53 protein-coding genes and 1 other annotated feature (1 of these 54 running past the window's edge) are annotated in these 57,671 nt (G+C 48.1%); of the genes, 51 read left to right on the top strand and 2 right to left on the bottom strand.

Annotation, left to right across the window (positions count from 1 at the left end):
• Positions 1–75 precede the first annotated feature (75 nt).
• The 22 genes from sigG to pyrE all read left to right on the top strand — a co-directional run bounded on the left by sigG (position 76) and on the right by pyrE (position 22,480).
• Positions 76–855, top strand: coding sequence for an RNA polymerase sporulation sigma factor SigG (sigG, locus tag RBB45_RS11795; protein ID WP_009791194.1), 780 nt, complete (start codon positions 76–78; stop codon positions 853–855).
• Positions 856–1,334: 479 nt separating this feature from the next.
• On the top strand, positions 1,335–1,604 hold the full coding sequence (locus tag RBB45_RS11790) for a YlmC/YmxH family sporulation protein (protein ID WP_009791726.1): 270 nt from the start codon (positions 1,335–1,337) through the stop codon (positions 1,602–1,604).
• A gap of 73 nt (positions 1,605–1,677) precedes the next feature.
• Complete coding sequence (gene pgeF / locus RBB45_RS11785; protein WP_094767503.1) at positions 1,678–2,505, top strand: peptidoglycan editing factor PgeF; 828 nt, start codon at positions 1,678–1,680, stop codon at positions 2,503–2,505.
• Positions 2,506–3,177, top strand: a complete 672-nt coding sequence (locus RBB45_RS11780; protein WP_101550652.1) for a YggS family pyridoxal phosphate-dependent enzyme — start codon at positions 2,506–2,508, stop codon at positions 3,175–3,177. It abuts the gene before it with no gap.
• A 16-nt stretch (positions 3,178–3,193) separates the two neighbouring features.
• Complete coding sequence (locus RBB45_RS11775) at positions 3,194–3,634, top strand: cell division protein SepF (protein ID WP_009791729.1); 441 nt, start codon at positions 3,194–3,196, stop codon at positions 3,632–3,634.
• A 6-nt stretch (positions 3,635–3,640) separates the two neighbouring features.
• The gene (locus tag RBB45_RS11770; RefSeq protein ID WP_009791730.1) at positions 3,641–3,904 is read left to right on the top strand and encodes a YggT family protein; all 264 of its coding nucleotides are present in this window, start codon (positions 3,641–3,643) and stop codon (positions 3,902–3,904) included.
• A gap of 108 nt (positions 3,905–4,012) precedes the next feature.
• Positions 4,013–4,786, top strand: a complete 774-nt coding sequence (locus RBB45_RS11765) for a YlmH family RNA-binding protein (RefSeq protein WP_306009595.1) — start codon at positions 4,013–4,015, stop codon at positions 4,784–4,786.
• A gap of 122 nt (positions 4,787–4,908) precedes the next feature.
• Positions 4,909–5,424: a DivIVA domain-containing protein gene (locus RBB45_RS11760; protein ID WP_022543700.1), complete on the top strand. Its 516-nt coding sequence runs from the start codon at positions 4,909–4,911 to the stop codon at positions 5,422–5,424.
• Positions 5,425–5,468: 44 nt separating this feature from the next.
• Positions 5,469–5,712 (top strand) — a binding site (T-box leader).
• A 92-nt stretch (positions 5,713–5,804) separates the two neighbouring features.
• Entirely contained in the window at positions 5,805–8,576 is a 2,772-nt protein-coding gene (ileS, locus tag RBB45_RS11755; protein WP_224950191.1) for an isoleucine--tRNA ligase, read from the top strand.
• Between the two features lie 196 nt (positions 8,577–8,772).
• On the top strand, positions 8,773–9,114 hold the full coding sequence (locus tag RBB45_RS11750) for a hypothetical protein (protein ID WP_022543701.1): 342 nt from the start codon (positions 8,773–8,775) through the stop codon (positions 9,112–9,114).
• Between the two features lie 99 nt (positions 9,115–9,213).
• A complete protein-coding gene (gene lspA, locus RBB45_RS11745; protein WP_022543702.1) occupies positions 9,214–9,702 on the top strand; it encodes a signal peptidase II in 489 nt (162 codons plus the stop codon).
• On the top strand, positions 9,677–10,582 hold the full coding sequence (locus tag RBB45_RS11740) for an RluA family pseudouridine synthase (RefSeq protein WP_009795987.1): 906 nt from the start codon (positions 9,677–9,679) through the stop codon (positions 10,580–10,582). The genes lspA and RBB45_RS11740 overlap by 26 nt, the downstream gene beginning before the upstream one ends.
• 216 nt (positions 10,583–10,798) lie before the next feature.
• Positions 10,799–11,341: a bifunctional pyr operon transcriptional regulator/uracil phosphoribosyltransferase PyrR gene (gene pyrR, locus RBB45_RS11735; protein ID WP_009795986.1), complete on the top strand. Its 543-nt coding sequence runs from the start codon at positions 10,799–10,801 to the stop codon at positions 11,339–11,341.
• A 143-nt stretch (positions 11,342–11,484) separates the two neighbouring features.
• Positions 11,485–12,789: a solute carrier family 23 protein gene (locus tag RBB45_RS11730; protein ID WP_035403544.1), complete on the top strand. Its 1,305-nt coding sequence runs from the start codon at positions 11,485–11,487 to the stop codon at positions 12,787–12,789.
• Between the two features lie 175 nt (positions 12,790–12,964).
• A complete protein-coding gene (locus RBB45_RS11725) occupies positions 12,965–13,903 on the top strand; it encodes an aspartate carbamoyltransferase catalytic subunit (protein ID WP_035403541.1) in 939 nt (312 codons plus the stop codon).
• Positions 13,866–15,152: a dihydroorotase gene (locus RBB45_RS11720; RefSeq protein WP_148950238.1), complete on the top strand. Its 1,287-nt coding sequence runs from the start codon at positions 13,866–13,868 to the stop codon at positions 15,150–15,152. The genes RBB45_RS11725 and RBB45_RS11720 overlap by 38 nt, the downstream gene beginning before the upstream one ends.
• Entirely contained in the window at positions 15,149–16,255 is a 1,107-nt protein-coding gene (locus RBB45_RS11715) for a carbamoyl phosphate synthase small subunit (protein WP_009795982.1), read from the top strand. The genes RBB45_RS11720 and RBB45_RS11715 overlap by 4 nt, the downstream gene beginning before the upstream one ends.
• Positions 16,234–19,446 (top strand): carbamoyl-phosphate synthase large subunit, encoded by a 3,213-nt coding sequence (carB, locus tag RBB45_RS11710; protein WP_224950193.1) that lies wholly within the window; start codon positions 16,234–16,236, stop codon positions 19,444–19,446. The genes RBB45_RS11715 and carB overlap by 22 nt, the downstream gene beginning before the upstream one ends.
• Entirely contained in the window at positions 19,443–20,222 is a 780-nt protein-coding gene (locus RBB45_RS11705; protein ID WP_009795980.1) for a dihydroorotate dehydrogenase electron transfer subunit, read from the top strand. Before carB ends, RBB45_RS11705 begins: the two co-directional genes overlap by 4 nt.
• Positions 20,219–21,160: a dihydroorotate dehydrogenase gene (locus RBB45_RS11700; RefSeq protein ID WP_148950240.1), complete on the top strand. Its 942-nt coding sequence runs from the start codon at positions 20,219–20,221 to the stop codon at positions 21,158–21,160. Before RBB45_RS11705 ends, RBB45_RS11700 begins: the two co-directional genes overlap by 4 nt.
• Positions 21,132–21,848: an orotidine-5'-phosphate decarboxylase gene (gene pyrF / locus RBB45_RS11695; RefSeq protein ID WP_129611798.1), complete on the top strand. Its 717-nt coding sequence runs from the start codon at positions 21,132–21,134 to the stop codon at positions 21,846–21,848. The genes RBB45_RS11700 and pyrF overlap by 29 nt, the downstream gene beginning before the upstream one ends.
• Positions 21,845–22,480: an orotate phosphoribosyltransferase gene (pyrE, locus tag RBB45_RS11690; RefSeq protein WP_094767494.1), complete on the top strand. Its 636-nt coding sequence runs from the start codon at positions 21,845–21,847 to the stop codon at positions 22,478–22,480. Before pyrF ends, pyrE begins: the two co-directional genes overlap by 4 nt.
• Before the next feature lie 75 nt (positions 22,481–22,555).
• Here the strand turns inward: pyrE and RBB45_RS11685 are convergent, their stop codons facing one another.
• Complete coding sequence (locus RBB45_RS11685) at positions 22,556–24,268, bottom strand: Rqc2 family fibronectin-binding protein (RefSeq protein ID WP_148950241.1); 1,713 nt, start codon at positions 24,266–24,268, stop codon at positions 22,556–22,558.
• Positions 24,269–24,597: 329 nt separating this feature from the next.
• Here RBB45_RS11685 and RBB45_RS11680 point away from each other — a divergent pair, with 329 nt between their 5' ends.
• From RBB45_RS11680 to spoVM, 17 genes are all read left to right on the top strand, one after another.
• On the top strand, positions 24,598–27,276 hold the full coding sequence (locus tag RBB45_RS11680; RefSeq protein ID WP_224950194.1) for a calcium-translocating P-type ATPase, SERCA-type: 2,679 nt from the start codon (positions 24,598–24,600) through the stop codon (positions 27,274–27,276).
• Between the two features lie 204 nt (positions 27,277–27,480).
• Positions 27,481–28,356, top strand: a complete 876-nt coding sequence (locus RBB45_RS11675) for a YicC/YloC family endoribonuclease (RefSeq protein ID WP_224950196.1) — start codon at positions 27,481–27,483, stop codon at positions 28,354–28,356.
• A 57-nt stretch (positions 28,357–28,413) separates the two neighbouring features.
• The gene (gene remA, locus RBB45_RS11670) at positions 28,414–28,677 is read left to right on the top strand and encodes an extracellular matrix/biofilm regulator RemA (RefSeq protein ID WP_009795972.1); all 264 of its coding nucleotides are present in this window, start codon (positions 28,414–28,416) and stop codon (positions 28,675–28,677) included.
• A 10-nt stretch (positions 28,678–28,687) separates the two neighbouring features.
• Entirely contained in the window at positions 28,688–29,302 is a 615-nt protein-coding gene (gene gmk, locus RBB45_RS11665) for a guanylate kinase (protein ID WP_009795971.1), read from the top strand.
• A gap of 4 nt (positions 29,303–29,306) precedes the next feature.
• On the top strand, positions 29,307–29,528 hold the full coding sequence (gene rpoZ / locus RBB45_RS11660; protein ID WP_022543704.1) for a DNA-directed RNA polymerase subunit omega: 222 nt from the start codon (positions 29,307–29,309) through the stop codon (positions 29,526–29,528).
• A gap of 314 nt (positions 29,529–29,842) precedes the next feature.
• On the top strand, positions 29,843–31,048 hold the full coding sequence (coaBC, locus tag RBB45_RS11655) for a bifunctional phosphopantothenoylcysteine decarboxylase/phosphopantothenate--cysteine ligase CoaBC (RefSeq protein ID WP_101550640.1): 1,206 nt from the start codon (positions 29,843–29,845) through the stop codon (positions 31,046–31,048).
• Entirely contained in the window at positions 31,045–33,453 is a 2,409-nt protein-coding gene (gene priA / locus RBB45_RS11650; protein WP_009795967.1) for a primosomal protein N', read from the top strand. The genes coaBC and priA overlap by 4 nt, the downstream gene beginning before the upstream one ends.
• A gap of 70 nt (positions 33,454–33,523) precedes the next feature.
• Positions 33,524–34,009, top strand: coding sequence for a peptide deformylase (gene def / locus RBB45_RS11645; protein WP_035403535.1), 486 nt, complete (start codon positions 33,524–33,526; stop codon positions 34,007–34,009).
• On the top strand, positions 34,006–34,962 hold the full coding sequence (fmt, locus tag RBB45_RS11640) for a methionyl-tRNA formyltransferase (protein ID WP_129611794.1): 957 nt from the start codon (positions 34,006–34,008) through the stop codon (positions 34,960–34,962). The genes def and fmt overlap by 4 nt, the downstream gene beginning before the upstream one ends.
• Positions 34,952–36,298, top strand: coding sequence for a 16S rRNA (cytosine(967)-C(5))-methyltransferase RsmB (gene rsmB / locus RBB45_RS11635; RefSeq protein WP_009795964.1), 1,347 nt, complete (start codon positions 34,952–34,954; stop codon positions 36,296–36,298). Before fmt ends, rsmB begins: the two co-directional genes overlap by 11 nt.
• Positions 36,298–37,386, top strand: a complete 1,089-nt coding sequence (gene rlmN, locus RBB45_RS11630) for a dual-specificity RNA methyltransferase RlmN (RefSeq protein ID WP_009795963.1) — start codon at positions 36,298–36,300, stop codon at positions 37,384–37,386. Before rsmB ends, rlmN begins: the two co-directional genes overlap by 1 nt.
• A gap of 4 nt (positions 37,387–37,390) precedes the next feature.
• Positions 37,391–38,152 carry a Stp1/IreP family PP2C-type Ser/Thr phosphatase gene (locus RBB45_RS11625; protein WP_009795962.1) on the top strand — a complete coding sequence of 254 codons (762 nt, stop codon included), beginning with the start codon at positions 37,391–37,393 and terminating at the stop codon, positions 38,150–38,152.
• Positions 38,146–40,122, top strand: a complete 1,977-nt coding sequence (pknB, locus tag RBB45_RS11620; protein ID WP_224950198.1) for a Stk1 family PASTA domain-containing Ser/Thr kinase — start codon at positions 38,146–38,148, stop codon at positions 40,120–40,122. Before RBB45_RS11625 ends, pknB begins: the two co-directional genes overlap by 7 nt.
• 20 nt (positions 40,123–40,142) lie before the next feature.
• Positions 40,143–41,024 (top strand): ribosome small subunit-dependent GTPase A, encoded by an 882-nt coding sequence (gene rsgA / locus RBB45_RS11615; RefSeq protein ID WP_009795960.1) that lies wholly within the window; start codon positions 40,143–40,145, stop codon positions 41,022–41,024.
• Position 41,025: 1 nt separating this feature from the next.
• Complete coding sequence (gene rpe / locus RBB45_RS11610; protein WP_009795959.1) at positions 41,026–41,670, top strand: ribulose-phosphate 3-epimerase; 645 nt, start codon at positions 41,026–41,028, stop codon at positions 41,668–41,670.
• A 71-nt stretch (positions 41,671–41,741) separates the two neighbouring features.
• On the top strand, positions 41,742–42,386 hold the full coding sequence (locus tag RBB45_RS11605; protein ID WP_224950260.1) for a thiamine diphosphokinase: 645 nt from the start codon (positions 41,742–41,744) through the stop codon (positions 42,384–42,386).
• A gap of 104 nt (positions 42,387–42,490) precedes the next feature.
• On the top strand, positions 42,491–42,571 hold the full coding sequence (gene spoVM / locus RBB45_RS11600) for a stage V sporulation protein SpoVM (RefSeq protein WP_022543708.1): 81 nt from the start codon (positions 42,491–42,493) through the stop codon (positions 42,569–42,571).
• Positions 42,572–42,733: 162 nt separating this feature from the next.
• Here spoVM and rpmB read toward each other — a convergent pair whose 3' ends face one another.
• Complete coding sequence (gene rpmB, locus RBB45_RS11595; protein WP_009795956.1) at positions 42,734–42,922, bottom strand: 50S ribosomal protein L28; 189 nt, start codon at positions 42,920–42,922, stop codon at positions 42,734–42,736.
• Between the two features lie 314 nt (positions 42,923–43,236).
• Between rpmB and RBB45_RS11590 the strand changes: the two genes are divergently transcribed.
• The 12 genes from RBB45_RS11590 to RBB45_RS11535 form a co-directional block, all read left to right on the top strand.
• On the top strand, positions 43,237–43,599 hold the full coding sequence (locus tag RBB45_RS11590) for an Asp23/Gls24 family envelope stress response protein (RefSeq protein ID WP_009795954.1): 363 nt from the start codon (positions 43,237–43,239) through the stop codon (positions 43,597–43,599).
• Between the two features lie 16 nt (positions 43,600–43,615).
• Positions 43,616–45,298: a DAK2 domain-containing protein gene (locus RBB45_RS11585; protein WP_009795953.1), complete on the top strand. Its 1,683-nt coding sequence runs from the start codon at positions 43,616–43,618 to the stop codon at positions 45,296–45,298.
• A 144-nt stretch (positions 45,299–45,442) separates the two neighbouring features.
• Positions 45,443–47,491, top strand: a complete 2,049-nt coding sequence (gene recG, locus RBB45_RS11580; RefSeq protein WP_371931575.1) for an ATP-dependent DNA helicase RecG — start codon at positions 45,443–45,445, stop codon at positions 47,489–47,491.
• A 108-nt stretch (positions 47,492–47,599) separates the two neighbouring features.
• Positions 47,600–48,169, top strand: coding sequence for a transcription factor FapR (gene fapR, locus RBB45_RS11575; RefSeq protein WP_009795951.1), 570 nt, complete (start codon positions 47,600–47,602; stop codon positions 48,167–48,169).
• A gap of 37 nt (positions 48,170–48,206) precedes the next feature.
• Positions 48,207–49,208, top strand: a complete 1,002-nt coding sequence (gene plsX, locus RBB45_RS11570) for a phosphate acyltransferase PlsX (RefSeq protein ID WP_224950262.1) — start codon at positions 48,207–48,209, stop codon at positions 49,206–49,208.
• 32 nt (positions 49,209–49,240) lie between these two features.
• Positions 49,241–50,188, top strand: coding sequence for an ACP S-malonyltransferase (gene fabD, locus RBB45_RS11565; protein ID WP_009795949.1), 948 nt, complete (start codon positions 49,241–49,243; stop codon positions 50,186–50,188).
• Entirely contained in the window at positions 50,185–50,928 is a 744-nt protein-coding gene (fabG, locus tag RBB45_RS11560) for a 3-oxoacyl-[acyl-carrier-protein] reductase (RefSeq protein ID WP_094767483.1), read from the top strand. The genes fabD and fabG overlap by 4 nt, the downstream gene beginning before the upstream one ends.
• A gap of 94 nt (positions 50,929–51,022) precedes the next feature.
• Positions 51,023–51,256, top strand: coding sequence for an acyl carrier protein (locus RBB45_RS11555; RefSeq protein WP_009795947.1), 234 nt, complete (start codon positions 51,023–51,025; stop codon positions 51,254–51,256).
• Positions 51,257–51,485: 229 nt separating this feature from the next.
• A complete protein-coding gene (gene rnc / locus RBB45_RS11550) occupies positions 51,486–52,265 on the top strand; it encodes a ribonuclease III (RefSeq protein WP_009795945.1) in 780 nt (259 codons plus the stop codon).
• Between the two features lie 13 nt (positions 52,266–52,278).
• Positions 52,279–55,845: a chromosome segregation protein SMC gene (smc, locus tag RBB45_RS11545; RefSeq protein WP_009795944.1), complete on the top strand. Its 3,567-nt coding sequence runs from the start codon at positions 52,279–52,281 to the stop codon at positions 55,843–55,845.
• 79 nt (positions 55,846–55,924) lie between these two features.
• The gene (ftsY, locus tag RBB45_RS11540; RefSeq protein ID WP_009795943.1) at positions 55,925–56,914 is read left to right on the top strand and encodes a signal recognition particle-docking protein FtsY; all 990 of its coding nucleotides are present in this window, start codon (positions 55,925–55,927) and stop codon (positions 56,912–56,914) included.
• Between the two features lie 478 nt (positions 56,915–57,392).
• Positions 57,393–57,671 carry the beginning of a hypothetical protein gene (locus RBB45_RS11535; protein ID WP_224950203.1) on the top strand. 2,088 nt of this gene lie beyond the right edge of the window, so 279 of the gene's 2,367 nt are visible here — the first part of the coding sequence; it begins with the start codon at positions 57,393–57,395; its stop codon lies beyond the right edge, outside the window.

Here is a 57,671-nt window from a genome sequence, read left to right as displayed (position 1 = left end):
TCGGTATGTGCATATTTTTCCTTTCCGAGGAGATACTGTTTTTTGTACAGCAGCTCCTGTGAGGAGGGAAATGGATTGACTCGAAATAAAGTAGAAATTTGCGGTGTTGATACATCAAAGCTTCCCGTTTTGAAAAACGAAGAAATGAGAAAACTCTTCAAGCAAATGCATGAAGGTGATACATATGCCCGGGAGTGCCTAGTCAATGGCAACCTTCGGCTGGTACTGAGTGTCATCCAGCGCTTTAACAACAGAGGCGAATTTGTAGATGATCTCTTCCAGGTGGGATGTATCGGCCTGATGAAATCTATTGATAATTTTGATTTAAGCCAGAATGTAAAGTTCTCCACTTATGCTGTTCCGATGATCATTGGTGAGATCAGAAGGTATTTGAGGGATAATAATCCTATCAGGGTATCAAGGTCATTAAGAGATATAGCCTACAAAGCTTTGCAGGTCAGGGAACGCCTGATGAGTGAAACGTCAAAGGAACCAACGGCTGAGGAAATAGCCAGGGTCCTTGAAGTGCCCCATGAAGAAATCGTGTTTGCACTTGATGCGATACAGGATCCGGTCTCATTATTCGAGCCCATCTATAACGATGGAGGCGATCCGATATTTGTCATGGACCAGCTGAGCGACGAGCGCAATAAAGATATTCAATGGATTGAAGAAATTGCCCTCAAAGAAGGCATGCGCAGGCTTAACGAAAGAGAAAAGCTCATATTGAGAAAGCGCTTCTTCCAAGGCAAAACGCAAATGGAAGTAGCCGAAGAAATCGGCATCTCCCAAGCCCAGGTCTCCCGCCTTGAAAAAGCCGCCATCAAGCAAATGAACAAAAATATCCAAAGCTGAAAGCTGCTGAAAAGCAGCTTTTTGTTTTGGGTTTTGTAAGTGCTCCATGCTGGCTGAAATATGATCTAAAATCCACGTGTGTATATTTAGGGTTAATGGCCAAAAAATTTATGAAAACCTGTTGATTGCAGTGGAAGGCACGAAGACTCCTCATAAAATGCATGCGCATTTTCTTCGTGCGATGTGATTTCAGGGAAGAAAATTCAATGTCCTGTGGGAGATAGCGGAAATGTTGAGACCCCGCAGCGCGCAAGCGTGAGGAGGCTCAACTCCGCCCCACGGAAAGCGAAGTGCCTGCAACGGAAATCAACAGCCCAATCAATAAGTAAAAAAATTGAAGATAACTTATCTCGTTATTCTTAGCTGCATAAGATGTTTTAGCTGTTATTGAATATTCCCCTAAAACCCCCCATCAAATCAAAATATTCCATCCTTCCGCAACATATAATCAAGTAAGCAACAAATGGCGGGGGTGGACCATGGTTAAGATATCAGAATTCCAGGTCAAGGACGTAGTAAATGTGGCCGACGGCAAAAAACTTGGAAGCATCGGGGATATTGACATCAATCTGATGAGCGGAAAAATTGAAGCCGTCATCATCAGCGGAGCAGGAAAAGTCCTCGGATTCTTTGGAAAAGATGAGGATATCATCATTCCGTGGAAAAATATTCTAAAAATCGGCGAGGACGTCATTCTTGTTCGCTATAAAATCTCCGAAGAACTCAAACAGGTGGAAGAGGATGCATAAGCTTCCTCCTTTTTTCTGTAACACGAACATTCTTTATGATAAACTAAAGAAAAACACGAAGAGGACACGATAAATGGAGCCATTTGTACTAAAGGAAAGCAAGTTTTTTTCCATTGAAGACTGGACGGAAAAGTTTCCGGGCCTTGCTGCAGGTTTTTCCACGAAAAATGGAGGGAATAGCAATGGAGACTACAGCAGCCTCAACCTTGGCCTTCATGTAAATGATTCTGTCCAGGCGGTATGCGGCAACAGGGAAATTTTCTCTGAGTCAATAGGCTTTCCATTGCCAGCATGGACGGGGGCAGAGCAGACCCATGAAACCTTTATACGGAAAGTATCAAAGGAAGATGCAGGAACAGGCGCTTTGGATTATGGCCAGGCATTCAGGAGGACTGATGGCTTTTTCACACTTGAGCAGGGCCTGCTTTTAACTCTATGCTTTGCTGACTGTGTCCCACTTTATTTCACACATCCTGATTCAGGGGCTATAGGGGCCGCACATGCCGGCTGGAAAGGGACTGTCGGCGGGATTGCCGGAAATATGGCCGGTGTCTTTAAGAATGAAGGAATCGATCCGGGGGAAATTTTGGCGGCAATCGGGCCTTCCATTTGCGAAAAATGTTATATTGTCGACAGCAGAGTTGTCAATTTAGTGAAAAATAGACTAGAAGATGTCGATAAAAAACCATATAATCAAGTAAAAGAGAATCAATACCAGCTTGATCTGAAAGAAGTGAACAAACAGCTTCTCATGAAATCAGGCATCCGGGAAGAGAATATAATTGTATCCGGCTATTGCACCAGCTGCCATGAGGAATACTTTTTTTCCCATCGCAGGGATGGGGGGAAGACTGGCAGGATGATGAGCTACATAGGCTGGAAGGAGGCTGACTGCAGCTAGATGAAGGTAGAGGAAAATCTTAAGAGCATCCAAGAAAAAATAGATGAAGCCTGTAAAAGGTCAGGGAGAAATCCCGGCGAAGTGACCATAATCGCTGTAACAAAATATGTTTCCACGGAAAGGGCGAAAGAGGCGGTGTCTGCGGGAATCGCTAATTTGGGCGAAAACCGGGATGAGGGTATGCTTGCCAAGCATAAAGAAATCGGCCATGCTGCCAAATGGCATTTCATCGGATCGCTGCAGACCAGGAAAGTCAAGAATATAATTGGCATTGCCGATTATATCCACTCACTGGACAGGCTTTCACTGGCGAAGGAAATAGACAAGCGGGCAGAAGAAACAGTCCAATGCCTGATACAGGTCAATGCTTCCGGTGAAGAGTCAAAGCAGGGGCTTTCTCCTGAGGAAGTGATTCCGTTTGTAAAAGACCTGGAGGCTTATCCTTACATTTCTGCTGCAGGGCTGATGACGATGGCCCCTTTGACGGACGATGAGGAAGTATTGCGGCATTGTTTCCGGACACTGAAAACTCTGCAGAAGAATATCCAGGATTTAAACCTTGCTCATGCGCCTTGCAGGGAACTTTCCATGGGCATGTCCAATGACTTTGGAATTGCAGTGGAAGAAGGGGCCACCATGGTCCGGATCGGAACTGCTCTTGTCGGAGAATAAGCAGGAGGTATAAAAAATGAGCATTAAATCAAAAATAAAAACATTTTTTTTCCTTGATGATGAATATGACTATAAAGAAGAGGAAATCATCGAAGAAGAAATCGAACCTGTCAGGCCTCAAAAACAGCCTGCTTCTCCAAAGCAGAATGTGGTCAGCCTGCAAAGTGTCCAGAAGTCTTCAAAGGTTGTGCTTGTTGAACCCAGGGTATATGCCGAAGCCCAGGATATTGCAGACCAGCTTAAAAACCGCCGGGCTGTGGTAGTTAATCTGCAGCGCATCGAAAGGGACCAGGCAAAAAGGATTGTCGATTTTTTGAGCGGCACGGTATATGCCATAGGCGGCGACATCCAGAAAATTGGAACAGATATCTTTTTATGCACTCCAGATAATGTGGAGGTGTCAGGGAATATTTCCCAAATCATGCAGGAGCATGATCTAGAAAATGCGAGGTGGTAGCACTACATGGCAACAGTAGTAGGTATTTTAAGTCAAATAATTTCGTTATATTCCTGGGCATTGATTATTTACATATTGCTGTCCTGGTTTCCAAATGCAAGAGAATCGTCCATTGGCCAGTTTTTAGCCCGTATATGCGAGCCATATCTGGAACCATTCCGCAGGTTCATACCGCCGCTGGGGATGATTGATATCTCGCCGATCGTGGCGATTTTTGTCCTGCGGTTTGCCACCAGTGGACTATATCAGCTCTATTATTGGGTTGCATAGAATTACCAATAACTTGGGACTCTGAGCAGTCCCTTTTTTGGTGGCTGCTGTGATATGCTTGAACATGTCCGCAGATGCCTTCCTGAATAATATAAAAGGAGAGTGCCGATGTCTATTTATCAGCATTTTCGGCCTGAGGAGAAAGAATTCATCGACCAGTCTCTGGGCTGGAAGGACTATGTTGAAACATCCTATGCACCTAAATTGACTGACTTCCTTGATCCGAGAGAGCAGCAGATTGTAAAAATGATTGTCGGGGAGCATTCCGGCGTGAAGCTTCGCTTATTCGGGGGAACTGAGGGTACAGAGCGGAAAAGGGCCCTTCTATATCCTGAATATTTTACCCCTGATGAAGAAGAATTCTCTATCACGCTCTTTGAAATAAATTATCCCAGCAAATTTGTTTCAATCGAACACCCTCAAATACTTGGCAGCCTTATGGCTCTTGGCTTGAAGAGGGGGAAATTCGGGGATATCACTGTCCAGGATGAAAGGGCGCAGTTTTTTGTCTCCCGCGAAATTGAAGACTATGTAAGCATGCAGCTGGAATCGATCGGCAAAGCTTCCGTCACTCTGAAAAAATTGCCGCTGGAGAAAGCGATCACTGCAGCAGGTGCATGGGAGGAATCGTCAGCTTCTGTTTCCTCGCTGAGACTGGATGCCGTCATTTCGGCCATATACAATATTTCCAGGCAAAAATCACAGCTCTTTGTCCAGCAGGGTCTTGTAAAAGTTAATTGGGGACAAGTAGAGGATCCTGCTTTTGTTTGCGGGGAAGCTGATGTTCTTTCTGTAAGGGGAAAAGGCCGATCTAAAATCATAGAAGTAGAAGGAAAGACAAAGAAAGATAAATGGAGAATCATTACGGGAAAGCAAAAATAAATTATTTTTTTGCAGGATTTTAAAAGAAAATGTCGAATATATCTTTATCACTGTGATAATATCAGAAATCAGCGTATTCACGCTGTCATACATATGCTTTAAGACTCATAGGGGGTGGCATTATGCCTTTAACACCATTAGATATACATAACAAGGAGTTCAGCAAAGGCTTCAGAGGCTATGACGAAGATGAAGTAAACGAATTTCTTGACCAGATCATCAAGGATTACGAAATACTGATCAGGGAGAAAAAGGAGCTTTCCGAAAGGCTTACAGATCTGAATGACCGGATCGGGCATTTCACCAATATTGAGGAAACGCTGAACAAATCCATCGTCGTTGCACAGGAAGCCGCTGAAGAAGTCAGGCGCAATGCACAGAAGGAAGCCAAGCTGATCATCAAGGAAGCGGAGAAGAATGCCGACCGCATTGTGAATGAATCCTTATCAAAAGCAAGGAAGATTGCCCTGGAGATCGAGGATTTGAAGAAGCAGTCAAAGGTCTTCAGAACACGGTTCAGGATGCTGATCGAAGCACAGCTGGATATGCTCAATACAGAGGACTGGGACCATCTCCTTCAGTATGAGCTCGATTCAACGGATCTGAAATCAACTGAGGAAGAAGACTCACTGGCTTGACGTAGCCTGCATGAATCGAATATAATCCATATCATAAGAAAATATTGACTGCGTTGAAAGGGACAGTACAGCATTCTATATGCTTTTAAGATTAGCGATCCAGGGACGGTGGGAGCCTGGAATAAGCAGATTGCTGGAAGATCACCCTAGAGTACCTGCCTGAACGTTCTCCGAACCAGTAAGGTGCAGGCGTTTCATCCGCGTTAAGGATGCTTTGAGCGGGCAGAATGATTCTTTTCTGTCTACAAGGGTGGTACCGCGGGAGCTATAAGCCTTCTCGTCCCTTTACCGGGATGAGAGGGCTTTTTTTGTTTTTCTCAAGTGGAAAACGCCCGGTAACGGCAAGTCAAATTACCTAAATGAAAGCAGGAGGAATTGCAGTGGAATACAAAGATACATTATTGATGCCAAAAACAGAATTTCCGATGCGCGGAAATCTCCCAAAAAGGGAGCCGGAAATCCAGGGCAAATGGGAAGAAATGAATATTTATGAAAAGGTGCAGGAGCACACGAAGGGCCGGCCGATGTTTGTTCTCCATGATGGCCCTCCATATGCTAACGGCGATATCCATATGGGCCATGCGCTGAATAAAATCCTTAAAGATTTTATTGTCCGCTACAAGTCCATGAGCGGATTCCATGCACCATATGTACCAGGCTGGGATACCCACGGCCTGCCGATTGAGCAGGCATTGACGAATAAAGGCGTTAAGAGAAAAGAAATGACAGTTGCCGAGTTCAGAAAGCTTTGCGAGGAGTATGCCTATGAACAGGTTGACAGCCAGCGTTCACAATTTAAACGCCTTGGCGTCCGCGGCGACTGGGAAAACCCTTATATCACGCTGCAGCCTCAATATGAAGCACAGCAGATCAAGGTATTTGGCGATATGGCTAAAAAAGGCTATATCTACAAAGGGAAGAAACCGGTCTACTGGTCACCTTCAAGTGAATCAGCACTTGCCGAAGCGGAGATTGAATACCAGGATAAGCGCTCTCCTTCCATTTATGTTGGCTTTAAAGTCAAAGATGGAAAAGGTGTATTGGATCAGGATGTCCAAATCGTCATCTGGACGACAACTCCTTGGACGATCCCGGCCAATCTGGGGATCAGCGTCCATCCTGACCTTAATTATGTGGTTGCAGAAGCGGGCGGCAGCAAATATCTGGTCGCAGAAGAGCTCTTGGAATCTGTGGCAGGAGAAACTGGCTGGGAAGACCCGGCTGTCGTTAAGACAGTCAAAGGAAGCGAGCTGGAAAACATCCTTGCCTCCCATCCGCTTTATGGCCGCGATTCGCTTGTCATGCTTGGCGACCATGTAACCGTTGATGCAGGTACAGGCTGTGTCCACACTGCGCCCGGCCATGGTGAAGATGACTTTTATGTTGGCCAGAAATATGGACTTGAGGTATTGTGCCCAGTCGATGATAAGGGTCTTATGACCAATGAAGCTGAAGGCTTCGAAGGCCTCTTCTATGACGAAGCCAACAAGCCGATCACCGAAGCGCTTAAAGAAAAGGGTGCATTATTGGGCCTGAAGTTCATCACTCACTCTTATCCGCATGACTGGAGAACTAAGAAGCCGGTCATTTTCAGGGCTACAGCGCAATGGTTCGCATCCATCAAGGACTTCCGCAATGAGCTCCTGGAAGCTGTTAAAGAAACGAAATGGGTGCCGGCATGGGGAGAAACACGCCTGTTCAATATGGTCCGCGACCGCGGCGACTGGTGTATTTCCCGCCAGCGTGCATGGGGCGTTCCTATCCCTGTCTTTTATGCTGAAAACGGCGACAGCATCATTACTGATGAAACAATTGATCATGTTTCTGCCCTTTTCAGGGAACACGGCTCCAATATCTGGTTCGAGAAAGAGGCCAAAGAGCTATTGCCTGAAGGGTTCACACATCCTGGCAGCCCGAATGGCAAGTTCACAAAAGAAACGGATATCATGGATGTCTGGTTTGATTCCGGCTCATCCCACCAGGCTGTCCTGGAAGAACGCGATGATCTGCAGCGTCCTGCAGACCTTTACCTTGAAGGCTCTGATCAGTACAGAGGCTGGTTCAATTCATCCCTGTCCACCTCAGTGGCAGTAACTGGAAAGGCGCCGTATAAGGGCGTTCTTAGCCACGGCTTTGCACTTGACGGCGAAGGCAGGAAAATGAGTAAATCCATCGGAAATGTTGTCGTTCCGGCGAAGGTCATGAACCAGCTTGGAGCAGATATCCTGCGTCTTTGGGTGGCATCTGTAGACTACCAGGCAGACGTAAGAGTCTCTGACCCGATCCTGAAGCAGGTTGCTGAGGTTTACCGCAAGATCAGAAACACATTCAGATTCCTGCTTGGGAACCTGGCTGACTTCAATCCTGAGAAAGATGCAGTTGTCTTTGAAAACCTCAGGGAAGTCGATCAGTTCATGCTCGTGAAGCTGAACAAGCTGGTCAAAAACGTCAAGGAAGCTTATGACCGCTATGAATTCGCAGGCATTTACCATGCGATCAACAATTTCTGTACATTGGACTTAAGTTCATTCTACCTGGATTTTGCCAAAGATGTTCTTTACATCGAGGCCGAAGATAATGCTGACCGCCGTGCGATTCAGACAGTGCTTTATGAAAGCCTTGTTGCGCTTGCAAAGCTGACTGCGCCGATTCTTTCTCATACAGCTGATGAAGTATGGTCCTTTATCCCTGCTGCGAAGGAAGAAAGTGTACAGCTGACAGACATGCCTGAATACAAAGAGCTTCCTAATGCAGATGAACTGATGAAAAAATGGACATCATTCATGAATTTGCGCGATGAAGTGCTTAAAGCACTTGAAGAGGCACGAAATGAAAAAGTGATCGGGAAATCCCTGGCAGCAAAGATCACTCTTTATCCAACGGCTGAAACTAGAAGCCTTCTTGACAGCATTAAAGAAGATGTGAAACAGCTGTTCATCGTTTCCGCCTTTGAAATCTGCGGAGAGTATGGCGAGGCGCCTGAAGAAGCCCTCAAGCTCGACAAAGCGGCAATTCTTGTGTCTAAAGCAGAAGGCGAAACATGCGAGCGCTGCTGGACAGTTACACCGGAAGTCGGTGCTGATTCCAGCCACCCTTCGCTTTGCCCGCGCTGTGCAAGTGTTGTAAAAAACAACTATAGCCATTTGGCATAATAACAAGACCCGGCTGCCTGGTGCAGCCGGGTTTTTGATTTTTTTCCTGTCACCTAACCCCCGAAAGATTACCTTTTTTTTCGATAAATCCTTCCACCTTATCTAAACTTTGTGCTCTTTGTTAAATGTTTATCAGGTTCTGTGCGCCCAGGCCGGAGATAATAATTTTAAACAAAGAAGAACGGAGGAAGCGGCAATGGACAGCTCATTTGAAAAGCTCTATTCAGAACTCCGTGCAACTAAAGAGGAATTGCTTCAGAGGCTGGAAAGCGGAAGATGCTCAGCCCTTATCCAGCCATTAATATATGATGAGTTGGCCGATATTAACCGCGCCATCGGAAAATTGGAAAAAGGGGAATACGGAAAATGTGAAATATCCGGGGAATTGATACCGGAAAATCTGCTGTCAGTCATCCCAACTATGGTAGCATTGTCAGATTATGATAAGCTTGGGGCGTTTTGCCGAAAGCCGATGGAATCAGTTTTTGAACCGTCCGCAGACACCGCTTCTTTCTTGATGATGATTATGAGAGGCTGAACCGGTCAGCAGCAGCCTTCATAGTGGATAAAAGGTGTCGTTTTCATGGAGATTATGCTAAAATGCTAAGGTAATGACTTCAAATTGGAGGTAGCCTTTGTGTTTTATTACATAATTGCCTTATTTGTTATTGCTCTGGATCAGCTGACCAAATGGCTGATTGTTAAAAATATGGAGCTTGGTGAAAGCATCCCGGTGATCGAGAATTTTCTTTATATCACATCGCACCGCAACAGGGGGGCGGCATGGGGAATTCTTGAAGGGCAAATGTGGTTTTTCTATGTTATTACAGTTGCCGTCATCATAGGTATTGTCTATTACATCAAGACCGCAGCAAAAGGGAAGCGATTGCTTGGCATCGCACTGGGATTAATGCTCGGAGGGGCGATCGGCAATTTTATCGACAGGGTTTTCCGCAAAGAAGTGGTTGATTTCGTCAACACATATATCTTTGGATATGATTTTCCTGTCTTTAATGTGGCCGATTCATCATTGGTTGTCGGGGTAATCATACTGATGATACAAATGCTCCGGGAAGAGCGGGAAGCGAAGGAGAAATCGAATGGAGAAAATGGAATACATCATTAATGAAGAAGTGGCAGGGGAAAGGCTTGATAAAGCTGTTTCACTGCTGAACGAAGAGCTGTCAAGATCACAGGCGCAGCAAATGATCAAGGATGGCCATATCCTTGTCAACGGCCAGGGAACTAAAACGAATTATAAATGCAGCATTGATGATAAGATTGAAATATCATTCCCAGAACCGGAAGAGCTTGATGTCTTACCGGAAGAGATGGACCTTGATATCTATTATGAAGATGGTGATGTCCTTGTCGTTAATAAGCCTAAGGGAATGGTCGTCCATCCTGCGCCAGGTCATGCATCAGGAACGCTGGTCAATGGCCTTATGGCACACTGCAAGGACCTTTCCGGCATCAATGGCGTCCTGCGCCCGGGAATCGTTCACCGCATCGATAAGGATACATCAGGCCTGCTGATGGTTGCCAAGAATGATATGGCCCATGAAAGCCTGGTGAATCAGCTTGTTGAAAAAACCGTGACAAGGAAGTACCAGGCAATTGTTCATGGAACCATCCCTCATGACTATGGAACGGTTGATGCTCCGCTTGGAAGGGATCCTAAAGACAGGCAGAGCATGACAGTGGTGGATGGCGGAAAGCATGCGGTCACGCATTTTCATGTGATTCACCGCTACAAGGATTTTACCCATGTGGAATGCCAGCTTGAAACAGGAAGGACCCACCAGATCCGCGTTCATATGAAATATATCGGCTATCCGCTGGCAGGGGACCCGAAGTACGGGCCAAGAAAGACACTTGAAATCGGCGGACAGGCACTGCATGCAGGTGTTCTGGGCTTTGTGCATCCAAGAACCGGGGAATACATGGAATTTGAGGCTCCACTTCCGGCATACTTCTCGGAACTCCTGGAAAAACTGGGCAAGTAGCATCTAAAAAATAATAATCGTTGACATCTGTCCTAAAATATTTTACTATAGCTTTAATGAATATGACCTTTAAGACCAGTCCTGTGAGACTGAGAAGGTATCGGATACGGAAGGGATTCCCCTTCCTGCACTAAAAGTGCAGCCAAACCTCTCGTCGTGCAGGCGGGAGGTTTTTTTATACAAGAATCGTGCAGCCTGATGCTGGAGGGTGATAACATGACACAAAAAGCAGTGGTATTAGATGAACAGGCAATCAGGAGGGCATTGACCAGGATCGCCCATGAAATCATTGAGAAGAACAAAGGGATAGATGAATGTGTGCTTGTAGGGATCAGGACCCGAGGCATCTACTTGGCAAATCGCCTGGCTGACAGGATTGAACAGATCGAGGGTAAAAGGATCCCTGTCGGGGAGCTGGATATTACGCTGTACCGTGATGATCTGACAAAGAAAACGGATGACGATCAGCCGCTGGTCAAAGGCAGCGACATTCCGCAGGATATCACCAATCAAAAAGTCATCCTCATCGACGATGTACTGTATACAGGCAGGACAGTCAGAGCGGGCCTCGATGCCCTGGTAGACATCGGCAGACCGGCTGCGATTCAGCTGGCAGTCCTGGTGGACAGGGGCCATAGAGAGCTCCCGATCCGGGCAGATTATGTAGGCAAAAACATACCGACTTCCAGCTCGGAAAAAATAGTCGTTGAACTGAAGGAAGTAGATGAAACCGATCAAGTAAGCATCTTTGAAAACTGAACATCCCCCTTTTAACGCAGTCCAGAGAGGCTGGCAAAGGGGAACATGGCTGGTGTCTTTTCAGCTGTGCTCCTATGCCCTCTGTGCGAAAAAGCAAGAGGGTTTTTTTGCGGGGAAAAGACGAATACAAAGGAGACAAAGCCATGAATAAACCATTATTAGACGTAAACGAAGTACCAAAGCCATTTCAATGGATTACCTTAAGCATCCAGCATTTATTCGCCATGTTCGGCGCAACCATTCTTGTTCCTTACCTCGTCGGACTTGATCCGGCCATTGCACTCATTTCGAGCGGACTTGGAACCATTGCTTTTCTGATCATCACAAAATGGCAGGTTCCGGCATATCTTGGCTCATCCTTTGCCTTCATCGCACCGATCATCGCAGCGAAGACCGCAGGCGGGCCGGGCGCAGCCATGATCGGCAGCTTTATGGCCGGCCTGGTATACGGCATCGTGGCGCTCATCATTAAAAAAGCAGGTTATCGCTGGATCATGAAGCTGCTTCCGCCTGTTGTGGTCGGCCCGGTCATCATTGTCATCGGACTTGGTCTTGCAGGCACAGCGGTAGGAATGGCAATGAACAATGCAGACGGGGAATACAGCTTCCTGTACTTTTCCGCCGGCCTCGTCACATTGGCGGCCACGATTGTTTTCTCCATCTACTTTAAAGGGATGCTGAGCATGATCCCGATTCTTGGCGGGATCATCATCGGGTATATATACTCCGTATTTGCGGGTCTTGTAGATTTCACTCCGGTTCTCGAAGCAAAGTGGTTTGAAGCACCAAATTTCCTCATTCCATTTGCAGATTATAAAGTTGATCTGTCATCATTGAAGATCGCATTGCTGATGGTGCCTGTAGCAGTCGTCACTTTATCAGAGCATATAGGCCACCAGCTTGTTCTCAGCAAAGTTGTAGGCAGGGATTATATTAAAAACCCGGGACTTCACAGGTCGATTCTCGGGGACGGGATGGCAACCATCATTTCCGCGCTGATCGGCGGACCGCCTAAAACAACTTACGGCGAAAATATCGGCGTCCTTGCGATCACAAGGGTCTACAGTGTATATGTGCTGGCCGGTGCCGCAGTAGTTGCGACAGTGTTTGGCTTCATCGGCAAGATCACTGCGCTGATCGCTTCAATCCCGACACCTGTGATGGGCGGGGTTTCCATCCTGCTGTTCGGCATCATCGCCTCGTCCGGACTGAGAATGCTGGTTGACAGCAAGGTGGACTTTGGAGACAAACGGAATCTGGTCATCTCGTCTGTCATCCTGGTCATCGGGATCGGCGGAGCCCATGTAACTCTGGGCGGATTAAATCTGGAAGGTATGGCGCTCGCGGCAATCTGCGGTGTGGTGCTCAACCTGATCCTGCCAGGCAAACCTCAGATTGAAGAAGATATGTTTGAAGCGGAAACCGAAAAAAAAAGTAATGTTGCATAAGAAAGACACTTTTTAAAGAAGTCCAGAGAGGCTTGCAAGGGTGTTGATGTGCTGCGGGAGGAAGCTCGGCTGCTTTTTCCCGTGCAGTATGGCATGTTGACTTTTCAGCACCCTGAACCAGGTTCAGGGTGCTTTTTTTACAGCCTTGCCCGCCTCCGTTAAGGAGGAAGCAAAGATGAAAGATCTGCTCACGATGAATGAATTGAGCTTAATGGAAATCGGGGAGATTCTGAAACAGGCGCAGGAGTTTGCTGAAGGCGCAGTGTGGAGGCCGTCTTCACAGTCCTTCGTTGCCAATCTCTTCTTTGAGGCAAGCACAAGGACCAAGTGCAGCTTTGAAGTTGCTGAGAGGAGGCTTGGACTTGATGTCATCCCATTTGAAGCAGGGACTTCAAGCGTCCAGAAGGGCGAATCGCTTTATGACACGGTGAGGACACTCGAGTCCATTGGTGTCGATGCGGTGGTCATCCGCCATCAGGAGGAAGATTACTTCAGCGCACTTTCCGGTAAGATAGGCATCCCGGTCCTGAATGCAGGTGACGGCTGCGGGCACCATCCAACCCAGTCGCTGCTGGATCTGCTGACGATCCGGCAGGAGTTCCGCCGCTTTGCCGGCTTGAAGGTGGCCATCATCGGCGACATCCTTCACAGCAGGGTGGCAAGGTCCAATGCTGAAGCACTGGCAAGGCTTGGGGCAGAGGTTGTATTCTCAGGGCCGGAAGAATGGTTCGACCCTTCCTTCCGCCATTCTGGAAGCTTTGAAGAAATCGATGAAGCGGCTGCGACTGCGGATGTGGTCATGCTCCTGAGAATACAGCATGAGAGGCATCAGGAAAGCACAGGGATGTCTGCTGCCGAGTACCACGAAAAATACGGACTGACAGAAAAGCGCGAAAGGCGGATGAAGCAGGGAAGCATCATCATGCATCCTGCCCCGGTCAACAGAGGGGTTGAAATAGCTGACAGCCTGGTGGAATGCAGCAGGTCAAGAATTTTCAAACAAATGGAAAATGGTGTATTTGTCCGCATGGCAGTGCTGAAAAGGGCACTTGAACATAAAGAGGGGAGAGGTAATCATGAAAAAGCTGATCAAAAATGGCAGATTGCTTACTGAAAACGGAGAGCTGGTACAGAAGGATATCCTGATCGAGGGCGGAAAAATTGCGAAGATCGGGGTTGAATTTGAAGGTACAGATGCTGAAGTGATAGATGCAGGAGGGCTGCTGGCAGTCCCGGGCTTGGTCGATCTTCATGTACACCTGCGGGAACCGGGGGGAGAAAAGAAAGAAACGATTGAAACGGGGACCCTGGCTGCAGCACGCGGAGGCTTTACAACGATTGCCCCAATGCCGAACACCAGGCCGGTGCCTGACACGGTGGAGCAGCTGGAATGGCTGAACAGAAGGATTGCGGAAACGGCTCATGTGCGGGTCCTTCCTTATGCTTCGATCACCGTCAGGCAGCTTGGCAGTGAGCTGACCGATTTTGAAGGGCTGAAGCAGGCCGGCGCCTTTGCTTTTACTGATGACGGCGTGGGAGTGCAGTCAGCCGGGATGATGCTTTCTGCGATGAAAAAAGCTGCTGCTGTCAGCATGCCTGTCGTTGCGCACTGCGAAGAAAATACGCTGATCAATAAAGGCTCTGTCCATGAAGGGGAATTTTCAAGGAAGCATGCAATCAATGGGATCCCATCTGTATGCGAATCTGTACATATTGCAAGAGATGTGCTCCTGGCTGAAGCGGCTGGCTGCCACTATCATGTGTGCCACATCTCTACTAAAGAGTCTGTCAGGGTTGTCAGAGACAGCAAAAGGGCAGGGATCAAGGTAACTGCTGAGGTTACGCCGCATCATCTGCTCTTATGCGAAGATGATATTCCGGGCCTTGACGCAAATTTCAAAATGAATCCGCCGCTAAGGAGCGCCAGTGACCGTGAGGCACTGATAGAGGGGCTTTTGGACGGTACGATTGATTTTATCGCAACCGATCACGCCCCGCATACCTCGGAAGAAAAAGAGGAGGGAATGGAGCTGGCCCCATTTGGGATCACAGGGCTTGAAACAGCCTTTCCGCTTCTCTACACACATCTGGTGCTAAAGGGGACCCTTACTTTAAAACAGCTGGTTGATTTCATGACAATCAAGCCTTCAGAAGCTTTCGGCCTGCCATATGGAAAGCTGGAGGAAGGTTCCCCTGCCGACCTGGTGCTGGTTAATCTGGATCATGGGCAGAACATTGATCCGCAGGAATTTGTTTCAAAAGGGAAAAACACCCCATTCTCAGGCTGGAACTGCAAAGGTTGGCCGGTCATGACAATAGCGGGCGGAAAAACGGTATGGGCGAAGGAGAGTGTCAACGCATGAAAAAACAGCTGATTTTGGAAGACGGAACCATTTTTATCGGGGAAGGTTTTGGGAGCGATTCTGCAGCTTTCGGAGAAGTCGTATTCAACACAGGGATGACCGGATATCAGGAAATCCTCTCTGACCCTTCATACTGCAGCCAGATCGTGGTGCTGACTTACCCTCTAATCGGGAATTATGGCATCAACAGGGATGATTTTGAGAGCATTCTGCCGGCGATTCACGGATTTGTTGTTAAAGAAGCGGCTGAATACCCTTCTAACTGGAGGAACGAGCATTCTTTAGGCGCTTATCTTGAAGCGAAAGGCATTCCTGGAATAGCGGGGATCGACACTAGGAAACTGACAAGAATCATCCGGAAGCATGGAACTTTAAAAGGGAGCATATGCCCGATTGAACAGGATCCTTCCGAAGTGATTGAAAAACTGAAATCTGCTGTCCTTCCGCATGACCAGGTGAAAAGAGTATCAACGAAGACAGCCTATCCTTCCCCGGGCCGCGGGCGCAGGGTCGTACTTGTGGATTACGGCATGAAGCATGGAATTCTCAGGGAGCTGAACAAGCGCGGCTGTGATGTGATCGTGGTGCCATACCATACAACAAGCGAAGAGATCCTCAGCCTGAGCCCTGACGGGGTTATGCTTTCAAATGGGCCTGGGGACCCGAAAGATGTAGTGGAAGCCATACCGATGATACAGGGGCTGCTCGGGAAGGTCCCATTGTTTGGAATCTGCCTCGGCCACCAGCTGTTTGCCCTTGCTTGCGGCGCTGATACTGAGAAACTGAAATTCGGCCACAGGGGGTCCAATCATCCTGTCAAAGAACTTAAAACAGGGAAAGTGGCGCTGACTTCACAAAATCATGGATACTCTGTCAACGAAGATTCTATTTACGGTACACCGCTTGAAGTGACGCATATTGCGCTTAATGACGGGACAGTCGAAGGGCTGAAACATAAGAATGTACCTGCTTTTACAGTCCAATATCATCCTGAAGCCTCTCCGGGGCCGGAAGATGCCAATAATCTTTTTGAACAATTTATGCAAATGATCGAATCTGAGAAACGGGAAGGTGCTGCAGCATGCCAAAGCGTACAGATATAAAAAGCATTCTAGTGATCGGGTCGGGGCCCATTGTCATCGGGCAGGCGGCAGAATTCGACTATGCCGGGACACAGGCCTGCATAGCGCTGAAAGAAGAAGGATACAGGGTCATCCTTGTCAACTCGAATCCGGCGACCATCATGACAGATACAGAGATTGCCGACGCCGTCTATATTGAACCCCTGACACTTGAGTTTGTCAGCAGGATCATCCGCAAAGAGCGCCCGGATGCGATCGTTCCGACCCTGGGGGGACAGACCGGCCTGAACCTGGCAGTCGAGCTGTCTAAAGCAGGCGTGCTTGAAGAGTGCGGTGTGGAAGTGCTCGGCACAAAGCTGTCGGCCATTGAAAAGGCGGAAGACCGCGATCTGTTCAGAAGCTTAATGAATGAATTGGGTGAGCCGGTCCCTGAAAGTGAAATCATCCATAATATCGATGAGGCCCTTGCATTTGCAGAGCAGATCGGCTATCCGGTGATTGTCCGTCCTGCTTTCACGCTCGGCGGAACAGGGGGCGGCATCTGCCATGATGAGGAAGAACTGCTGGAAATCACGGCGAGCGGCCTGAAGAACAGCCCTGTCACCCAGTGCCTGCTCGAGAAGAGCATAGCTGGCTTCAAAGAAATAGAATACGAGGTTATGAGAGACTCGAACGATAATGCGATCGTTGTCTGCAATATGGAGAACATCGATCCGGTAGGGGTACATACAGGAGATTCTATCGTTGTCGCGCCGAGCCAGACCTTAAGCGACCGTGAATACCAGCTGCTCCGCAATGTATCGCTGAAAATCATCCGTGCCCTGGAAATCGAGGGAGGCTGCAATGTTCAGCTCGCGCTGGATCCATACAGCTTCGACTATTACATCATTGAAGTGAATCCTCGTGTCAGCCGCTCTTCTGCGCTGGCTTCAAAAGCAACAGGCTATCCGATTGCCAAACTGGCGGCGAAGATTGCCGTTGGCCTGACGCTTGATGAGATGATGAACCCGGTCACCGGAAAAACGTATGCGTGCTTTGAGCCTGCCCTTGACTATATTGTCACCAAGATCCCGCGCTGGCCTTTTGATAAATTTGAGTCAGCCAACCGCTCGCTCGGTACACAGATGAAAGCAACAGGTGAGGTAATGGCCATCGGGCGGACTTTTGAAGAGTCACTGCTTAAGGCCATCAGGTCGCTGGAAGCCAATGTATACCATTTTGCTTTGAATAATCCTGAGGAAATCGATGATGCTCTTATGGAAAAGCGTATCCGCAAAGCAGGAGATGAGAGGCTGTTCTACATCTCTGAAGCGCTGAGGCGGGGAGTAACGATCGAAACCATCCATGAGTGGAGCGAGATCGACTTATTCTTCCTTTATAAAATGAACAAAATCGTGGCATTTGAGAAGACACTCTCTGGCAAAAGGTTTGACCAGGAGACTGCGAAAAAAGCAAAGGAAATGGGCTTTTCTGACCTCGTGATTGCGGGGCTGTGGGATGCCTCAGAGCAGGAGGTCTACAGCTGGAGGAAGAAAAACGGCATTGTACCGGTATATAAGATGGTTGATACCTGTGCGGCGGAGTTCGAATCAGAAACACCTTATTATTACGGAACCTATGAAGAAGAAAACGAGTCTATCGTTACAGACAGGAAAAGCATCGTCGTGCTTGGGTCCGGGCCGATCCGCATTGGTCAGGGAATTGAGTTCGACTATGCAACCGTACACTCTGTATGGGCAATTAAAGAAGCCGGCTATGAAGCAATCATCATCAACAATAATCCGGAAACTGTGTCTACAGACTTCAGCATTTCCGATAAGCTTTATTTTGAACCGCTGACGATTGAGGATGTTATGCATATCATCGATCTGGAAAAACCCGAGGGGGCAGTGGTCCAATTCGGGGGCCAGACAGCGATCAATCTTGCGGCAGAACTTGTGAAACGAGGAGTGAAAATCCTCGGGACATCACTTGAAAACCTTGACCGTGCTGAGGACAGGGACAAATTTGAAATGGCGCTGACAGACCTGGGCATTCCCCAGCCGCAGGGAAAGACAGCTTTCTCTGCAGAAGATGCGGCCGTTATTGCTGCTGAAATCGGCTACCCTGTCCTTGTCCGCCCTTCATATGTCCTTGGGGGCAGGGCAATGGAGATTGTCTATAAAGAAGAAGAGCTGCTTCATTATATGAAAAATGCGGTACGTGTGAATCCGGAACATCCTGTTCTGATCGACCGCTACCTGACAGGCAAGGAAATCGAAGTTGATGCAATTTCTGACGGAGATAGAGTCGTCATTCCAGGCATCATGGAGCATATCGAACGGGCAGGCGTCCACTCGGGCGACTCCATCGCCGTATACCCGCCTCAAAAACTGACTGATGAAGTGAAAGCGAAACTGGCCGAATATACGGAAAAGCTGGCAAAGGGCCTCGGCATCATCGGTCTCCTGAATATCCAGTATGTAGTGGCAAAAGGAGAGGTATTTGTCCTGGAAGTGAACCCGCGGTCCAGCCGGACAGTTCCATTCCTGTCTAAAATAACCAATGTCCCGATGGCTAATATTGCAACAAAGGTAATCCTTGGGCAGTCGCTTGAAAGCCAGGGGTATGAGTCAGGCCTTGTACCTGAAAAGCAGGGCGTGTATGTAAAGGTGCCGGTGTTTTCCTTTGCTAAGCTAAGGCGGGTAGACATCACGCTCGGCCCTGAGATGAAGTCGACAGGTGAAGTCATGGGGAAAGATCATACCCTTGAAAAAGCCTTATATAAAGGCCTTGTCGCATCAGGTATGAAAATCAGCAGTTACGGAAATGTCCTGATGACAGTGGCCGACAAAGATAAAGAAGAAGCGCTCGCACTTGCCAGGAGGTTTGCAGAAATCGGCTATCAGGTAATGGCCACAAGCGGTACGGCAGGCTATTTCTCTGCAGCAGGCATTCCAGTGAAAGTGGTCGGCAAAATCGGGGCAGAAGGCCCGGACCTGCTGGATGTCATCCGCAATGGAGAGGCACAGCTGGTCATCAATACGCTGACAAAAGGAAAGCAGCCGGCGCGCGACGGCTTCCGGATCCGCAGGGAATCAGTGGAAAACGGGGTCGCATGCCTGACATCCCTGGACACAGCTGAAGCGATTCTCCAGGTAATTGAATCCATGAACTTCTCAGCAGAGGCCATGATGCCGGGCAGCCATGAGAAGAAGGCGGTCCTTCTATGATCAGGAAGGAACTCTGTACGATCGTTTCACATCAGGAAATTGCTAAAGACATTTATGAGCTCACCTTAAAAGGTGAGCTTGTCAATGAGATGGAGACTGCGGGACAGTTCGTCCATTTAAAAGTATCAAACGGATATGACCCGCTTTTAAGAAGGCCGATTTCGATTGCGGAAATCAATAAAAGCCGCCAGACCTTTACGATGATCTACAGGGCAGGAGGCAGGGGCACTATTCTGCTGGCTTCAAAGCAGTCAGGCGAAAAGGTCGATGTCCTTGGTCCGCTGGGCAATGGCTTTCCTGACAATGAAGCCCTGCCAGGCCAGACAGCCCTCCTTATAGGCGGGGGAATTGGTGTGCCGCCCCTATATGAATTGTCCAAAAGATTAAAAGCGAGAGGTGTCAAGACAGTACATGTGCTTGGATTTCAATCGGCTGAACAAGTGTTTTATGAAAGGGAATTTTCAGTGCTGGGAGAAACATTTATTGCAACGGCGGATGGAACATACGGATCCAGGGGCTTTGTGACAGATATTATCAGCCGGGAATCGCTTGTATTTGATGTAATATATGCCTGCGGGCCGACACCAATGCTCAGGGCACTGGAAAATGCCTACCTGGACAAAAAGGTATTTTTATCGCTGGAAGAGCGGATGGGATGCGGCCTGGGTGCATGCTTTGCCTGTGTCTGCCATACGGCGGATGACCCGGAGGGCTTCAGCTATAAAAAAGTCTGCACTGACGGGCCTGTGTTCAGGGCAGGGGAGGTTGTACTATGAGTATGCTGAATGTGGAGCTGCCAGGATTAACCCTTAAAAATCCGATCATGCCTGCCTCCGGCTGCTTCGGCTTCGGAAAGGAATACAGCGGGCTGTATGATTTGAGCCTGCTGGGAGCCATTATGATAAAAGCGACCACTCTTGAGCCGAGATTCGGGAATCCGACTCCTAGGGTCGCTGAAACACCAGCTGGGATGCTGAATGCAATCGGCCTGCAAAATCCGGGGCTTGATCATGTGCTTATGGAAGAGCTTCCGAGACTGGAGCAATATGATGTTCCTATTATCGCCAATATAGCAGGCAGCACGGAAGAAGATTATATAGAAGTGGCCAGAGAGTTATCAAAGGCATCCAATGTAAAGGCTTTGGAGCTGAACATATCCTGCCCGAACGTCAAGACGGGCGGCATAGCTTTCGGGACCATCCCCGAAATCGCAAAGAGCCTGACAAAGAAAGTAAAGGCTGCATCTGCAGTGCCTGTTTATGTAAAACTGTCCCCGAATGTCACCAATATTGTAGAAATGGCTAAAGCCGTTGAAGAAGGCGGTGCAGACGGTCTTACTATGATTAATACACTTCTTGGCATGAGGATGGATCTGAACACAGGCCGACCAATCCTTGCCAACCGGACGGGAGGCCTTTCCGGACCATCGATAAAGCCTGTGGCGTTAAGGATGATCTATGAAGTGAGCCAGCAGGTGGATCTGCCCATCATCGGAATGGGCGGAGTGGAAACAGCGGAGGATGTGATTGAGTTCTTTTATGCAGGGGCTTCAGCTGTTGCGGTCGGAACAGCCAATTTCGTCGATCCTTTTGTCTGTCCAAACATAATAGATAAGCTCCCAGAATTGCTGGAGAAGCTTGGTTTTGAGCATATTAGCGAATGTACGGGAAGGAGCTGGGGCAAGCATGAAGAATCCGCTTATCATCGCACTTGATTTTGCTGAAAAGGAAGAAGTCTTATCCTTCCTCGGGAAATTTCCGGAAGAAAAATTATTTGTCAAAGTGGGCATGGAGCTTTTTTACCAGGAGGGACCTGACATGGTCCGGGAACTGAAGGCGGCCGGGCATGAAGTATTCCTGGATTTAAAGCTCCATGATATTCCTAATACAGTCGGCAGTGCCATGCGAAGGATTGCCGGTCTTGGATGCGATCTGGTGAATGTCCATGCAGCCGGCGGCAGCGAAATGATGAAAGCCGCCCTTGAAGGGCTGGATGAAGGGACAGCAGCCGGAAAAAAAAGGCCTCTGTGCATTGCGGTGACACAGCTCACCAGCACATCAGAGGAACAGATGCGGGCAGAGCAGCTGATCCCTGTTGCACTGAATGATTCTGTTATTCATTATGCAGGGCTTGCCAGACAGTCAGGGCTTGATGGCGTCGTCTGCTCCCCGCATGAAGCAAAGCTGCTGAACAGCCGTTTTGGGGAAGGATTCCTGACAGTGACGCCAGGCATCCGTCTGGCAGAAGAGGCGGCAGGTGATCAAAAGAGGATCAGCACACCGGGATTTGCAAGGCAGGAAGGAGTCTCGGCCATAGTGGTAGGCCGTTCCATCACAAAAGCTGCTGATCCGTATGAAGCTTATCTGTCATTTAAAAATCAATGGGAGGGCGTTTTGTCATGAATAAAACAATTGCTGAAAGATTGCTGGAAATTGGAGCGGTTACTCTGCAGCCTTCCAATCCTTTCACCTGGTCATCGGGGCTGCTGTCTCCCATCTACTGTGATAACCGCCTGACAATGTCCTACCCGGAGGTGCGCAGGGAAATAGCCGCAGGGCTTAAAGTGCTTATAGAAGAGCATTTCCCTGACGCTGAAGTTATTGCCGGAACTGCGACTGCAGGCATTCCTCATGCCGCCTGGGCAAGCGATTTGCTGGAATTGCCGATGTGCTATGTCCGTTCAAAAGCGAAAGAGCATGGAAAAGGAAAGCAGATTGAAGGAAGAGCGGAAAAAGGGCAGAAAGTAGTTGTGGTCGAAGATCTTATTTCAACTGGAGGCAGCGTCATCACAGCTGTTGATGCTCTTCGTGAAGCAGGCTGTGAAGTGCTTGGGGCTGTATCCATTTTTACATATGAGCTGAAGCAGGGCGATCAGAAGCTTGCTGAAGCAGGGATACAGTCATATTCCCTGGCCACCTTCACAGAGCTTGCGGAGACAGCAAGAGAGAAGGGCCATATCACAACTGGCGAAATGGATGCCCTTTCGGAATGGAGAGAGAATCCAGCCGAATGGGGCGCTGCTGCCAGACAATAATTGAAGTACTTAAAGTAAGATTTCTTATCTTGAAATAAAAAAGGAAGCAGAATCTGCGGACTCTGCTTCTCTTTTTTATTGTGATTTTTTTAGTGTCAAAACTGTTTCTTCGTCCGGCGTAACATAAACAGTCTGCTGATTGTCATAGATGACAAACCCCGGTTTTGCACCGCTTGGCTTTTTGACATGGCGCACCTGGGTATAGTCAACAGGCACCGAGCCGGAGCTGCGGGCCTTGCTGAAATAGGCAGCAAGCTTTGCGGCTTCAAGTATCGTTTCATCTGAAGGTGTTTTATCCCTGATGACGACATGAGAGCCGGGGATATCCTTTGTATGAAGCCAGATTTCATCTCTGGCAGCAAGCTTATTGGTCAGATAGTCATTTTGCTTGTTGTTCTTGCCGACATAAATTTCTGTACCGTCTGTTGCTGTATATCTGTCCAGGACTGGCTTCACATTGGCTGATTTTTTATTTTGCTTTTTCTGGCGGATGCGGATATAGCCGCCCTCTGCCAGCTCTTCTCTTATTTCCTCGATATCTTTAGTGGAAGCCGCTTCAACCTGCTGCAAAAGGGACTCAAAGTATGCGGCCTCTTCCTTTGCCTTTTCGATCTGCTCTTTAACAATGCCGGCGGCTGTTTTAGCTTTCTGATATTTGGTGAAATATTTCTGCGCATTCTCTGAAGGAGTTTTTTGCGGATCGAGCGGGATGACCATCGTCGCGCCGTTTTCATCATAATAGTTGATGACCTCGATTTCCTTCATGCCTTTTTCAGCCATATACAGATTAGCCGTGAGCAGTTCGCCGGACAGCTGGTACTGATCGGCATTCCTGGCTTCCTCCAGCGTTTTTTCAAGCTTCTCGATCTTTTTCTCGTTTTTCTCTTTCTCATTGATAATAAAGCGCTCAAGGTCATTTCCCTGCTGCTTGACCCGGTCCCTTTCGGCCTTCCCGAAATAAAACCGGTCCAGCATCCCGCTTAAGGTTTCGAAAGTCCGGCTGCTGCCTCCTGTATGCTCAAGAGGGAACAGGTAAAAATTCTCCTTCTGTCCTGCCGTAATGGCTGGAGTATACTCATGATTTTTAACTGGTCCCAGCAAATCCAAAAATGCCTTGGGAATTGTATGGCGGTTGCTCATTCCTGCACGTTTGACAGCTTCTTTCGCGAAAAGAGGCGAAATGCCCGCAAATTGTTCCACAAGCTGCTTATCCATTTTCCCGGCATTAAAATCAAGCCTTCTGAGTATATCCTCTTCCTCAAGCCCCAGCGGGTTGATTTTATTCTGTTCCGGCGGGTTTACATATTCCTGGCCGGGCAGGATGGCCCTGTGGCTGTTCAGGGCATATGATACATGCTTGATGCTGTCAAGGATCATATTGCGGCCTTTATCTACAAGTACGATGTTGCTGTGGCGCCCCATGATTTCCACAATCAGCTGTTTGTATGAGATATCGCCAATCTCATTCCTCCCTTTAACATCAAGGATGAGAATCCTGTCCAGGCCAACCTGGCGGATATCTTCCAGTATGTAGCCTTCCAGATGCTTCCGGAGGAGCATGCAGAACATAGGGGGCTCACTTGGGTTTTCGTACGCCTCATGGGTCAGCTGCGCCCGCGCATAGCTTGGATGGGCGGAAAGCAGCAGCTTGTGGTTTTTTCCATTCGCCCTGATGACGAGTACAATTTCGTTTTTGAACGGCTGGTGGATTTTATTGATCCGCCCGCCCTGCAATGTATCTGAGAGCTCATGTGCCATGGCTCTTGTAAACAATCCATCAAATGACATAAGGAACATCCTTTTCTTTTGTCCGGCTGGGGATGATCCCAATCCGGGTGAGTATTTTCAGCGGCTGTTATATGCAGCGCTTTTTTGTTTCTAATATCTTATTTTAGCAAAAATCCTGCAGGATTGCTCATTCTTCCCCTGGCTTCTGGCATTTTTTTGGACAGGTCTGAATAAGATTTCTTAGAGCGGAGTGGGACAGCTTTGTGCCAGAATCTGCCGCAGGGCTGGAAGACGGGGGAATTCATTCAGATCGAGCAGGATTTCTGTCATGGCCTGCTTCAAGGTGGCAGGCTCCCATAGAATTTTAAAGGAGGAAGAGTGATGGCCGGATGAAGTTCCATGAGATGAATGAAAGAGAAGTGGAAGAAGCATTAAATACGGATTTTTCGGCTGGGCTGACCGATGATGATGTGAAAAAACGGAGGAACCAGCATGGCTTCAATGAACTTTCAGAAGGGGAAAAGCAGTCGGCACTGCTGCTGTTTTTCAGCCAGTTCAAAGATTTTATGGTGCTGGTCCTGCTTGCGGCCACTCTTGTTTCAGGGCTGTTGGGAGAATATATTGATGCGATTGCCATCATTGCGATTGTCATCATTAATGGTTTGTTAGGCTTTTTCCAGGAAAGGAAAGCAGAGAAATCGCTCTCTGCTCTAAAGGAATTGTCCGCTCCGCAGGTACAGGTCCTCCGCAGCGGGAAGTGGGTCAGAGTTCCCTCCAAGGATGTAGTCCCAGGTGACCTGCTCAAGTTCTCGAGCGGAGACCGGATTGGTGCAGACATCAGGCTGATTGAATCCAAGAGCCTTGAAATTGAAGAGTCTGCTTTGACGGGTGAGTCGGTTCCTGTCCAAAAGACGACTGCATCTTTAAAAGCAGATAATCCGGGGCTTGGCGATATGGAGAATATGGCCTTTATGGGTACGATGATTACCAGGGGCAGCGGTGTTGGGGTCGTTGTCGCTACTGGCATGAAGACAGCTATGGGCCAGATAGCCGATCTGCTTCAGAATGCTGAAACGATGGAAACACCCCTTCAGCGCAGGCTTGAGCAGCTTGGTAAAATTCTGATTACGGCAGCTCTCCTTTTGACAGTTCTGGTCGTCCTGGTCGGCGTCATCCAGGGCCACGAACTGTACACGATGTTCCTCGCAGGCGTTTCCCTTGCAGTAGCAGCCATTCCAGAAGGGCTGCCAGCCATTGTAACGGTTGCCTTATCGCTCGGCGTCCAGCGGATGATCAAGAAAAAGGCCATCGTCAGGAAGCTCCCGGCTGTAGAAACGCTTGGATGCGCTTCTGTCATTTGTTCTGACAAAACCGGAACGATGACACAGAACCAAATGACGGTCACCCATCTCTGGAGCGGAGGGAAACAGTGGACGGTGGACGGCATCGGCTACGAGCCTTCCGGAACCTTTTATAGTGATGATAAGCGGGTGGATGTTAAAGCCCAGAAGTCACTCCAGCAGATGCTGATGTTCGGGCTGCTTTGCAACCATGCAGAGCTTACAGAGAAAAAAGGGGAATACAGCATTGATGGAGATCCCACAGAAGGAGCTCTCCTGGTAGCGGCTATGAAGGCTGGCTACAGGAGGGAAAGCCTGATGGACCAGTACCAGGTCCTCAATGAGTTTCCTTTTGATTCGGCCAGGAAAATGATGAGCATCATTGTCAAAGACAGAAACGGCAGGCAGTTCATTGTTACAAAGGGTGCACCGGATGTTTTGGCGGGAATCAGCGATTCTATTCTTTGGAACGACAAGCGCCAGATGATGACGGGGGAAATGAAAAAAGAGGTCCAGGAAGCGATTGATGGACTTGCTTCCCAGGCGCTGCGGACCATTGCCATCGGCTTCAGGGAGCTCCCGGCAAACCAGGTGGTCCTTGATGAGAAAGAAGCAGAGAAAAACCTTACGCTGATCGGGCTCCAGGGCATGATAGATCCTCCCCGCCCTGAAGTACGGACAGCGGTGAAGGAGTGCAGGGAAGCAGGCATTAAAACCGTGATGATTACGGGAGACCATGTTATCACTGCCAAGGCGATTGCCAAACAGCTTGGCATCCTGACAGGCAGCAGCAAGGTGCTTGACGGGAAAGCGCTCTCCGAGATGTCCGTTGGCCAGCTGGAGGATGTGGTTGATGAGGTTTCCGTCTTTGCAAGGGTGTCACCGGAGCATAAGCTTAAAATTGTCAAAGCCCTGCAAAACAAAGGACATATAGTTGCAATGACAGGCGACGGGGTCAATGACGCGCCTGCCATCAAAGCTGCTGACATTGGAGTGGCTATGGGCATTACAGGAACAGATGTGGCGAAGGAAGCTTCCGCTCTTGTTCTTCTGGACGATAACTTCGCCACGATCAAGGCAGCGATCAAAGAAGGACGGAATATCTATGAAAATATCCGCAAGTTCATCAGATATCTCCTTGCCTCCAACGTGGGTGAAATTCTAGTGATGCTCTTTGCAATGCTCCTTGCATTGCCGCTGCCGCTGGTTCCTATCCAGATTCTCTGGGTCAATCTGGTTACAGACGGGCTCCCGGCAATGGCTCTCGGACTTGATCAGCCGGAGGATGACGTGATGAAAAGGAAGCCGCGGAGTCCGAAGGAAGGCGTTTTTGCAAGAGGGCTCGGCTGGAAGGTGGTTTCCCGGGGCTTTTTGATCGGAATTGTAACACTGGCAGCATTCATGCTTGCATACAAGAATAATCCGGATCAGCTGGGATATGCCCAGACAGTGGCATTTGCTACCCTTGTCCTTGCCCAGCTCATCCATGTGTTTGATTGCCGGAGCGAAAAGTCAGTTCTGGCCAGGAATCCGTTCGGCAATAAATATCTTGTATGGGCCGTGATTTCTTCTCTTCTGCTGATGATTATCGTCATATACTATCCGCCGCTGCAGCCAATCTTCCACACGATGGCTATACAGCCTGGAGACTGGTTTATGATCACAGCACTTGCTTCCGTTCCAACTTTTTTGCTTGCCGGAACGTTTTTGTTAAGAAAAACAAAATAAATTATGGTATAATCCTAAAGGTAGTAGAGAAGCCTCTATTACCTTTTCTTTTGTCTTGAAACGCCGGCAAGCTTTGCTTGCTGCTCAGCATACATAAATCTTGAGCAAGATTTGAAAGCCTCATAGCAGCTCCAGCTTTTGGAGACAGGGAAGAAAGTTGCTGTCTGCCGGGAATGGCCCCGAAAAAAGAATGGATGTGATTTTGTGGTTTCAAGTATGACCGGCTACGGCCGGAGCAATAAAAGCACTGATGGCTTCTCGGTCAACATCGAACTGAAAACAGTGAACCACCGGTTTTCCGAGCACCAGCTCCGGATGCCAAGGCAGATGATCAGGCTTGAGGATAAAATAAAGAAGGTTCTGGCCTCCAGGATTAAGCGGGGCAGAGTCGAATTATTTGCCAGCATAGAAGGGGAAGGGGCCGTCAGCCGGAAAGTTAATGTTGACTGGGACCTCCTGGATGAATATTATCAATACATAATGCAAATCAAAGAAAGATATCATTTGAGCGATGGTCCGTCAATCACAGATCTGGTCAGCCGCGAGGATATGCTCTCCATCCAGGAAGAGGATGCAGCGGATGGAGAGCTTGAAGCGATTGTCATTGAGGCGGTCGAGGAAGCTGCAGAGCGGCTGGTTTCCATGCGGAAAGCTGAAGGAGCAGAGCTGGAAAAAGATATCCGGGTCCAGCTGGATAAGCTGCAGGCCTGCCTTGCGCAGCTTAAGAACCTTGCCCCGCTGGTTATCAAGCAATATGGCGACCGTCTTGAGAAGAAGATGACAGAGTTCCTTGGCGAGCAGATTGACCAAAACCGCATCCTGGCCGAGGTGGCTGTGTTCTCTGATAAAGCCGATATAAATGAGGAAATAACGAGGCTTGACAGCCATATCGGCCAGTTTGAAAGCACCCTTCTGCTGGAAGAGCCTGTCGGCAGGAAGCTTGACTTCCTTCTCCAGGAAATGAACAGGGAAGCCAACACGATTGGATCTAAGGCTAATGATTCCTCGATTGCCAGGGAAGTGGTTGAGATGAAAAGCCTTCTGGAAAAGATGAAAGAGCAGGTCCAGAATATAGAATAAACGTTTAAAAGACTTCAATAACGGCCAAAATAAGTAACTGACGATTGGAGGACCACCATGCCGATTAAACTGATTAATATCGGGTTTGGCAATATCGTGTCAGCAAACCGGATTATTTCGATCGTAAGCCCTGAATCAGCACCGATCAAAAGGATTATCCAGGATGCCCGGGACCGGGGCTCTCTTATAGATGCGACATATGGCAGGCGGACAAGGGCTGTCATTGTGATGGACAGCGACCATGTTATTTTGTCTGCTGTCCAGCCGGAGACGGTCGCCCACCGATTAAATGACCGTGATGAAATTATTGATGAAGGGTAGGATCTAATAAATGCAGGAAAAGGGTTTACTAATCGTTCTTTCTGGTCCTTCAGGGGTAGGTAAAGGAACTGTACGAAAACAGATTTTTTCACAGCCGGATACTTCTTTTGAGTATTCGATTTCAATGACTACCAGGCTTCCGCGTGATGGCGAGGTTCACGGAGTCGATTACTTTTTTTCAAAAAGGGAAGAGTTTGAAGAGCTGATCAAACAGGAAAAGCTCCTTGAATATGCCGAGTTCGTCGGCAACTATTATGGTACTCCTGTTGATTATGTAAGGGAGACACTGGATAAAGGAAGAGATGTATTCCTTGAGATCGAAGTCCAGGGCGCACGGCAGGTCCGTGAAAAATTCCCTGACGGCCTGTTCATTTTCCTTATGCCGCCAAGCCTTACAGAGCTGAAAAACCGGATAACGACAAGGGGAACTGAGACAGAGGATGTTATCAAGAATCGTCTGACTGCGGCCAAGGAAGAAATTGAAATGATGAATCTGTATGATTATGTAGTAGAGAATGACCAGGTGGAACTCGCAAGCGAAAGGATCAAATCCATTGTTGTGGCTGAACATTGCCGCAGGGAACGGGTCGAGCCGCGCTATAAAAAAATGCTGGAGGTTGAATGAACTTATGCTGTATCCTTCTATTGACTCTTTAATGACTAAAATTGACTCTAAATATTCCCTTGTATCTGTGGCGGCGAAACGTGCCCGCAAGCTTCAGATTGATGCGAAGCCTCAGCTGGACAAATATGTGTCACACAAAAATGTCGGCAAGGCGCTTGAAGAAATTCATGCCGACGAGCTTCACTACAGATTAGGAGAAGTTCCACAGGGTGAAGAGCTGGAATAAACGTTAAAATAACAACCTGGCATGCGGGGTTGTTATTTTTTTTGCTGCCTGAGCATGCTGGACCCGGCGCTTGATGCTTGTCGGCTCTGAGCAAGCCGCTTCCGCATTTCGATTTGTCCAGCTCCAGGCGCTAGCCCCTCGAGTCATAAGCCACTTCAGGATTGAAGGCAAAGAACGCCTTCTATCCTGAAGCGTCTTATGCTTGTCGGGGCTGAACAAGCGCCTTCCGCATTTCGGTATAAAATAGATGAAATATATGTTCGTTTGGAGCATAATGGAGTTTAGAATATTGGGTTTGGATGGGGGTTCGGTTTATGCTGAATGGAAAAAGGATTCTCTTGTGTGTTACAGGCGGGATTGCTGTTTACAAGGCGGCAGCGCTAACCAGCAAGCTGACTCAGGCCGGCGCGGAGGTTAAGGTCATGATGAGTGAGTCTGCAGTGAAATTCGTGGCGCCGCTGACCTTTCAGGCACTTTCCCGCCATGACGTTTATATAGATACTTTTGATGAAAAAGACTCCAGGGTGATTGCCCATATCGATTTGGCTGATTGGGCCGACCTTATTCTGGTTGCACCGGCGACTGCCAATGTGATCGGCAAGCTGGCCAATGGGATTGCGGATAATATGATCACAACAACGCTCCTGGCTGCGACTGCGCCTGTTTGGATTGCTCCGGCAATGAATGTGCATATGTATGACCACCCGGCAGTACAGAAAAATATCAAACTGCTTTATGAATACGGCTGCAGATTCATTGAACCTGGTGAAGGCTACCTGGCTTGCGGGTATGTTGGGAAAGGCCGTCTCGAGGAGCCGGAAATGATCGTCAGCAATATAGAAGGATTTTTCAGGAACAGCGGAAGCCTTGCAGGCAAAAAAGTCGTGGTGACAGCAGGACCGACAAGGGAAAAAATTGATCCTGTACGCTATATCACCAACCATTCTTCAGGAAAGATGGGCTATGCCATTGCAGAAGAAGCCTTGAAGGCAGGTGCTCTGGTTACGCTGATTTCAGGTCCGTCTTCGCTGGCGAAGCCTGCCGGAGCAGCTGTCATTGATGTCGAAAGTGCCGAAGAGATGTATCAGGCTGTTGATGGTGTATTTGATGGAGCTGATATTGTCATTAAAACGGCGGCAGTTTCTGACTACCGCCCTAAAGTGGTGCACGAAAGCAAGGTGAAGAAGCAGGATGGGGACCAGGTTCTTGAGCTTGAGCGGACCAAGGACATCCTGCTGGATCTTGGCCGCAGAAAAAAACAGCAGATCCTCATTGGATTTGCTGCTGAGACGGATCATGTAGAAGAATATGCCAGAAAGAAACTGGCCAAAAAGAATGCTGATATGATCGTTGCCAATAATGTAAAATCTGAAGGCGCAGGGTTCGGCACAGATACGAATATTATCACCATATACAAAAGAGATGGCGGAGCAATAGCGCTGCCGCTTATGAGCAAGCATGAGGCTGCTGCCAGGATCCTGCAAGAAGCCTCAGCTCTGCTAAAGGATGATAACCGATGAATATTGCGAGTGTCATAGTCGATGTGCCGGCCAAACAGACTGACAGGGCCTTTGATTATAAGATCCCTGACAGCCTTATCGGGGCAATCAAGCCGGGTATGCGTGTCATAGTACCTTTTGGACCGAGAAAAATACAGGGATTCGTCATCGGCTTAAAGGACAGCTCTGATTTCGGCAAGCTGAAGGAGCTCATTGAGCCGATGGACCTGACGCCTGTTCTGAACACGGAGCTTCTTTCTCTCGGCAATTGGCTGACCAGCCATACTCTCAGCTATAAAATATCCGCCTTCCAGGCGATGCTGCCTGCAGCGCTTAAGGCGAAATATACGAAAAAGATAAGGCCAGCCGGCGGCTTGGAAACAGCTTCTTTGCCGGAGGCTGTGCAGAGTGCTTTTGGAACCAGGGACGAGGTACTCTGGGAAGATGCTTCCAAAGCGGGGCTCCTGCCGCTTATGCAGAAAGAAGCGGATAAGGGGAACCTTGAGGTCATCTATGAAGTGAAGGAAAAGGTACGGAAGAAGAAGCTGAAGCATATTATCCCTGCTGCACCGGAAAAGCTGATCAGCTTCAAAGAGGATCTGCCAGTCCAGGCTTCCAGGCAGAAAGAGGTCATCGATTATTTTATTGTTAATAATGGACCTGTTGAATTGCGCGAGCTTCTCCCCGCCCTGGGTGTTTCCGCTTCCACCATCAAAGGGCTCGTTCAAAAGGGCATACTTGCTGAAAAAGAAATGGAAGTCTACCGGGATCCCTATGAAGACCGGAACTTTGAGGCAACATCTCCCCTTACACTGACCCCTGAGCAGGATGCGGCCATCAGGCCAATCCTTTCGTCCATTAATGAAACTGAGCACCATGTCTTCCTGCTGTACGGAGTCACTGGCAGCGGAAAAACCGAGGTTTACCTTCAATCCATTCAGCGCGTCCTTGAGCAGGGGCGGGAGGCGATTGTCCTTGTTCCCGAGATTTCCCTGACTCCGCAAATGGTGACCAGGTTTAAGGGCAGGTTCGGGAATCAGGTTGCCGTCCTCCACAGCGGGCTCTCTGCCGGCGAAAAATATGATGAGTGGAGAAAAATCCAGCGCAAGGAAGTGAAGGTTGTTGTCGGGGCAAGGTCTGCCGTTTTCGCCCCCTTCGAGAACCTTGGGATCATCATTATTGATGAAGAACATGAAAACAGCTATAAACAGGAAGAGAATCCCAGATATCATGCGAGGGATGCTGCGATTGAAAGGGCTCAGTACCACAGCTGCCCTGTTGTCCTCGGGAGTGCGACACCTTCGCTTGAGACCTTTGCAAGGGCCCAGAAGGGTGTCTATAAAAAGCTGGAGCTCACCAAAAGGATGAACAGCCAGCCTCTCCCAAAGGTGGAAATCGTGGACATGCGGGAAGAATTAAGGGAAGGGAACCGCTCCATGTTCTCCCGCCAGCTTCTTGAAAAATTAAAGGACAGGCTGGAGAAGAAAGAGCAGACGGTACTTTTCCTCAATAAAAGGGGACATTCCTCTTTTGTCATGTGCAGGGACTGCGGATATGTCGTCAATTGCCCTAATTGCGATATCTCCCTTACTTACCACCAATACAGCCAGCAGATGAAATGCCATTACTGCGGCCATGAAGATCATGTCCCCCCTGTATGTCCGGAATGCGGAAGCGAACATATCCGCTATTTCGGGACAGGCACGCAGAAAGTGGAAGAAGAGCTTGGAAAAATCCTGCCTGAAGCCAGGGTCGTCAGGATGGACGTTGATACAACGAGCCGAAAAGGCTCCCATGAAAGGCTGCTGAACGAATTCCAGGAGGGGCATGCTGATATCCTCCTTGGAACGCAGATGATAGCAAAGGGGCTTGACTTTCCGAATATTACACTTGTAGGTGTGCTTTCAGCAGATACAATGCTGCACCTCCCCGATTTCCGGGCGTCTGAAAAAACGTTCCAGCTTCTGACACAGGTGAGCGGAAGGGCTGGGCGTCATGAGCTGGAGGGAGAAGTGGTCATACAAACCTACACGCCTGAGCATTACAGCATCGAACTTGCCGGTGAGCAGGATTTCGAAAGCTTCTACCGGACAGAAATGATGGTGAGGAAGATGCATCAATATCCTCCCTTCTATTATATATCGCTCATCACTGTCAGCCATGAAGATTTAATGAAGGCAGTTTCGGTGACAGAAAAAATCACGCAGTTTGCTGCAGCAAGGCTGAGCCCGGAGGCTAACATCCTCGGCCCGGTGGCATCGCCGATTCCGCGGATCAATAATAGATATCGCTATCAATGTCTGATAAAATACAAACGGGAACCCGGATTGGAAAAAGTATTAAAATCGGTTCTCGACCATTATCAGCAGGAGATATCTGCAGGTTTGCAGATATCGGTTGATCTTAATCCCTATATTATGATGTAGACGGGGATTAATGGTTATGAGTTTCGGGGATTTTGTTGAAAATAGAGAAAAAGACATTGGAGGCAATGATTTGGCCGTTAGAAAAATAGTTACTTATCCAGCAGAGATACTTGAAGAGCCGTGCGAGACGGTTACTGAATTCGATAAGAAGCTTGTGAAGCTTTTGAATGATATGTATGATACGATGATAGAGTTTGACGGCGTAGGGCTTGCCGCCCCCCAGATCGGGATCAGGAAAAGAATCGCCGTCGTTGATATTGATGATGAAAACGGGACGATTGAGCTCATCAATCCGGAAATCATTGAAACAGGCGGGGAGCAGACAGGCCCTGAGGGATGTCTGAGCTTCCCCGGACTGTATGGAGAAGTGACAAGACCGTTCACTGTTAAAATAAAAGCCCAGGACAGAAAAGGAAAAAGCTTCACCCTGGAGGCAGATGATTTTCTGGCAAGGGCGATTCAGCATGAAATCGATCATTTGGATGGTGTCCTGTTTACATCTAAAGTGAACAGATACCTGGAAGAAGAAGAGTTGGAAGGGTTGGAAAGCGAATGACAAAAATCGTATTTATGGGAACACCGGATTTCTCGGTGCCTATCTTAAAGCAATTAATATCGGAAGGCTATAATGTGATTGCAGCGGTAACGCAGCCGGACAGGCCGGTCGGCAGGAAAAGAGTCCTGACGCCCCCTCCCGTCAAGGCGGAAGCTGTAAAGCAGGGAATCCCTGTCTACCAGCCCGAGAAAATCCGCGTAAAAGAGGAGCTGGAGAAGATCCTGGCCCTTGAGCCTGACCTGATTGTCACAGCTGCATTTGGCCAGATTTTGCCGAAGGAGCTGCTGGATTACCCTAAATACGGCTGCATCAATGTTCATGCTTCCCTGCTTCCTGAGCTGAGGGGCGGCGCACCAATCCATTATTCGATCATCCAGGGGAAAGAAAAGACAGGCATCACCATCATGTATATGGCTGAAAAGCTGGATGCAGGCGATATTCTGACACAGGCTGAGGTTAAAATCGAGGAGCAGGATACAGCTGGATCTCTGTTCGATAAGCTGAGCGCTGCGGGAGCAGCACTTCTGTCAGAGACACTTCCCAAGCTGCTAAAGGGTGAACTCGAGCCAATTCCCCAGAATGATGAAGAGGCGACATTTGCTTATAATATAAAAAGAGAGCAGGAACAGGTAGATTGGACCAAGACTGGTGAAGAGATATACAACCATATCCGCGGCATGAATCCCTGGCCTGTTGCTTTTACCACTCTTGACGGGTCAGTAGTGAAACTGTGGAGCTCTGCAAAAGTCGGCTTGAAGGAAAAAGCCCTTCCCGGAACAGTTGTCGGGATTGAAAAAGATGGCTTTATCGCGGCAGCCGGGAATATGACCGGCATTAAGATTACCGAGCTGCAGCCGGCAGGAAAGAAAAAAATGTCCGGAGAACAATTTCTCCGCGGTGCAGGCTCTTCCTTGAGCATCGGCACTGTGCTGGGAGAACAGCATGGCGAATAAAAATGTGCGCGAGGCAGCGGTAGAGCTGCTGGAAGCGATCGAAAAAAACCAGTCATACAGCAATCTCCTCCTGAACAGCAGCATCAAGAAAAACGATATCAGCAGCAAAGATGTCGGGCTCCTTACTGAGCTTGTCTACGGAACCCTGCAAAGGAAAATGACCCTTGATTATCAAATGGAGCCATTCCTTAAGAATCCCAAGAAACTTGAAAGCTGGGTGAGGCAGCTGCTCAGGATCACTTTTTACCAGATGATCTATCTGGATAAAATCCCTGACCGTGCCGCTATCTATGAAGCGGTGGAAATAGCCAAGCGCAAAGGGCATAAAGGTATTTCCGGGATGGTGAATGGCGTGCTGAGAAGCCTCCAGAGGCAGGGTGCCCGCAGTCTCGACAGCATCAAAGACAGTGTGGAAAGGCTGGCAATGGAAACGAGCCATCCGCTCTGGCTTGTCAAAAGATGGGTCGACCAGCTCGGGTTTGAACGCGCAAAAGAAATGTGCGAGCTTAATCTGACAGCTCCCATGCAGACAGGAAGGGTCAACCTTATGAAAGTAAGCATGGATGAATGCATGGCGATGCTGGAAGAAGAAGGCTACCTAGTAGAAGCCAGCCCTGTCATACCCGAGGCAGTCAAAAGCAAAAAAGGGAATCTTGCTCATTCACGGGCATTCAAGGAAGGCTATCTGAGCATCCAGGATGAAAGTTCTATGCTTGCGGCATATGCCCTGGGAGCAGAAAAGGATAATCATGTTCTTGATGCCTGTGCCGCTCCGGGCGGGAAAACAACCCATATTGCCGAAAAGCTTGGAAATACAGGACAAGTCATCTCCCTTGACCTGCATGAACATAAGGTTAAGCTTATCGCTGACAATGCCAGAAGACTGGGACTGTCAAATATCGAGACAAAGGCGATGGACAGCAGGACAGTACAGGAACACTTCAATGCGGGCTCTTTTGACCGCATCCTGCTTGACGCCCCATGTTCAGGCCTTGGTGTAATGAGGCGGAAGCCTGACATGAAATACACTAAAAAAGAAGAAGATATCATGCACCTGCAGAAGGTGCAGCTCAAACTGCTGGAAGCAGTCGCCCCTTTGCTGAAGGACGGGGGGACCCTTGTCTACAGCACATGTACAGTGGATCGGGAAGAAAACGAAAACGCAGTGAGGCAATTCCTTGATTCTCATCCCGAATTCTCCGGCGACCATTCCTTAGCAGAGAGACTGCCTGATGCAGTGAAAGCATTGGCAAAAGATTTTGAACTACAAATATTGCCCCAGGACCTGGGGTCGGACGGCTTTTATATAGCCAGCCTGAGAAAGAAGGTGCAATAGTGGAAAACGTTAAAACAACAGAGAAGAAGCAGACAGCCGAGCAAAAACCATCCATCTATTCATTGCAGCTCGATGAGCTGAAGGATTGGCTCAAGGAAAATAACGAGAAGGCATTCCGTGCCGCCCAGATTTTCGAATGGCTTTACCAGAAACGGGTGGCATCATTCGAAGATATGACAAACCTCTCAAAAGCTTTGAGAGATAAACTGAATGAAACCTTTACCTTGACGACATTAAAAACACTTATCCAGCAGACCTCTTCGGATGGAACAATCAAGTTTCTGTTCGAGCTTCATGACGGCTATTCCATCGAAACCGTTTTGATGCGCCACGAATACGGAAATTCCGTCTGTGTGACAACCCAGGTGGGCTGCCGGATAGGCTGTACATTCTGCGCTTCCACACTCGGAGGATTAAAACGTAATTTAGAAGCAGGAGAAATCGTTGCCCAGGTCGTAAAAGTACAACAGGCACTTGATGAAACGGATGAAAGGGTCAGCTCTGTTGTCATCATGGGCATCGGCGAGCCATTTGACAATTATGATCATATGATGTCTTTCCTAAGAATCATCAACCATGATGACGGGCTCAATATCGGAGCGCGCCATATTACGGTTTCAACAAGCGGGATCATTCCGAAAATCTACAAATTTGCAGATGAAAACATGCAGATCAACTTCGCAGTTTCCCTGCATGCGCCAAACACGGAAATCCGCAGCAGGCTGATGCCGATCAACCGTGCATATAAACTGCCGGACCTGATGGAAGCCATCCGCTATTATGTCGATAAAACGGGCAGGCGGGTAAGCTTTGAATATGGCTTGTTCGGGAGTGTGAATGACCAGGTGGAGCATGCTGAGGAGCTGGCTTCTCTGATTAAAGGGCTGAAATGCCACGTGAACCTGATTCCCGTCAATTATGTGCCTGAAAGGGATTATGTAAGAACACCGAAGGATCAGATCTTTGCTTTTGAAAAAGCGCTGAAGAACAGAGGTGTGAACGTGACCATCCGCCGTGAGCAGGGCCATGATATTGATGCAGCATGCGGCCAGCTCCGTGCGAAGGAGCGCAAAGAAGAGACGAGGTGACAGAATGAAAGCTGTCTTTATGACGGACAGGGGAAAGATCCGTCAGCATAATGAAGATAACGGCGGAATTTTTGTCAACCGCAGCGGGCAGCGCCTTGCCATCGTAGCCGATGGCATGGGCGGCCACCGTGCGGGTGACGTTGCCAGTGAGATGACCCTCCTGAAGCTGAAGGAGCTCTGGGAAGGCAATGCAGGGATTGAGACACCTGAGCAGGCTGAAGAATGGCTGAGGACCAATATCGGAGAAGTGAATGCCCTGTTGTTCGAACATTCAAAGAATAACAGTGAATGCGAGGGCATGGGGACGACCATTGTTGCCGCCATTGCGACCGGCCTGTTTGCCACCATTGCCAATATTGGCGACAGCAGGGGTTACATATTGAATGAATCTGGGTTCAAGCAGCTGACAGAAGATCATTCCCTTGTGAATGAGCTCCTCCGGTCAGGCCAGATTACAAAAGAAGATGCAGAGCATCACCCCCGGAAGAATGTTTTGCTGAGAGCACTTGGAACAGAAGAAAAGGTACAGATGGACACCAGGACCATCGTATTTGAGGAAGAAGATCTGCTGCTTCTCAGTTCGGATGGATTGACAAATAAGGTTTCAGAGCAGGAGATGCATGAAATCCTTGCCGGGGAGAAAAAGCTCGATGATAAGGCAGCGGATCTGATCCGGCTTGCCAATGACAACGGCGGTGAGGACAATATCACCCTTGTGATTGTCGAGTTCATGGATGCCGGCAGCTCTGGTGATACAGAATGCTGATTGGTAAAAGAATAAGCGGCCGCTATAAGATTTTGGATATGATCGGCGGCGGAGGGATGGCGAATGTTTATCTGGCGCATGACATGATCCTGGACCGCGATGTGGCCGTAAAGATCCTGCGCCTGGATTTTGCTGAAAATGATGAATTCATCAGGAGATTCCACCGTGAAGCGCAATCGGCTACAAGCCTCGCACATCCGAATATAGTGAGCATCTATGACGTCGGCGAAGAAGATTCAATCTATTATATTGTCATGGAATATGTGGAAGGGCAAACACTCAAACAGTATATACAGCAGCATTCCCCTGTACCCGTTGACACGGCACTGGATATTATGAAACAGCTTCTTTCCGCTATTTCCCACGCCCATCAGCATCATATTGTGCACAGGGACATCAAGCCGCATAATATCCTGGTTGACCGGCTCGGGAATGTGAAAATTACAGATTTCGGGATTGCCATGGCCCTGAGTTCAACAAGCATCACCCAGACCAACTCTGTGCTTGGCTCTGTCCATTATCTATCCCCTGAACAGGCAAGAGGGGGGATGGCCAATAAGAAATCGGATATATACTCCCTTGGAATTGTGATGTTTGAGCTTCTGACCGGCAGGCTGCCGTTTTCAGGAGAGTCGGCGGTTTCCATCGCGCTTAAGCATCTTCAGTCCGAAACCCCTTCATTAAGAAGGTGGAATCCGTCTATTCCCCAAAGCGTTGAGAATATCGTCCTGAAGGCAACTGCGAAGGACCCCTTCCATCGGTATGAAAATGTAGAGGATATGGAGGAAGATATCAGGACCGCCCTTGAACCGGGCAGAATGAATGAGAAGAAATTTTCGGTGCCTGATGATGATGATGCCACCAAAGCGATTCCGGTGATCACAAGCGATCGTCCCTATCAGAATATGGACGAAACGCGCGTGCATGAAAAAGATGATAAAGGCTCTTCAGCGGGTCCGGCTCCTGCTGCCAAAAAACAAAAGAAAGATAAGAAAAAGAAGAAGAAGTGGCCGATTGTCCTTGTTTCTCTTTTTCTCTTCTTTGTTGTAATGGGAGTACTGGCCCTGACAGTCCTTCCTGAGCTGTTTCTGCCAAAGGAAATCGAGGTTCCTGATGTGGCAGGGGAAACGATTGAGGATGCCACATCCATACTGACAAAAGCAGGTTTTGAGGTGGAAGATCCGGTCGAGATTAATGATGAAGAGGTAGAAGAGGGACTCGTTATCAAAACCGATCCGAAAGCCGGCAGGATGGCGAAGGAAGAATCCAGTATAACGATATATTTAAGTTCCGGGAAAGAGAAGTTTGAAATGTCGGACTATACCGGAAGATCCTTTGAAGAGGTCGAAAGCCTCCTCGAGAAAGAGGGCTTTACACAAATCACCCGGGAGGACGCCAATAATGAGGATGAGCCTGAAGGTACAATCCTTGAGCAGTCAATCGGTGAAGGGGAAGAAGTAATCCCTGGCGAAACCGGGATCGAGTTCACCGTAAGCAGTGGACCCGCACCCATTGTCCTGAAGGATCTTACTGGTCTGAATCTAAAGGGAGTTCAGGATTATGCTGAATCAACGGGACTGAAGATCGATACATCAAAAGAAGAGTACCATGATACAGTTGAAAAAGGCCTCGTCATCAGCCAGTCGCAGCCCGCAGGAACTGAGCTTGGCAAAGGTTCAGGCCTGTCAGTCACCTTCTCAAAAGGCAAGGAAGAGATTCCTCCAAAAACAGTGCCCATAGAAATCACGATACCATATGAGCCTGAGGAAGAAGGGGAACCGCAGGAAATCCAGATCCTTGTGGAAGATATGAATAATAAGATGACAGCGCCTTTTGATACCTTCTACATTACGGAAGAACGTAAGTATAATATGGAACTATTGATACAGGAAGGCAGCAAAGCGTATTATAAAGTTCTGAGAAACAGCCAGCAGATTATTGATGAAGAAGTCGATTATCCCGGGAACTAAAAAGAATTAGGAGTGTTTGTATGCCTGAAGGCAAAATCATTAAGGCATTAAGCGGATTCTATTATGTGCTTAGCGGCGAAAGAACTGTGCAATGCAGGGGCAGGGGAGTGTTCAGGAAAAATAAGATCACACCCCTTGTCGGAGACAATGTCGTATATCAGGCAGATAACGACAGTGAAGGATATATCCTTGAAGTGAAAGAAAGAAAAAATGAACTGATCAGGCCTCCGATTGCCAATGTGGATCAGGCCATTCTTGTTTTTTCAGCTATTGAACCGGATTTCAGTACAGCTTTACTTGACCGTTTCCTTGTGCTGGTTGAATTTAACCATATCCAGCCGGTTATCTGCATCTCAAAAATGGATCTGGTAAATGAAGAAGAAAGAATGAAGATTGAGGACTACGCAGCTTCGTACAGGGACGCAGGCTATGATGTGCTGCTGACTTCTTCAGAAAATGGGATCGGGATTGATGAACTGCTTCCTTTCCTTGAAAGAGGAATTTCGGTTTTTGCAGGGCAGTCGGGAGTTGGAAAGTCTTCTCTCCTCAATGCCCTCAGGCCGGAGCTGGAACTCAAAACGGACATCATTTCCTCACATCTGGGAAGAGGGAAGCATACAACACGCCACGTGGAGCTGATTGAAATCGGCCAGGGATTTGTTGCTGATACGCCGGGATTCAGTTCCCTTGAATTCACCGATATTGAAGCAGAAGAACTGAATTTCTGCTTCCCTGATATCAGGGAAAAAAGCGAGGCTTGCAAATTCCGTGCCTGCCTGCATATTTCCGAGCCGAAATGTGCGGTCAAAGCAGCGGTTGACAACGGAGAGATCCCGCAATACAGATATGAGCATTACAAAGATTTCCTCCAGGAAATAAAAGATAGAAAGCCGAGGTATTAATATGGTTAAGATTGCACCATCGATATTATCTGCTGATTTTTCCCGGCTGGGAGAAGAAATCAAGGATGTAGAAAGGGGAGGGGCCGACTATATCCATGTGGATGTAATGGATGGCCATTTTGTCCCGAATATCACGATCGGCCCGCTGATTGTAGAGGCAGTCAGACCGATTACAAAGCTGCCGCTTGATGTGCATCTGATGATTGAAAATCCAGATCAGTATATCGAAGCCTTCGCCAAGGCAGGCGCCGATTATATTACAGTCCATGCAGAAGCATCCAGGCATCTGCACCGGACGATCCATCTTATCAAGTCTTATGGTGTAAAAGCAGGCGTCGTCCTGAATCCAGCTACACCGGCAGAAGCTCTTAAGCATATCATCCAGGATATCGACATGGTCCTGCTGATGACAGTGAATCCTGGCTTTGGGGGCCAGAAATTCATTTCATCGGTGCTCCCGAAAATCAGGCAGGTAAAAGAAATGGCTGCAGAGCAGGGGCTGGATCTTGAAATTGAAGTGGATGGCGGTGTGAATGAGGAGACGGCTAAGCTCTGTATAGAGGCAGGCGCAAATGTCCTTGTCGCCGGTTCTGCCGTTTATAATCAGAAAGACCGCGCGAAAGCAATCGCAGCACTTAGAGGATAAAAAAAGAAAAGCCAGCTGAATGATTCGGCTGGCTTTTCTATAAACTAATTTAAGAAAGACAGGTGATACCGCTGATTATCCATATACTTGCAGGAGGGCCGGTGGAACTTCTTCCGGAACTTGTACCTGCTGATGAAGGGGATATTTGGGCAGGTGTGGACCGGGGAGTCTTTACCCTGCTCTCAAAAGGAATTGTTCCGCAGGCCGCATTCGGCGACTTTGATTCAGTATCTCCCGATGAGATGATGAAAATCCGGGAAGCTGTAAAGAAAGTCCGGCTGTTCAACCCTGAGAAAGATGAAACCGATATGGAGCTTGCCATCATCTGGGCACTGAAGCAGGAACCCGAAGCCATCAAAATATATGGAGGGACCGGGGGGCGCCTCGACCACTTCTTTGGCAATGTGCAGCTCCTCATCGGGCCGCTCCTGAAAGGCGCTAGCACCCATATCGAGCTGATAGACAGCAGAAATATCATTTATGCCAAAGGCCCGGGGGCTTATACTGTCCTGCCCTTGGAGAATATGAAATATGTCTCCTTCGTCCCGGTGACGAGCCATATAAAGGACCTGACGCTCGTAGGCTTTAAATATCCGCTGAAAAATAAATATGTCCCGCTCGGGTCTACCCTGTGCATTAGTAACGAACTTAATCATGATTATGGTACTTTTTCATTTACCGAAGGCATAATAATGGTGATAAGGAGTCATGATTAAAAGTCTTAAACAAAGTGTACTCATCTTAATCTTTTGAATATGATGGTAAGGGCGCAAAAGAGGACAGAGAGATTTGCGGTTAGATGGCGAGGAGGGACATATCCATGAAGTTTTATACGATTAAATTGCCGAAGTTTTTAGGCGGACTTGTCCGCGCGATGCTAGGAACCTTCAAAAAGGAATAAAAGTGATAGATCCATAGCAGAACGTACAAAAATACCACACCTTCAGCAGCATCCGGACAGCGGATGCTGATTTTTTTTGCAAGGAAGGATATAGAAGCAAGTGCGGTTTTGCGGGGACGGAGAAATAAAAAAGGACATCCGCGGGATGTCCTTTTCGAGCTGTTACACTCGTTCTACTTTACCTGATTTAAGCGCTCTTGCAGAAACCCAAACACGTTTAGGCTTACCGTCTACAAGGATGCGAACTTTTTGAAGGTTAGCTCCCCAAGTACGCTTGTTTGCATTCATAGCGTGGGAACGCTTATTGCCTGAAGTTGTTTTTCTACCTGTTACGACACATTTGCGTGGCATGTATATTTCCCTCCTAACTCACAAAGCTTGAAACTATTTTTTCATGCTTTCATTTGCAATGATCATATTGCTCAATCTAAGTAATGGAAAAACAGTAACGAGTATGTTTTTCGGCATTAAAAGATACTTTAATAATTTATCATACAACCCAAATGAATGCAATAGTTGTGATGCAACCTTTCAAGAAAATTTCCTTGACATAGTATACGGGAAGCTGCCCTATAATAAGAAAGGGGAAGTATAGCTTTTAAATTTACCCTTGATATAGTAAAATGACTTTAGTCAAGGAGCAATTTCCAAAGGGGGAACGACTCATGTCCATTGAATTAAAAACGAAATTCGGGCAAATTGATATATCTAATGATGTGATTGCTACTATTGCCGGTGGCGCAGCTGTTGACTGCTACGGCATTGTAGGGATGGCTTCCAAGAACCAGATTAAGGACGGGCTTACCGATATTCTGCGCAAGGAAAACTTTACACGCGGTGTGATTGTGCGCCAGGAAAGCGAAGAAGTACATATCGATATGTATATTATTGTGAGTTATGGAACGAAAATTTCCGAGGTTGCCCACAACGTGCAATCAAAAGTAAAGTACACCCTTGATAAAACTGTTGGACTTGCCGTTGACTCGGTTAATATTTACGTTCAGGGAGTTCGTGTAACGAACCCGTAGTGAGGAGGAAAGATTTGTGTCAATTACAGTTTTAGATGGAAAGCGTTTCGCGGAAATGGTGATGCAGGGTGCAAACCACTTATCCTCTAATGCCAAATATGTAGATGCGCTAAACGTTTTCCCGGTTCCTGATGGAGATACAGGAACCAATATGAATTTATCGATGACTTCCGGAGCGAAGGAAGTCAGGAATAATGTCCAGGCGCATATTGGAAAAGTGGGCACTGCCCTTTCAAAAGGATTATTGATGGGTGCCCGCGGGAATTCGGGTGTCATCCTGTCACAGCTGTTCCGCGGCTTCTCTAAAGCAATTGAGCAAAAGTCTGAAATTACAGCAAGCGAGTTTGCAGACGCGCTGAATACTGGTGTCGAGACCGCCTATAAAGCTGTCATGAAGCCGGTTGAAGGGACGATCCTGACCGTTGCAAAGGATTCTGCCAAAAGGGGTGTCCAGGCTGCGCAAAGCGAGGACGATATTATCAAAGTCCTTGAGGAAGTCCTGAAGGAAGCAAAAGCTTCGCTGAACAGGACGCCTGACCTGCTGCCTGTTCTGAAGGAAGTCGGCGTTGTGGACAGCGGCGGGCAAGGCCTTGTATTTGTCTACGAAGGCTTTCTTGCTGAGCTGAAGGGCGAAAAGCTTCCTGACGCACCTGCCTCTCTTCCGAGCATGGATGAAATGGTAAATGCCGAACATCATAAATCAGTCCAGGGGCATATCAATACGGCAGATATTGAATTCGGCTATTGCACTGAATTCATGGTTAAGCTTGAAGAAGAAAAACTGAACGGAAAAAACTTTTCTGAAGATCTTTTCCGTCAGGATTTAAGCCGTTTCGGGGATTCTCTTCTGGTGATTGCCGATGAAGAACTGGTGAAGGTACATATTCATTCTGAGCAGCCCGGAGATGTGCTGAGCTATGGCCAGAAATATGGCAGCCTGGTGAATATGAAAATTGAAAATATGCGCCAGCAGCACACAAACATAGTGGGTGAGACACATACCCCGCTAAGGACCGGAGAACCTGCCAAAACAAACGAGAAGCTTGAATACGGCATTGTAGCTGTGTCTATGGGCAGCGGCATTGCTGACCTTTTCAGAAGCATTGGCGCCCATGTTGTCATTGAAGGCGGCCAGACAATGAATCCGAGCACCGAGGACATTGTTAAGGCCATAAAGGATGCGAATGCCAAAAAGATCATCATCCTGCCGAACAACAAGAACATTATTATGGCTGCCCAGCAGGCCGCCGAGGTAGCAGAGGAAGACGTTGTTGTCATTCCATCCAAAACTGTGCCGCAGGGTATGGCTGCACTGCTTGCTTTCAATCCTGGTGCAGGCCTTCAGGACAATGAAAGCGGCATGAGCGAGGCTTTAAGCCATGTCAAGACAGGACAGATCACTTTTGCTGTCCGTGACACGAGCATCGACGGCCTTGAAATCGAAAAAGAAGATTTCATGGGAATCGCTGATGGCAAAATCGTTGTCAAAGATAAGGATAAGACTGAATCAGCCAAAAAGCTCCTCACACATATGATTGATGAGGATGCTGAAATTATTACAATCCTTAAGGGCGAGGATGCATCCGAGGCAGATTTGGAGGCCATTGCAGACTTCCTGGAAAAAGAATACGAAGACATAGAAGTTGAAGTGCATGACGGCAAACAGCCATTGTACGCTTTCATCTTTTCAATCGAATAGCCTTACCAGGAAATAGAAGGGGATGCCCCTTCTATTTCTATCTATGCAGGCAGGCAATGCCCCCGAAACTTGCCGAAGCTCCCAAATAGAGATCCCCGGATGCATCCACAGTCATATTCTCCTATAAAGTATAATCGAAATCAGGTGATTAATATGTTGAACGAACCAGTTACAAGTATAAAAGGAATAGGTGCAGAGACCGCTGAAGCACTGGCAGATATGAATATTTTTACTGTCGGCGACCTTTTGGAGCATTTCCCGTTCCGCTATGAGGACTACCGGCTTAAAGACCTGTCAGAAGTCAAGCATGAGGAAAGGGTTACAGTGGAGGGAAAAATCCACAGCGAGCCTTTGCTGACTTATTATGGGAGAAAACGGTCGCGCCTGACGATAAGAGTCCTTGTCGGCCGTTATTTGATCCAGGCGGTATTTTTTAACCAGCCTTACTTAAAAAAGAAGTTTGCCATCAATGATTCTGTCACGATTACCGGGAAGTGGGATCAGCACCGCCAGATGATTTCCGCCAGTGAAATTCATCTTGGGGAGAATGCAGCTTCCAAGGATTTCGAACCTGTATACGCAGTGAAAGGCAGCATTACGGTAAAAGGCATCCGCAGATTCATTGGCATGGCGTTCAGCCAGTATGCTGACAGTATTGCGGAGACACTGCCTGAGCGGCTTCTTGAGCAGTATAAGCTCTTGAACAGGAAAGATGCCCTCAGGGCGATGCATTTTCCGGGCGGACCCGAGGATTTGAAGCAGGCAAGGCGCAGATTTGTTTATGAAGAATTTTTATATTTCCAGCTTAAAATGCAGGCGCTCAGAAAATTCGAGCGTGAACAGTCAAAAGGGATTGTCCAGACGTATGACTTGAAAAAGCTGAAAGAATTCATCGGATCGCTTCCCTTTCCTTTGACTGGAGCCCAAAAAAGAGTAGTGAACGAAATCCTGTCTGATATGAAATCCCCATACCGGATGAACAGGCTCCTGCAGGGTGATGTAGGCTCCGGCAAGACGGTCGTAGCTGCCATCGGTTTATATGCAGCAGCAACAGCAGGCTATCAGGGGGCACTGATGGTCCCGACAGAGATACTTGCCGAGCAGCATGAGAAATCGCTGAAAGAGCTGCTGGAGCCTCAGGGCCTGTCGTGTGAGCTGCTGACAAGCTCTGTCAAGGGAAAGAAGAGAAAAGAGATCCTAGCCAGGCTTTCGGAAGGGGAAATTGATGTTCTGATCGGTACCCATGCCCTCATCCAGCAGGAAGTCGAGTTCAAGCGGCTCGGATTTGTCATAACAGACGAACAGCACCGGTTCGGCGTAGAACAGCGCAGGGTGCTCCGTGAAAAAGGTGAAAGCCCTGATGTCCTGTTCATGACAGCAACTCCGATTCCAAGGACGCTTGCCATAACGGTGTTCGGGGAAATGGATGTATCTATTATTGATGAGATGCCTGCAGGCAGGAAGACAATCGAAACTTACTGGGCAAAGCAGGAAATGCTGGACCGGATTCTCCAATTCATGGAGAAGGAGCTTTCCAAAGGAAGGCAGGCATACGTCATTTGCCCGCTGATTGAGGAATCGGACAAGCTGGATGTCCAGAATGCAATCGATGTCCACAGCAATCTGACATTCTATTATCAGGACCGGTATAAAGTAGGGCTGATGCATGGCAGGCTCCATCCAGAGGAAAAGGATGGAGTGATGAAAGATTTCAGCCGCAACGAGATACAGATCCTTGTATCTACAACTGTCGTTGAAGTTGGGGTCAATGTGCCTAATGCTACCATTATGGTAATCTATGATGCAGAGAGATTCGGGCTGTCCCAGCTGCACCAGCTGAGAGGAAGGGTCGGAAGGGGAAGCGAACAGTCTTATTGCATCCTCCTTGCCGATCCAAAATCAGAGGTCGGGAAAGAACGGATGAAAATCATGTCTGAGACCAATGATGGCTTTGTTCTCAGTGAAAAGGATCTGGAACTGAGGGGGCCTGGAGACTTTTTCGGCCGCAAGCAAAGCGGCATGCCTGAATTCAAGGTGGCAGATATGGTCCATGACTACCGCGCTCTTGAAACGGCGCGGAATGATGCATCGAAGCTGATACAGTCCAGCATCTTCTGGGAAGGTCCGGAATATGGGATGCTAAGGGAATATCTTAAAAATACAGGCGTATTCCATGGGGAAAAGCTTGATTGAAGCGGGAAGCAGACGGAGACAGAACGGAAAAGTTCTGCCTTGCGCTCTGCTTTTTTTTTGTATATACTGCTATTAGTACCTAGTCTTAATATCTCGGCGGTGGAGGATATGAGAAAAAATAAAAAAGAACGCCAGCAGCTGCTGGTTGAAACGATAAAGGATAATCCCTTCATTACAGACGAGGATCTGGCCGACCGTTTTTCAGTCAGCGTCCAGACCATCCGGCTCGACCGTCTCGAGCTTTCCATTCCCGAGCTGAGGGAAAGGATCAAAAATGTTGCGGAGAAATCTTTCGAGGATGAAGTAAAATCTCTTCCCATAGATGAAGTCATTGGGGAAATCATTGACATAGAACTTGATAATACGGCGATTTCTATATTTGATGTAAAAGAAGAGCATGTATTCAAAAGGAACCGGATTGCCCGAGGCCACCACCTTTTTGCACAGGCCAATTCACTGGCTGTCGCTGTCATAAATGACGAGCTGGCACTAACGGCTAAAGCGAGCATACAGTTTACCCGCTCAGTACACCAGAATGAGAGGGTAATCGCAAAAGCAAAAGTCGTTAAGATCGACAACAGCTCTGGCAGGACACTTGTAGAGGTTTCAAGCTTTGCGAACAATGAACTGGTTTTCAAAGGCGAGTTCGACATGTTCCGTTCCCACAGAGAAGCATGAAAATAATCCGTTAACAAGCAGGGGATGATGCAGAATGATGAAGATAGCGATAGATGCAATGGGCGGAGACAATGCCCCAAAGGAAATTGTACTCGGGGCCATGAAGGCTGCAGCAGAATTCAAGGACATACATATTACACTCGTCGGTGACGAAAAGAGAATCAGGGAGCATCTCACAGTGAGTGAGCGGATCGAAATCATCCATACAGAAGTGATGATCCTTGGCACCGATGAACCGGTCAGGGCAGTGCGGAGGAAGAAGGATGCTTCTATGGTCCTCGCAGCCAGGCAGGTCGCTGATGGCAATGCGGATGCATGCATTTCAGCCGGGAATACAGGCGGACTGATGGCAGCAGGGTTATTCGTTGTAGGAAGGATTGAGGGCATTGAAAGGCCGGCATTATCGCCGACTTTGCCGACAATAGATGGCAAGGGATTCCTCCTGCTTGATGTAGGGGCAAATGTCGATGCCAAACCTGAGCACCTTCTGCAGTATGCCGTCATGGGATCGATATATTGCGAAAAAGTCAGGGGCATCTCCAATCCCCGAGTAGGCCTTTTAAATATCGGCACAGAAGAAAAAAAAGGAAATGAACTGGCCAAGAATGCATTTGGACTGATCAAAGATGCCGGACTGAATTTTGTCGGGAATGTAGAAGCAAGGGATCTCCTGGAAGGTGCGGCAGATGTTGTCGTCACTGATGGATTTACAGGGAATATGGTTCTGAAGACGATAGAAGGCACCGCCTTATCCGTCTTTAAAATGATGAAAGAGGCGATGACAAGCAGCCTGAAGAGCAAAATGGCAGCAGCAGTGCTGAAGCCGGACCTTGTCCAGCTGAAATCAAAGATGGACTATTCGGAGTACGGCGGAGCCGGGCTGTTCGGACTGAACGCTCCTGTCATCAAGGCCCATGGTTCCTCTGACAGAAATGCGCTCTACAGCGCAGTCAGGCAGACACGTGAAATGGTGCAGAATAATGTGGCGGAAACAATAAAGGCAGCAGCAGAAAAGCTGCCTGCAACAGGCAGGGAATAGCCTGCAGATTTCTTTGAAAAGGAGAAGAGAAAATGGGGAAAATTGCATTTTTATTTCCTGGCCAGGGCTCTCAGACTGTTGGCATGGGGAAATCTTTGGCAGAATCAGATAATAAAGTAAAAGCTGTCTTTGATCAGGCAGACCAAAGGCTGAATGATAAGCTATCAAGCCTGATATTTGAAGGGCCGCAGGAGACACTGACATTAACGGTCAATGCCCAGCCGGCGCTTTTGACGACAAGCATTGCCATTCTCGCTAAGTTCCGTGAGTCAGGAATCAGAGCTGATTATACAGCCGGACACAGCCTTGGTGAATATACTGCCCTTGTCGCTGCAGGCAGCATCTCTTTTGAAGACGCGGTGCATGCGGTAAGAAAAAGAGGCGAGTTCATGGAGGCGGCGGTTCCAAACGGTGAAGGCACGATGGCAGCAGTCCTCGGCCTCGGCAGGGATGAACTGCGTGCGGTGACAGAGGAAATTTCAGGGAAAGGACATCCGGTACAGCTGGCAAACCTGAATTGCCCCGGCCAGATCGTAATATCCGGCTCCAGGCAGGGCGTTGAGCAAGCTTCTGCAAAAGCGAAAGAAGCAGGCGCCAAGAGGGTCCTTCCGCTTGATGTCAGCGGACCGTTCCACTCATCTCTGATGAAGCCGGCAGCAGAGAATTTGCGGGGTGTCCTGGACAGCATCACGGTTTCCGATGCGCAAATTCCAGTCATCTCCAATGTCAGTGCCGCCGAAATGACGGAATCAGGGGATATTAAAGAAAAGCTTGTCCAGCAGCTCTATTCCCCGGTGCTGTGGGAGGATTCTATTGAAAGGATGATCGGCCTCGGAGTCGATACATTCATTGAAATCGGCCCAGGAAAAGTTTTATCAGGGCTTGTTAAAAAAGTAAACCGCTCAGCCAAAACATATGCTGTTTCAGATGAAGCAAGCTGTGCGGCTGCAATTGAGGCATTAAAGGGGGAACCGCAATGAAGCTTGAGGGCAAGTCAGCGATCGTAACAGGCGCTTCCAGGGGAATTGGCCGCGAAATTGCATTGGAGCTTGCGAGGCAAGGAGCCAATGTGACAGTCAACTATTCAGGAAGCGAAGCAAAAGCTAACGAGACTGTTGAAGAAATTAAGGCGCTCGGCCGTGACGCATTTGCTGTAAAGGCAGATGTATCAGACAGTGAGGCTGTAACGGCCATGATGAAAGAGACAATCGAAAAATTCGGAAGCATTGATATTCTTGTCAATAATGCAGGCATCACCCGCGATAATCTTCTTATGAGAATGAAAGAGGAAGAATGGGATGAAGTCATCAGCATCAATCTCAAAGGTGTCTTCCTTTGCACGAAGGCGGCAACAAGGCAAATGATGAAGCAGCGCAGCGGCAGGATCATCAATGTATCATCGATCGTCGGTGTCAGCGGCAACCCTGGACAGGCCAACTATGTTGCCGCAAAGGCAGGCGTCATCGGCTTGACAAAAACTTCTGCAAAAGAACTGGCTACAAGGGGAATTACCGTCAATGCAATTGCCCCTGGCTTCATCTCGACTGATATGACAGACAAGCTTAATGAAGAAGTGAAAGAGCAGATGCTGTCAGGAATCCCCCTCGGACGGCTTGGCGAACCTTCAGATATTGCAAAGGTAGCCTTATTCCTGGCTTCTGAGGACAGCCGCTACATGACAGGGCAGACCCTCCATGTTGACGGCGGAATGGTGATGTAGAAGCCTCTTCAGCAGACAAAAGAAAAAATTGTTAGGCTGGACATTTATTAATCTGCTAAAATGCTCTATAATGTCTTGAGGGGAGGTGACAAGCATGGCAGATGTGTTAGAACGTGTAACAAAGATCATCGTAGATCGTCTTGGTGTTGAAGAGTCTGAAGTAACATTGGAAGCTTCTTTCAAAGAAAATCTTGGCGCAGATTCCCTGGATGTAGTTGAACTGGTTATGGAACTGGAAGATGAATTCGATATGGAAATCTCTGACGATGATGCAGAAAAGATCGCAACAGTCGGCGACGCTGTGAATTACATAAAAGCTAATGTGTAATCGTTAGATTGAGCAAAGCTCCGTTTTGAACGGGGCTTTCTTCTATAAAGGCGGATACAGGGATGATTCACATGCCGGCAGAGCCCGTGCTTCCTGATGAATCGGCCCATTGGTCCAAGAGGCTGGAAGCTGCCTGGAATATTCAGGATGCTTTCAGGTTTTTTTGCGTTTTTAAGAATTATTACGTAAACTGATAATGTATGTAAACTATTAGCAAGGTGGAGGCAATATGCGCAAGAACAATAAAGACCAAGAGAAAAAAGCATACCGCGCGGCAGAAATGCAATTCAGGGAGTTCCAGAAGAAAATCGGGATTTCCTTTGAAAATGAAAAGCTGCTGAAGCAGGCTTTTACACATTCATCGTATGTGAATGAGCATCGGAGAAAGCCGTATGAAGATAATGAACGGCTGGAGTTTTTAGGGGACGCCGTACTTGAACTGACTGTATCCCAATTTTTATACAAGAAATATCCCATGATGAGCGAAGGAGAGCTGACAAAGCTGAGAGCGGCAGTTGTGTGTGAGCCATCCCTGGTTACATTTGCCAATGAGCTTGAGTTCGGGAAGCTCGTCCTTCTCGGCAAAGGGGAGGAAATGACAGGCGGAAGAGAGCGTCCGGCTTTGCTTGCAGATGTGTTCGAGGCATTTATCGGCGCATTATACCTGGAAAAAGGGATAGATACAGTCATCGGATTTTTAGAACAAACGGTCTTTCCAAAAATAAATTCGGGTGCTTTTTCTCATGTGATGGATTTCAAGAGCCAGCTTCAGGAGCTCGTCCAGCGTGATGGAGCGGGTGCAATTGAGTATAAGATCCTTCAGGAAAAAGGCCCTGCACACAGCAGGGAGTTTGTCTCACGTGTTTCCTTGTCAGGGAATGAGCTCGGGACCGGGACAGGCAGATCGAAAAAAGAAGCAGAACAGCACGCGGCACAGATGGCGCTGGAGATTTTAAAATCCCATTTGCAGAATGACTCAACATCCCAAGAAAATCAACCGAGAAGCTAGGAGGGATATATCAGTGTTTCTGAAACGGCTAGATATTGCAGGCTTTAAATCCTTCGCCGAGAAGTCCTCTGTCGATTTTGTCCCTGGCGTGACAGCTGTTGTCGGCCCGAATGGGAGCGGCAAAAGCAATATTACAGACTCCATCCGCTGGGTGCTTGGCGAGCAGTCCGCGAAGTCCCTGAGGGGATCGAAAATGGAGGATATCATCTTTGCCGGGAGCGACAGCAGGAAATCGCTGAATTTTGCAGAGGTGACCCTGACCCTTGATAACGAAGACCAGTTCCTCCCGCTTGATTATAATGAAGTGAGTGTTACGAGGAGAGTCTACCGCTCAGGGGACAGTGAATTTTATATAAACAGCCAATCATGCCGCCTGAAGGATATCATCGATTTGTTCATGGATTCAGGCCTTGGGCGGGAGGCATTCTCCATTATAAGCCAAGGGAAGGTAGAAGAAATCTTAAACAGCAAGGCTGAGGACCGGAGGAGCATTTTTGAAGAAGCGGCCGGAGTCCTGAAATATAAAACAAGGAAGAAAAAGGCTGAGGCCAAGCTTCTTGAAACCCAGGAAAACCTGAACCGGGTGAATGATATCGTCTATGAGCTCGAAAGCCAGGTGGAGCCGCTGAAGATCCAGTCTTCCATCGCCAAGGACTACCTGCAGCAAAAAGAAGAGCTGGAAAAAATCGAAGTTGCCCTTACAGCCTTTGAGATTGAGGACCTTCACGGAAAATGGGAGGCTCTTTCCGCCGTGCTTGAAAAGCTGAAAAAGGAAGAAGAAGCTTTGGGCGGTGCGATCGGGGAAAAGGAAGCTGAAATCGAAGTGGCAAGGGCAGGAATTGCAGACCTTGATGAGTCCATCAATGATCTGCAGGGTGTGCTGCTTCATGCCAGCGAGGAGCTGGAAAAGCTCGAGGGCAGGAAAGAAGTCCTCAAAGAACGGAAGAAAAATGCTTCCCATAATAAAGAACAGCTGAAGAGAAATATAGAAGAGCTGGGGGAAAAGGAAGCTTCTCTTAAAGAAAGAAAAGCAATGCAGCAGGAGATTGCCGATGTTCTTCAGAGAGAGGCAGCTGAGCTTCAGAAAAAGCTGAGAGAAAAACAGGCTGAGCTGAAGCTTTATAGTGAAAATACCGAAGAAAAAATCGACTCTCTCAAAAGTGATTATATTGAATTGCTGAACAGGCAGGCTGCTTTTAAAAATGAATTTCAATATATCGGCCAGCAGCTGGCCCAGCAGGGAGCAAGATCAACCCGGCTTGAGTCAGACAATGAAAAGTTTCTTTCGGAACGAAAGCAGATAGAAGACCAAAAGAAAGAAATCATTGGCAGGCTTGAACAGATACAGGGCGAGCTTGAGGAACAGGTCCGCCTTTTCAAGAATGAGCAGGCAAAGACCGAATCTTTGAAAACGAACTATCAGAAGCAGGAAACGACTCTTTACCAGGCCTATCAGTATCTTCAGCAGGCCAAGTCCCGCAAAGATATGCTGGAAGAGCTGGAGGAGGACTATTCCGGCTTCTTCCAGGGAGTCAAAGAAGTGCTGAAGGCAAGGGGCGGCGCACTTAAGGGCATTGAAGGTGCAATCGCTGAGCTGATTGCGGTGCCGAAGCAGTATGAGACTGCGATTGAAACCGCTCTTGGCGGTGCGATGCAGCATGTTGTGGTAGCGAACGAAGAGAATGGCCGCAGCGCCATCCAGTTCCTGAAAAAGCATTCATACGGCCGGGCGACCTTCCTGCCGCTGAATGTCATTAAAGGAAAGTCGCTGTCACAGGGCCAGCTGCAATCGCTAAAGCTGCATCCATCTTTTATCGGTGCTGCCGCTGACCTGGTATCTTTTGATTCAAAGTATGAAGAGGTCGTTAAAAACCTTCTCGGCAATGTCATAGTTTCAAAGGATCTAAAGGGAGCCAATGAAATGGCAAAGATCCTTAATTACAGAAGCCGGTTTGTCACAATGGAAGGCGATGTTGTAAACCCGGGCGGCAGCATGACAGGCGGCGCCGTCAAGCAAAAATCCTCTTCTTTGCTCAGCCGGAAGACAGAGCTTGAAGAGCTGAAAGAACGTTTGGCCGAAATGGATTCCAAGACGCAGCTGCTGGAAGAGCAGGTGAGAAGGGTCAAGGGAGACATAAACAAGCAGGAAGAACTGATTGAAAACCTGCGCAGATCCGGTGAAGAACTGAGGCTGAAGGAAAACTCCCTGAAGGGCGATCTCCGGGAAGTGGAGATGGCTGAGAAGAACATAAATGAACGCCTTTCCTTGTATGATATGGATAAGTCGCAATCTGCCGAAGAGTCCCAGAAGCTTTCAGCCAGGAAATCTGCACTTGAGCTCGAGCTTGAGAAGATGCAAAAAAGCATCACTGGCCTGGAGGAAGAAATCGAGGTGCTCACACAGCAGAAAAACACTAGGATGACCTCCAAGGAAACGCTCATGGACATGATCGGCGAGCTAAAGATTACGCTGGCATCCAAGAACGAACAGCTGAACTTCGCTAAAGATACTTTCGCGTCCATTGAGGGAGAGCTGGCGGAAACATCAGAGAAGCTTCAGACCTTCAAGGAAGATTTGTCGCTGCTGTCATCAGAGCTGACCAGCAGCTCTTCAGGAGAAGAAGTGCTCGAGGAAGCCGCAAGGAAGAAGCTGAAAGATAAGCAGGAAGCCATTGACTTGATTTCTTCCAGGAAAGAGGAGCGCCTTAAACTCCAGGAAACACTTGAAGACCTGGAGCTTTCAGCCAAGGAGCTCCGCCGCCTTCATAAGGGCATGACTGAGAGCATGAAGGATGAGGAAGTGCGATTGAACAGGCTGGATGTTGAACTGGATAACCGCCTGGCCCATCTCAGGGAGGAATATCTGCTTACCTTTGAAGCAGCCAGGGAGGAGTATCCGCTCCACATTCCTGCTGAGGAAGCACGCAAAAAGGTTAAGCTCATCAAATTGTCCATTGAGGAGCTAGGGACAGTGAACCTGGGTTCCATTGAGGAATATGAGCGCGTATCAGAGCGCTATGAGTTCCTGCTGGCACAGAAGAATGATCTGCAGGAAGCGAAGGACACTCTCTTCCAGGTAATTGATGAAATGGATGAAGAAATGAAAAAAAGATTCAGGCAGACATTTGAAGGAATCAGATTCCATTTTGAGTCTGTCTTCCAGGCGTTGTTTGGCGGAGGCAGGGCAGATCTAAAGCTGACACAGCCTGACGATCTGCTAAATACAGGCGTTGACATCGTTGCCCAGCCGCCAGGCAAGAAGCTGCAGAATCTGGGGCTCTTATCAGGCGGGGAGAGGGCGCTCACGGCAATCGCGCTGCTATTCTCAATCCTGAAGGTGCGCCCCGTACCGTTCTGCATCCTGGATGAAGTGGAGGCTGCGCTCGATGAAGCCAACGTCCAGCGCTTTAGCCAATATCTGAAGAGATACAGTGAGGAAACACAGTTTATCGTCATCACCCACCGCAAAGGGACGATGGAAGAAGCAGACGTCCTGTACGGTGTAACGATGCAGGAATCAGGTGTTTCAAAGCTTGTCTCAGTCAGACTTGAAGAAACCCGGGAGCTTGTTCCGCAATAGACAGGCAAAATATGCCGGAAAAGGGGTGTACGCTCTTTTTCCGGCGATACATACAGATGAATGAGAAGGAAGTGAACAGATGAGTTTCTTTAAAAAACTGAAAGATAAAATTACGAAGCAAACCGATACAGTGACAGAAAAATTCAAGGATGGCCTGACAAAAACGAGGGATAATTTTTCCGGCAAGGTCAATGATCTTGTAGCGAGGTACAGGAAGGTTGATGAGGACTTCTTCGAAGAGCTTGAGGAAATTCTCATTCAGGCTGACGTGGGCTTTGACACGGTCATGGAGCTTGTAGAAGAGCTGAGAATGGAAGTGAAGCGCAAAAACATCCAGGACCCGCAAGGCGTGCAAAGCATCATTTCCGAGAAACTGGTTGAAATATATGAGGGAAGCGGGGAAGCATCTTCCGCTTTGAATATCCAGGAAGGCGACCTGACAGTCATCCTGTTCGTAGGTGTGAATGGGGTCGGCAAGACAACCTCAATCGGCAAGCTGGCGCATAAGTTCAAGTCTGAAGGAAAAAAGGTGCTCATGGCCGCAGGGGATACTTTCCGTGCTGGGGCCATCGAGCAGCTTGAAGTCTGGGGAGACCGGGTCGGCGTCGAAGTCATCAAGCAGGCAGAAGGATCTGATCCGGCAGCTGTTATGTTTGATGCCGTCAGGGCTGCGAAATCAAGGAATGCAGATATCCTTCTTTGTGACACCGCAGGACGCCTGCAGAACAAGGTCAACCTGATGAAGGAGCTTGAAAAAGTCAAGCGGGTGATTGAAAGGGAAATCCCCGGCGCCCCGCATGAAGTATTGCTCGCCCTTGATGCAACAACAGGGCAGAATGCCATGATCCAGGCAAAAACCTTCAAGGAAGCAACAGATGTGAGCGGAATCGTCCTGACAAAGCTTGATGGCACCGCAAAAGGCGGCATCGTCCTGGCCATCCGCAAGGAACTCGACATTCCCGTCAAATTCGTCGGCCTCGGAGAAAAAATGGACGACCTGCAGGAATTCGACGCAGAACGCTATGTCTACGGGCTATTCGCTGACATGGTCGAGAATGCGGAAGAGTAAATGATAAAAGATCAGCAGCTGCAAATGCAGCTGCTTTTCAGTTTGGAGAAAAAGGTAGCATTAAAAGTTTTTTTGCTGCCCTTTGCCTTTTATTCAGTAAGAACCAACTTGCTGCAAAATTAATTTGAAACCCGTTGATTGGAGTGGAAGGCACGTAGACTCCTGCGGGATTGCAGCGCCGCCCCGCGGAAAGCGAAGTGCCTGGAGCGGAAATCAACATACTTCATTTGCGAGCAAAACTCTTTTTAAAATGTTCTGGCAGTCTGCAAAAACGCAGCCTGTTTTTTTGTGCTTAAAAATGGTTTTTTTTCTCAATCCCTGTAGGGGAATCCTGATTTATTTCGTCTATTATACATGAGCCGGCACCGCTTGCCGGAAAAGCAAAGTCAGCAATAGATTTATATTTTCAAAGAATTGCAAACTTTTGCCGGCTCCTGTTCGTCTATTGTAGTGGAATAATAATCTGGGGGGAGTTTTTTTGCGTAAACATACAAAAGCAATCATTGCTGTGATTGCTGCATTGCTGCTGTTTCTTATCTTAAACCAGCCTGCTTATGCAGCACCGGCAGACATCAGCATTTCAGTAGATGCAGGCCTGGACGGAAAAGTTAAAAGGGGAAAAGGCTTTCCCTTGACTATCAAAGCTGAAAATACAGGAGAGGCGTTCAGCGGGGATCTGCTGATTGATTTTCACCCTTCCTATAATTCCGGCGGAGCCATGAGCATCAAGGCAAATCTGCCGGAAAATTCTTCGAAA

Source organism: Bacillus sp. MMSF_3328, from assembly GCF_030733525.1.
GTDB classification, from domain to species: Bacteria; Bacillota; Bacilli; order Bacillales; family Cytobacillaceae; genus Bacillus_AB; species Bacillus_AB infantis.
This window is presented reverse-complemented; position numbering and strand designations above follow the sequence as displayed.

Bases quoted from the DNA above. Each gene is read 5' to 3' on its own strand.
- RBB45_RS11790 (WP_009791726.1), top strand. From the start codon at position 1,335: ATGGTTAAGATATCAGAATTCCAGGTCAAGGACGTAGTAAATGTGGCC.
- pgeF (WP_094767503.1), top strand. From the start codon at position 1,678: ATGGAGCCATTTGTACTAAAGGAAAGCAAGTTTTTTTCCATTGAAGAC.
- RBB45_RS11780 (WP_101550652.1), top strand. From the start codon at position 2,506: ATGAAGGTAGAGGAAAATCTTAAGAGCATCCAAGAAAAAATAGATGAA.
- RBB45_RS11775 (WP_009791729.1), top strand. From the start codon at position 3,194: ATGAGCATTAAATCAAAAATAAAAACATTTTTTTTCCTTGATGATGAA.
- RBB45_RS11770 (WP_009791730.1), top strand. From the start codon at position 3,641: ATGGCAACAGTAGTAGGTATTTTAAGTCAAATAATTTCGTTATATTCC.
- RBB45_RS11765 (WP_306009595.1), top strand. From the start codon at position 4,013: ATGTCTATTTATCAGCATTTTCGGCCTGAGGAGAAAGAATTCATCGAC.
- RBB45_RS11760 (WP_022543700.1), top strand. From the start codon at position 4,909: ATGCCTTTAACACCATTAGATATACATAACAAGGAGTTCAGCAAAGGC.
- RBB45_RS11750 (WP_022543701.1), top strand. From the start codon at position 8,773: ATGGACAGCTCATTTGAAAAGCTCTATTCAGAACTCCGTGCAACTAAA.
- RBB45_RS11740 (WP_009795987.1), top strand. From the start codon at position 9,677: ATGGAGAAAATGGAATACATCATTAATGAAGAAGTGGCAGGGGAAAGG.
- pyrR (WP_009795986.1), top strand. From the start codon at position 10,799: ATGACACAAAAAGCAGTGGTATTAGATGAACAGGCAATCAGGAGGGCA.
- RBB45_RS11730 (WP_035403544.1), top strand. From the start codon at position 11,485: ATGAATAAACCATTATTAGACGTAAACGAAGTACCAAAGCCATTTCAA.
- RBB45_RS11725 (WP_035403541.1), top strand. From the start codon at position 12,965: ATGAAAGATCTGCTCACGATGAATGAATTGAGCTTAATGGAAATCGGG.
- RBB45_RS11720 (WP_148950238.1), top strand. From the start codon at position 13,866: ATGAAAAAGCTGATCAAAAATGGCAGATTGCTTACTGAAAACGGAGAG.
- RBB45_RS11715 (WP_009795982.1), top strand. From the start codon at position 15,149: ATGAAAAAACAGCTGATTTTGGAAGACGGAACCATTTTTATCGGGGAA.
- carB (WP_224950193.1), top strand. From the start codon at position 16,234: ATGCCAAAGCGTACAGATATAAAAAGCATTCTAGTGATCGGGTCGGGG.
- RBB45_RS11705 (WP_009795980.1), top strand. From the start codon at position 19,443: ATGATCAGGAAGGAACTCTGTACGATCGTTTCACATCAGGAAATTGCT.
- RBB45_RS11700 (WP_148950240.1), top strand. From the start codon at position 20,219: ATGAGTATGCTGAATGTGGAGCTGCCAGGATTAACCCTTAAAAATCCG.
- pyrF (WP_129611798.1), top strand. From the start codon at position 21,132: ATGAAGAATCCGCTTATCATCGCACTTGATTTTGCTGAAAAGGAAGAA.
- pyrE (WP_094767494.1), top strand. From the start codon at position 21,845: ATGAATAAAACAATTGCTGAAAGATTGCTGGAAATTGGAGCGGTTACT.
- RBB45_RS11685 (WP_148950241.1), bottom strand. From the start codon at position 24,268: ATGTCATTTGATGGATTGTTTACAAGAGCCATGGCACATGAGCTCTCA.
- RBB45_RS11680 (WP_224950194.1), top strand. From the start codon at position 24,598: ATGAAGTTCCATGAGATGAATGAAAGAGAAGTGGAAGAAGCATTAAAT.
- remA (WP_009795972.1), top strand. From the start codon at position 28,414: ATGCCGATTAAACTGATTAATATCGGGTTTGGCAATATCGTGTCAGCA.
- gmk (WP_009795971.1), top strand. From the start codon at position 28,688: ATGCAGGAAAAGGGTTTACTAATCGTTCTTTCTGGTCCTTCAGGGGTA.
- rpoZ (WP_022543704.1), top strand. From the start codon at position 29,307: ATGCTGTATCCTTCTATTGACTCTTTAATGACTAAAATTGACTCTAAA.
- coaBC (WP_101550640.1), top strand. From the start codon at position 29,843: ATGCTGAATGGAAAAAGGATTCTCTTGTGTGTTACAGGCGGGATTGCT.
- priA (WP_009795967.1), top strand. From the start codon at position 31,045: ATGAATATTGCGAGTGTCATAGTCGATGTGCCGGCCAAACAGACTGAC.
- fmt (WP_129611794.1), top strand. From the start codon at position 34,006: ATGACAAAAATCGTATTTATGGGAACACCGGATTTCTCGGTGCCTATC.
- rsmB (WP_009795964.1), top strand. From the start codon at position 34,952: ATGGCGAATAAAAATGTGCGCGAGGCAGCGGTAGAGCTGCTGGAAGCG.
- RBB45_RS11625 (WP_009795962.1), top strand. From the start codon at position 37,391: ATGAAAGCTGTCTTTATGACGGACAGGGGAAAGATCCGTCAGCATAAT.
- pknB (WP_224950198.1), top strand. From the start codon at position 38,146: ATGCTGATTGGTAAAAGAATAAGCGGCCGCTATAAGATTTTGGATATG.
- rsgA (WP_009795960.1), top strand. From the start codon at position 40,143: ATGCCTGAAGGCAAAATCATTAAGGCATTAAGCGGATTCTATTATGTG.
- rpe (WP_009795959.1), top strand. From the start codon at position 41,026: ATGGTTAAGATTGCACCATCGATATTATCTGCTGATTTTTCCCGGCTG.
- spoVM (WP_022543708.1), top strand. From the start codon at position 42,491: ATGAAGTTTTATACGATTAAATTGCCGAAGTTTTTAGGCGGACTTGTC.
- rpmB (WP_009795956.1), bottom strand. From the start codon at position 42,922: ATGCCACGCAAATGTGTCGTAACAGGTAGAAAAACAACTTCAGGCAAT.
- RBB45_RS11590 (WP_009795954.1), top strand. From the start codon at position 43,237: ATGTCCATTGAATTAAAAACGAAATTCGGGCAAATTGATATATCTAAT.
- fapR (WP_009795951.1), top strand. From the start codon at position 47,600: ATGAGAAAAAATAAAAAAGAACGCCAGCAGCTGCTGGTTGAAACGATA.
- plsX (WP_224950262.1), top strand. From the start codon at position 48,207: ATGAAGATAGCGATAGATGCAATGGGCGGAGACAATGCCCCAAAGGAA.
- fabD (WP_009795949.1), top strand. From the start codon at position 49,241: ATGGGGAAAATTGCATTTTTATTTCCTGGCCAGGGCTCTCAGACTGTT.
- fabG (WP_094767483.1), top strand. From the start codon at position 50,185: ATGAAGCTTGAGGGCAAGTCAGCGATCGTAACAGGCGCTTCCAGGGGA.
- RBB45_RS11555 (WP_009795947.1), top strand. From the start codon at position 51,023: ATGGCAGATGTGTTAGAACGTGTAACAAAGATCATCGTAGATCGTCTT.
- rnc (WP_009795945.1), top strand. From the start codon at position 51,486: ATGCGCAAGAACAATAAAGACCAAGAGAAAAAAGCATACCGCGCGGCA.
- ftsY (WP_009795943.1), top strand. From the start codon at position 55,925: ATGAGTTTCTTTAAAAAACTGAAAGATAAAATTACGAAGCAAACCGAT.